Here is a 57,671-nt window from a genome sequence, read left to right on the forward strand (position 1 = left end):
GGGTTTGCTTTTACATGGATCATAAGTTTTTTGCACTTTTGTATGCGATGAGTATTAAAATGTGAGTATGCCATCCTTAATAAATTATAGTAAACTTCATCATAGCTAACTTCATAGGGATGAGTTTTTCTGAATAAATGGATTATTTTTACATCAGGCAGCGCGTGGCAGCGAAATCCAAACAGCCATAGCTTAATAGAAAGCTCTACATCTTCATGTCCCCAAGTTTTAAATCCCGTTTCAAATCCGCCCACATCTTCAAACACTCTTTTTGGGATAATAAAACATCCTCCGGGTAATACGGCAGTTTCAAAGAGGCCATTTTGTTTAGAGTTCCATTTGATTCTAAGGTTTGACTTTAAGGTCTGACCATAGCCAATGAAATCGGAATTGCCAAACGAAGCGATTGCTGGGGTTACTGCATCAGATTTTCCTGTAAGCAGGGGCTCTATAATATGATCGATCCACAAATTTTCAAACTGTAAATGGGCATCGCAAAAAATCAGGAATTCTCCAGAAGCTTTCGTTGCTCCTAAATTTCGTGCGTTTGCAGCTCCTATGCCATCTGTTTCAAAAAGTTTAACCTGGTTTGCGTGATTATACGTTTTAAGAAAATCGCAGCAATCATCTGATGATCCATCGTTTATAATAATCACTTCGAAGGAATAATTTGTATCAACAGAAAATAATGAATCGAGAGTGTTTTTCACATTTTCCCCTTCATTTTTGGCTGGAAAAATTACTGAAATTAAAGGATGAGTTTTCACTTCAATTATCTCTCCTTTTGTAACGATTTTTCATTATTAAGAAAAATGCAAGGACTGTGATATTGATTTTAATGGGGGATTATCACAATCCTTGATCATCGGTTGAAAGTGGTAATTAAGTTTCAGTTTGTAGTTCAATGAGTTAAAGTGAGGTATATATACTCTAACTAAAGGTTATTATTGATGCTTTCTAAAATTCTTAAAGGGATCTATCGCTGTTTTTTGCGCTCCAGAATGTAAATTATATAAAGGATGGTTTTTATAAAACATATCTAATGAAAATGAATCTGCATTAGTGTTTTTAAATTTAGTATCTTGGTAATCTTTGTAATCTTTTTTCTGATACGATGACATGATCCCGGAATTATAATTTTGTTGTGTTCTATCAATTTCTGTGTAACTCGGTTTACTTAGGGTAAAGTGTGTTTGACAATGTGATGTTTGCATATTAAAATTTTGGGTTGTATTTTTTTGTTGGTTTGTTTCTTTCGAGAATCGAAACGCACTTGGTTGATTAATTATTTCTTTGTTATTTGGCGAATTGAAATTTCCCATATTAACACGAGTATTTCCAGCTTGTTGTTGTACTCCATTATTATTAAAAGGTTTTTCCATTTTTCCTGTTGCTTGCTTATGACTTTTTTCTTTTTCTTTAATATATATTGCTAATTCATCTTTATAATGTTTTTCTTTTTCTTTTTGATCATTTACTGTTTTATTTATGGTTTCTATTTTTTGTAAATAATTAATTTCTTTATCTGTTAAATCTGTTATGGATTCGGTTAAGTCCTTAATTTCCTGTTGATGGTGACTTTCATTTTCCTTTAAATTGATAATCGTCTTTTCTAAATTATCAATCTCCACTTTATATTTATTTTCTTGCTCTGAAACAAGGGCAATCGATTGATTTAACTGATCGATTTCTTGTTGATGTTGACTTTCATTTTCCTTAAAATTAATAATCATTTGCTCTAGGTTTTCAATCTCTGCTTTATATCTATTTTCTTGCTCCGAAACAAAAGCGATCGTTTGATTTAACTGATCGATTTCCTGTTGACGTTGATTTTCATTTTCCTTTAGATTGATAATCGTCTTTTCTAAATTATCAATCTCAGTTTTATATTTATTTTCTTGCTCCGAATCAAGAGCAATCGATTGATTTAACTGATCGATTTCTTGTTGTTGTTGACTTTGATTTTCCTTTAAATTGATAATCGTCTGTTCTAAATATTCAATCTCGGCTTTATATTTATTTTCTTGCTCCGAAACAAGAGCAATCGTTTGATTTAACTGATCGATTTCTTGCTGATGGTTATCTTCATTTTTCTTGAAATTAATAAGCATTTGCTCCAGGTTTTCAATCTCGGCTTTATATTTATTTTCTTGCCCTGAAAAAAGAGCAATCGATTGATTTAATTGTTCGATTTCTTGTTGATGGTTATCTTCATTTTCTTTAAAATCAATAATCATTTGCCCTAGGTTTTCAATCTCGGCTTTATATTTATTTTCCTGTTCGGATAGGTGGTCGATGGTTTGGGTATAATTTTCAATTTCCTGTTTAAATTTGTCGATAACTTGTATATGATGATTTTCCTTTTCGGAAAGTTCAATCATGGCTTTTTCTAATTTTTCAATCTCCAATTTATATTTATTTTCTTGTTGGGATACAAAACTAATCGTTTGATTTAGCTGATCGATTTCTTGTTGATGGTAGTTCTCTTTTTCCTTTAAATCTATAATCATCTGTTCTAAATTTGCAATTTCCACCTTATATTGACTTTCCTGTTCCGATAGTTGGCCGATCATTTGAGTATAATTTTCAATTTCCTGTTTAAATTTGTCGATAACTTGTTTCTGTTTTTCTTCCTTTTCGGAAAGTTCGATCATGGCTTTTTCTAAACTTTCAATCTCGACTTTATATTTATTTTCCTGTTGGGATACAACGGCAATCGTTTGATTTAACTGATCGATTTCTTGTTGATGGTAGTTCTCTTTATCCTTTAGGTCGGAAATCATCTGTTCCAAATTCTCAATGTTCACTTTGTAATGACTTTCCTGTTCGGATAGGTGGTCGATTGTTTGATTATATTTTTCCATTTCCTGTTTAAAGTTTTCGATAACTTGTATATGATGATTTTCCTTTTCGGAAAGTTCGATCATGGCTTTTTCTAAGCTTTCAATCTCGACTTTATATTTATTTTCTTGTTGGGGTACAACGCTAATCGATCGATTTAACTGATCGATTTCTTGTTGATGGTAGTTCTCTTTTTCCTTTAAATCTATAATCATCAGTTCTAAATTTGCAATTTCCACCTTATATTGACTTTGCTGTTCCGATAGCTGGCCGATCATTTGAGTATAATTTTTATTTTCCTGTTTAAAATTTTCGATAACTTGTTTCTGCTGCTTTTCCTTTTCGGAAAGTTCGATCATAGATTTCTCTAAATTTTCAATCTCAGCTTTATATTTATTTTCTTGTTGGGATACAACGGCAATCGTTTGATTTAACTGATCGATTTCTTGCTGATGGTAGTTCTCTTTTTCCCTTAGATCGGTAATCATCTGTTCCAAATTCGCAATGTTCACTTTATATTGTCTTTCCTGTTCGGATAGGTGGCCGATTATTTGATTATAATTTTCAATTTTATGTTTAAAGCTTTCGATAATTTGTTTATGATGATTTTCCTTTTCGGAAAGTTCGATCATGGCTTTTTCTAAATTTTCAATCTCTACTATATATTTATTTTCTTGTTGGGATACAACGCTAATCGTTTGATTTAAATGATTGATTTCTTGTTGATGGTAGTTTTCTTTTTCCTTTAGATCCATAATCATCTGGTTTAAATTTGCAATGTCCGCCTTATATTGACTTTCCTGTTCGGATAGGTGTCCAATCTTTGAAATGTAATTATCAATTTCCTGTTTAAAGTTTTCGATAACTTGTTTCTGCTGCTCTTCCTTTTCGGAAAGTTCGATCATAGATTTCTCTAAATTTTCAATCTCAGCTTTATATTTATTTTCTTGTTGGGATACAACGCTAATCGTTTGATTTAACTGATTGATTTCTTGTTGATGGTAGTTTTCTTTTTCCTTTAGATCGGTAATCATCTGGTTTGACTTTGCAATGTCCGCCTTAAATTGACTTTCCTGTTCCGATAGTTGGCCGAGCATTTGAGTATAACTTTCAATTTCCTGTTTAAAGTTTTCGATAACTTGTTTCTGCTGCTCTTCCTTTTCGGAAAGTTCGATTATGGATTTTTCTGAATTTTCAATCTCCGCAATATATTTATTTTTTTGTTGGGATACAACGCTAATCGTTTGATTTAACTGATCGATTTCATGTTGATAGTATTTCTCTTTTTCCTTTAGATCGGAAATCATCTGGTTTAAATTTGCAATGTCCACCTTATATTGATTTTCCTGTTCGGATAGGTGGCCGATAGTTTGAGTATAATTTTCCATTTCCTGTTTAAAGTTTTCGATAACTTGTTTCTGCTGCTCTTCCTTTTCGGAAAGCTCGATCATGGCTTTTTCTAAACTTTCAATGTCCGCCTTATATTGACTTTCCTGTTCGGAAAGGTGGCCAATCTTTGAAATGTAATTATCAATTTCATGTTTATATTTTTTTATATCTTTTTTATGTTGCTCTTCCTTATCTGAAAGTGCTTTTTCAAAATTATTAATCTTCACTTTATATTGCTTTTCTTGATCGGATAAAAGATCAATGGTTTTAGTAAGCTGATTCATTTCATTTTTATAATTCATTTCTTTTTCGTTGAGAGAATTAATGGTTCCTTTTAACTCTTGAATTTCATTTTTGAAAATATTTTGCTCGTGAAAATAAAACATAACTTTTTCAACTAATTTCTCAATTTCTAAATTTATGCTTTGTACATCTAAATTAGTTATTTTTTTATTTACTGGAGCAAGAAGTGATTTCACCTCTGTAAGCCCATCCGCCATTTTTTGAAAACCATCATGGCTTTTAAATTCCTCATTTTTAACATTTTGTTTTTGAGCAGACTCATATTCTTGAACTTTCTTTTGAAGGGAAGCAATTTCACTTTGTAATAATTTATTCTTATCTCCAAGAGTTTTTATGTCATTTTTTTTCTTTTCGTCGTTTGTTTTGGTTTCTTTAAAGTACTGTAGTTCGGCCTTATATTTCTTAATTTCTTCTTCCAATTTCTGAACTTTGGTTTCGGCATTCTTCCTTTCATGTTCCTTCCGATTGATTAGATCTTGATATGTTCTTTGTTCATTTATCATTTCTTCATTGTGTTTAATTAATTTTCTTATTTTCTTTTTACTATAATCGACTTCGTATTCATTGACTTTTGATTTGTATAGGGAAAGTTCAGATCTAAGATGTATGATCATTTGCTGAAGTTGAACTGGAGTTATTTTATTCAATTTACTTTTTTGTATTTCATTGCCTTTTTCATCATCTGTGTACAAAATAACCACTCCTTATTTTTGATCACGTGTGACAGGCGGCAATCTCCGGCCATTACTAATAAGGAATCAATTAGACAGGATGAGATTGAGCGACTGTAAATGACCAAGAAGTTCCTATGCGGAGATGTTTATCAAGATTTTTATGGGTGTGGAGTACCGTTCGTGAGAGTGTTGTATTGCTTCAAGATTAGGAACACAGCGACATCCATATCATTGAAGGGGTAAGGTAGACAAAAGAAAATTCCTCCTCATAAAATGATTATCTTGACCAAAAAATCTTTGATTTCAATTTTTCAATATTCATGTGACTGGTTTTAATCAAATACTGATCCCTTTGTAAATGATTCCATAATAGTTATATGTACCGTATTTCAAATTGGTGATTATATTTATCCCCTTTTTGATTCCCTCATAAAATCCTTAAGAATTTACATGGATGGAGGCACTGCATTTCCTTTTAATATTGTATATACAAACTTACACAAGCAATTAGAGTCTGCTAAGTGTATTCTTTATCATTTCTTCATTACTCTTACATATTATAAATATTGGGTGGTATAAGGGTTGTGAGAAAAGAGCCGTACGGTAGTATTTAATCCTTTTGAATAGTAAATCTGTTAACAGGATTAACATAAAGGGGGATACATAAATGGATATTAAAGTAGAAGTTGGAGATAAGAGGGCAGGAGCCATCCCCTATGAGTCTCTCCCGGCATTTACTTATCTTTTCAGGGAATTAGGTTTTGATGTGCAGCCAGATACTGAAAATAAGAAGGTACACTTAAGTTCTGCATTGCATGGTAAAAGAATTGTCATTTCTTCCGACTATGATGTTAAATATAACACCTTTAGAAAGCACCTTCTAGAAAGGAAGGTGCTGGAGTATATTCAAACTTTCCTATCTGCATGTGGGGCAAAGGTGATACTTATAGATGAAACGAAGGAATCAGAAAGGGCTGATTTTCATGTATACTTTTCACTCTTTGAAATTCCAGGAATAAAAGAGCCCATTCTTGAATTAATCCATAATTCGAAATCAGCTAATAAAAAGTTATTGGATATTTTTCATTATGAATGTACAAGAACTGGAACAAAATTTAAATCTAATGAGGTAGTCAGAAGCGCAAATAACCCTTTTATTAATATACAGATTATGTATCCTGTTATTACGGGTGAAGATTTTTGGGAAAAACTTGGTGAGAAATATGCGATGTCCATAACAATAGGAATATTGGCTAGATTTCACGAAAGTTCGCCTTTATCTGTTTTGTCATTAGTTCCAATTGAAATTTTCTCAAACATGTTTGTTCATTCTGAAAATACTGAGATAAATTTAGAGCCTGCCATGCAAAAAGAAAAAAGGTTACCAGAAAAGAAAAAGTTTTTATTAAAGAAACCAACTATTACTGAAAGAAAAGAAGCGGAAGTGTTTTTAGATTATCATATTTTTATTGAAGAACTTGAAGAACGTAACAAAATCAAGCTTATTGGAAATCTTCATATTAAAAATATAGGTACGGAAATTTTGCGGAATCCAGTTATCTGCTTGCGTTCCAGCCCTTCAGAAAGTATAAAAATATCTGGGCAAATATTGCCTCCCAATGTTGCCGAAACTTTAGGGGTAATGAAAAATGAAGAAACAAAAGGGTGGAAATATATGAATGATGAATGGTTTGAGGAAATGGAGAGGGGTGAAACCTGGATATGTCCAATTCAATCTAAAAATATAAACCCTAGGCAAACAGAATCTTTAACTAACTTACAAATAAGCGTCCTTCAACCTGAAGAAAACAGCAATATTCGTGTAGAGGCTTTTGTGTTTTTTAAAGAACAAGATCTGGAAATCAGTTCAAGCAATCAAATTTCCTTATTATTAACGAAGAAACAATAAGGTAAAGGTTTAATGGCAGAGCATACCGGGGGTGGAAGTGGGGTGGTTGATGGGAATTATCACTATGAGAAATCCTTATTAGATAATAAGAAAGTGATAGAATTATTGGACCAAGCGATAAAACAGAATAAAGGCTTTTCTCTTGCTCGTTTTGGAATCGGTGAAATAAGCTATTTAAGCTATCCAGCCAATGGATTATTTGTACAGGAATTCAAACGCTATGTATCTTATGCGGGAGTATCCAATGCACCAGAGATAATTAGGAGGGAATTGGTCAAGTCATTGCGCGATACTGATATTGCTGGTTTGATAGCTCCTTGGCGGCTGGATCCTCGGGCAAAACAAACCCGAACTGTACTTGAACAACTGAAGTTCATGCCTTCGAAAGCTTGTTGTGCTTGGATCATGCAGAGCTTCTTGGACGAGGGGACATCATTGCCCTGTCTGAGTAATAAGAAGGTTTTACTTGTTGGACGCCGTTCAAAAGAAGCAGAAATCGTTTTTAAAGAACAAGGCGAACAAATTACTGGCAGTATAGATTTAAATGGGTATGAAGAGTTAAATAGAGTACAAAATGAGCTACAGTCTGATCAGGAATGGGAAATAGCGTTAATTTCCGCCGGGATCCCGGCAACCATTTTAGCTCCAAGAATTGCAAAATTGACCCAGAAAGTTGCCATCGATTTCGGTCATGCCCTTGATATGATTATTGATGGAAAAGAATACAAACTTTCCGACCTAGTAAAAAAGTATAATGATCAGTTTTCCTAAATAGGGATACAAAAACTAATTTAATCATTATAGGGAAATAAAATAGGGAAATAAAGAAAAAAATAATACTCGCAGATTCAACCTTGAATTCATAAGGAAGAGGTGCGAGTATTTTATTTACTAAATTCAGTTTACGAATTTTAATTGCATCGGAAAGACTTTTTTTCCTGTTAATTGGAAACATTTTAATTCAGGGGTCGAGTTTGCAAACGAAATAATAAGGTGACTTACCTCTGGGTAGTTATTTAAGGTAATATCTCCTTCTGACGGATAAGCACCATCTGTTGGGTGGGAATGGTAGATGCCAATAAAGTCTTCATTCCTCCTATCGATAAGTTCAAATACATGACGAATTTGATCTAAATCCATCGAGTAGGAAAAGGAGCTCCTATTGACATTTTCCATTGGCCAAATTGTTTCTGCAATCCCATTTTCTCCTGAAAGCAGTCCACATGCTTCAATAGGAAGCTCTCGTTTGCAATAAGAAATCATTTTTTGCCTAACATGATTGGTCATGTAAAAAGTACCGAATGTTAAACCTGGATCATTTGTTTTTTCCACAGCAACCTTTTGCTCGTACTGGCCGAACCTGGAGGGCAGAGGGAGTGATTTGTTGATGTTGTTGGGCGGGCTGCGGGTTAGGCATTCCTAATTTTCTTCTTACTTTACGTCTTAGCTTATCAGATGCCATTTTTTTCTCTCCTTTTATAGGTATGCTCTATAAATATGAAAACATGAATCTTTATGTAACCTATTAATTAATAAATGGGTCGCCTAAAATGTGGATACATTTACTAATTAATGCAGTTAATGATGCTGCTACTTTTCCAAACTTCAAAACAAAAAAAGCGGGAGGATAATATCCCCCCGATTTTTTATATTATACTGGGAAACGCTCGCAATCTCCTACTTCAACCTCTAATCCAGGGTTAGCTAATTCTGTCAGAGCAATTGTAACGCTTGTAGTTGCGCCAGTTATTCCAAGTGTAGCAGCATCTCCTGAAGGATCAGCATCAGTTAGAGTTACTATGAATGTCGCGTTTTCTGGTACACCTCCGGCTGGTGTTATAACACCGGTGCCAGTTGCAGTAAGACCAGTTACTAATCCAGTAACAGGATCTGTAACACATTCAGGCTGGTTAAAGTCATTGGCTGTAAACGTGAAGCTTTGGTCAATATCAGCATCTGGTGTTCCAATTGGAGTAGGTCCTAATGTATCGATGTAGGTAACTTGAATCCTGCTACCAGAAAGGGTACATTGGTCACAAACTAGGGCAGTCAAATCTAGGTTTCCTGTTGTTGGACCGCCTAGACCGTCCTCAAATACAAGGATGGATGCTTCGCCAGTAAAGTCTGCTGAACCTTGGCAGTCGCAGTTCAATGTAGGGAAGAAGGTTGGGCATTGTTGAGGGAATCTTGGTGTTGGGCACACGAACCCATCTTCTTCAATTGGAATGACAGGACGTGGTCCACAGAACTTAGCCTCGACTTCTAGCTTAACCTCAGCCTCGACTTGAACATCTTTACACATGGTCACATCAAGTACAACCATATCACCAAGCATTTGATTTAAAACAACTGTACATTGAACATCGAAAATATTACAGTTGATTTCTGTTCCTTCTGGGAAACATAGGATTACTTCATCCATGAAACTAACAGGTACTACGAAATTACACCCTGGAAGTGGTTCTCCATTGCAAAAGAATTGAACGCGGATATGGACATGGAAGGCAAGGGAGACAATTTGGGCCCCTGGAACACTAGGAATGTTAGCTGGAATGGCTCCGATAAAATCACAGCTTCGTGTACCAACTACTTCCGAACAAGTAGCTGTTATGGTGTTACCATCATGACGTGCATCTTCAATTGCTGCGAAGCATTCCTCAGGTATTTGAACTTTATTGCGGTCACGATTTGTTAGAACAACCCAGTCATATACTTTTGTAACTCGAATACATTCAGGTCCGATGGGGTTCGGTACCACTTGTCGGCCCTGAATAGATTTGACGTTCCTTTTTTTCATCAAACATCTTTCCCTTCAGTATCAGGTTTTGAACACATTAACATACTATGGGGATATCTTTTTATGGGTACATTTTTATTAGAAAATGGGCTAATAAAATATTATGAATTTATAAATGTATATTTATATAATCAAAATTCAAATCATAAAATCTTAAAAGAAAGATTAGGAGGTGAATAGGTGTTGGCTATTGAATGGCTTGATTTTTTTATTTTAATATTGGCTACCTTCCGGTTAACTCATTTAATTGTATTTGACGATATCACTTCATTCATCAGAAAACCTTTCTTGACTGCCACCATCCAAGAAAATGCCTCTGGACAACTGGAGGAAATCATTGAAATAAAAGGATCAGGACTTCGTTATTTCATAGGTTCGCTTTTAAGTTGTTATTGGTGTGTGGGGTTTTGGTGTTCCCTCATTACAGTAATTATTTATTATTATTTACCTGCCGCTTTTCCACTCCTATTGGTCTTTGCTGTTGCGGGAGCTGCCGCTTTTATTGAATCTAAATCATGAAAGTATAATCGTGTAGGGGAAGACAATTAAAAGCATAATGAACTTTATGTATTGATATTCAGACTAATATTATATGCTGAACATCATATAAGTGCTTAATGGACAGAGAGGCTTATATATTTTTGGGTTTTAGATCAAAATCAACCTAAAACGCTGTTGTAGATTGATAGCAAGTACAAGAGAGGCATTAATTTTTATTGTTAAGCATCAGGGAAGCACGATTGATTAAAATCCATTCGATACGAATGGATTTTTTCTTATAATAATGGAATTGAAATGGAAATATAAATTGGAGTAAAACTTCAATAAAAAAAGTTGTCGGCCGAAATCATGCAGGTAAGCCGATTATTAGGCATAAGATGCCGAAGAAATCTTTAGCCAGTTTGCCCCGCTGAAAACAAGGATAAAAACTGTTCTTGGAACACAGTATCTCCTGTAAAACATGCTTGAACTCGCCATACAAAAGATGAAGATAGATTAATATTAAATGGGATCAAGTACAGGGAATTCTCAGGAAGGTACTTACCGCCACTTGATTCTAAGCTCACCTGAAACCCCCGAAGCTCTAAACTTCCTCAAGGAACTTGTTGAAGCAGGGAAGTTAAAAGTGGTCATTGACAGTTGTTATGCGTTTGAAGAATCAGTTCAAGCCAATAGGTATGTAGAGAAAGGACGCAAGAAGGGAAATGCGTAATAACTATGGAATATAATAGATAATCCTGCTGAAACAACCAAGCACTTATAAAGCTAAGGGGTGCGTTCTTAATTATAAAGTCAGCAGGTATACTGGTTGACCTTTTTTAAAAATGCAAGAGGCATTTCGTAAGGTTGTTATTGAGGTGCGTTTTTGGAACGAAATAGATCTAGTTATAGCAAAGGGAGTGGAAAAATGTTTCCGATTTTAGAAACAAAACGGTTGGTCCTGAGAGAAATGGCTGAAGGTGATGCAGCAGATATATTAAAATGTTTTTCCAATCCAGATGTATTAAGATATTATGGGCAAACCCCATTAACAAATACAGATCAGGTGAAGAAATTGATTAAGAAGTTTTCAAAGAATTTCGAAGTACGACATGGAATCAAATGGGGAATTGAATTGAAAGGGAAGGATGGCATTATTGGAACGATTGGATTTCAAGAATGGTCTCAAGAACATAAAAGAGCAGAACTGAGCTATGCGCTTTTCCCAAAATATTGGGGTAACGGTTATGCAACAGAAGCTGTCAGTAAGGTGATTTCTTATGGTTTTAAAGAGCTTGAATTAACGCGCATTGGAGCAATTGTTTTTATCGAAAATAAAGCATCCAATAAGTTGTTGACAAATTTAGGTTTCAAAAAAGAAGGGATATTGAGAAATTATTTGTACCAAAATGATGTTTCATTTGATACTTATCTATACTCTCTTTTACGGTAAAGCCTTAAGGTTTGCCAAGGAAAATGATAGGTTCACAGACATAGGTGTTTTTGAGATGCAAAAATGGAAATTCAGATATATATTTAAAAATTCATGGTTTTCCTGTAAGATAACAATATATAAAAACCCTGTCGACTTGTCGACTTACTTAGAATACGTGAGGAAAAAATAAATTATGGAATTAGAAAAAAGTGTTGAAAAAAGTTGGAGCAATCAACAAAACATAGGCTTAACAGCATATTTAAAGAAAATGAAGGGCGAAGCTAGAGAAAAGGACAGAATTGATTATATAGATTCAATTGTTTCAGCTATAGGTGGGCTCATTACAATAATCATTATTAGTTTTATAGCTGTTTATTTAGGATATCCTATGGCATTAGCTCCTCTTGGGGCGAGCTGTGTCATTGTTTTTGGTGCCCATAAAAGTCTCTTGTCACAACCCCGTAATGTTATTGGAGGACATATAATCTCCACAACGATAGCTCTTATCATTTGGAGCATCTTTGGTAAAAGCTTATTCATTATCGGCCTAGTATTGGCCATTGTATTAATTATAATGACTCTTACAAAAACTGTTCATCCTCCTGCAGCAGCTAGTGCCCTTGTTTCTGTCAATTCTCAAGTTGGTTGGGGATTCCTGACTTCAATTATTATAGGTACCTTATTATTAGTTTTTATATCGATGATTTATAATAATTTATTTCAAACAAGACAATATCCAAAACACTGGTTATGAAATTTATATCACATACTTTTATATGTGACTGTTTTATGGGTCATCTCTTATTGAGCTAACTGCCTCACTTCAATAAGCCGTGAGGTGCTTTTTCTTACTAAAAGAGTTAATTTTACATATTTTTACATAAAAATGCGTATGATAATGATTTGCTAAAGCCTTTATGGGCAGGGGTAAAATCCCTGTAAAAAAGGTGAATCGAAGAAAATCTTTTATCTTTATTAATAAGAGAGATTCCGATTATTGACGAAATTGTCTTGGTTCAAACTAAGTAGTTACCTAAAAATTATCCATTAAATTAAATTCATAAAAGGCATTCGGAATGAATTCTTTCCGAATGCCTTTTGTCAATAAAATGAGGCAATAGGGAATCGCTGTTATAGACGCATTTTTTGCTGTCAGGACCCCTTTTATAACCTATTAATAACGACCGGTGTTCGCAGAAATAATGAGAGCCCCACTTGAAGAATAAATACCTGCTTTGGCCAAAGCATTATATGGATCTAAATTCCATAATTGTGCAGTATAACAGGACGTCTGACCTTTCATTATCCAACCGTTACCACCGGAACTAGCACAACTTGTAAATGCTCTCTTGGTCGTGCCATTAAAACTATCCACCCAAACATTTGCATAATAATCGTACGGAGCAGCCGAATAAAACTTTAAGTATCCCCAAGCCGTATGACAATACGCACTTCCTTTTAGCTGAACATATCCAATTTTCACACCGTTTTTATAAATATATTCTGTTTCATAGGTGATTGGACTTTTATTCACACAGCCTGTTAAAACAGTCCAAAAACAAGTGTTACTGCCAAGCCAATATTTAATAATTTTTTTATAATATACTCTCCCCTTTCCTTCTTCTAGACGTTAACATACAAAAATTGGTGTTTCCATGTACTTTGGAATCAATTACCACCTGTATAAACTTTACCATTTTATGGGTAACCACCTAGTTAAGGGAAGGTACCCCATTCCCATCAAACAAAGGCAAATACGAAAAACGATAACAAAGTGAATGCTGGCCATAGGCCTTTTTTTGATTTATTAATATATAAATTACACGGTGGTTATATTTTATTAATAATATAAAGTTACTATTTTAATTGGAAATTACCATAAAAATTTTAAAATAAGGAGGATCTTTGTGTTTTTGTAAAATGATTACATGTTTTAAGGGGCTAAACGATAAGTAGGAGGAATTGATTTTGAAAGCGAAAAATAAATTTGCTGCAATGTTGACAGTTGTAACGGTAGGATTAACAACTTCTTTATCAAGTGTACAAGCATACTCGGAGTCTTCAAATTTAGATAATAAACGTAAGCCGGAGCTCGTTTTTCCTGTAATCAGTGATGTACATATTGATGATGGATCAACTGCTGATATGAACAAGTTTAGAACAGCCATGGATCAATTAAACAAAGCAGCGCCTAAACAGGATGCTTTTGTTGTCGTTGGGGATTTAACGGACTATGGATACGCTACTGAATATGATAAGTTCTTCTCCATTTATAATGAGAAGAAACAAGGTGATGTTCAATCCATGTTTACAATGGGAAACCATGATTATTGGAATGGACTTTCCGTTGAAAAAGCACAAGATCGTTTTCTCGAGAAAACAGGAATGGATTCCCTTTACTATCATAAAAAAGTAAATGGATATGATTTTATTACATTAAGTCCCGAAAATGGTAATACCCATGGTTTATATTCTGTTAATCAAATTAACTGGCTGGGTGAAAAGTTAGCTGCAGCAGAAAAAGAGAATCCGGACCAACCAATCTTTGTTTTTCTTCATCAACACATTAAAGACACTGTGTATGGAAGTGACTTGTGGGGAACTCAGGAAAACAAAGAACTTTTATATGATACATTAAAGAAACATCCACAAGTTATTACATTTTCAGGGCATTCTCATTATCCACTTGAAGACCCCAGAACGATTCATCAAAAAGACTTTACGTCTGTTGGCACGTCTTCTGTAAGTTATTTGGAATTAGAACCGGGCAAACTTCAAGGGTTTCATCCAGAAGGATATAGGGATATTAGTCAAGGAATGCTTGTAGAAGTTTATAATAATGAAGTTGTCATTAAAAAACGTGACTTTCATAAAGACGAATGGACAGGAAAACCATGGGTAATAAAAAATCCTTCTAAAAAAAATAAATTTAAATATACAGACGACCGAGATCAGTTGCCACCGTCTTTTGCAGTTACAGACAAGGCTTCGATTGTAAAAGAAAAATCGACACTAAGAAGTTTAAATGTAACATTTCCTCAGGCAAAAGATAACGTGCTCGTACATTCTTATCACATTACGGCCAAAAACAAGGAAACAGGGGAGCTAGACGCAGACTTCACCGCATTTTCTGAATTCTATTATGATCCTGTGCCCAAGAATATAGAGTTCCCGGTAGCTGGACTTAAGCCAGGTACTGATTATGAAATTAAAGTACAAGCACTGGATTCATTTAACAATAGCAGTAAAAAGATGTTATTGGCTGGTGGTCAGACAAAAGCATTGGAAATGGTCTCAGCACAAGCTTCTCCTTCTTTAGTAACGACAGGAGAATCAACTACACTCCAAGTGAAGATGAAAAGTTTTGGAAATGGCAGTGTGAAAGGGAAAATTAAAGTTGATGCACCTGAAGGATGGAGTGTGGAGCAAAATGAACTTGAGTATGAGCTTTCAGGATCTGAAGAAAAAATATTGCAAATAAAAGCTACACCTAGTAAGGAAAGTTCCGGTTCATCACAATTCACGATCAGTGCTTACGAGGACGGCCAAATAATCGGCTCCAAGAATATAAATGTATTCGTCAACATGATGCTTGGAGAAAGTTTTGACCAATTAGAGTCTGCATTAAAGCCAGCAGTGAATGAAAACATTCCAAGTTCCATTCTCGGTTGGAGCCATACAGCTCCTAACGGCTGGTCGGTTACAAATAGCTCGAATATGCCAGCTGGTACAGAGGAGTGGCAAGGTTGGAGCTTTACAACAAAGGACTTTTGGACAAAGGCAGAAGACCAAAATCGGAACAAATTTGAGCTTGGCCAAGGTGTTATAGCTGTAGCGGATCCTGATGAATGGGATGATAACGGTTCACCAGCATCAAAAGGCTTTTTTGATAGTACATTAACTTCTCCTTCTGTAAAAGTTGATGGTGCAAAAGATCTATTCTTAGGATTTGCATCTCACTATAAACAAGAAGGAACGCAAACAGCTGAAGTAACGGCTATCTTTGATAATGGGGTAAAACAACAAGTTCTCGTTTATGACAATAAAGCTGCTTCTGATAATAAAAATGGACATGTTTTGAATAAGTATGAAGTTAAATCGATTAAGGTTCCTGAAGGTGCATCTTCTATTAAATTACAATGGAGAATGCATAATGCAAAAAATAATTGGTTTTGGTCGATTGACGATATTAGATTGGATGACCAAATGATCGTCTCACCAAATTAATGAGAAGAACAGATGAGCATTTCTTAAAATTCGTATAAGTAAAAAGCGGACTTTCCCTATGGAGGAAGTTCGCTTTTTCTCTATGTCTCACAAACTCTGGACAAATAGTAAACTATTAAACCTTCATGTTCTTTTCCGTGTGCTTGATAAAGAATTTCGCTTAATTAATTTCGTATCTTTGTGAAGATAATATGAATGCTGAAGTGCAGCTTTATATAATTCTTGGATAATTTATAAATAATTTCATTATTATAAAAGGTAGGTTAAAAAAATATTTTAACAAGAACAAGCTTAGCAGTGACCCCGCTAGATGCTTGCGTCGAGGAGGCTTGGCAGACAGTCGGCGAAATGGGAGCGGATTTCTGAAATCAAGCTGGAGCGTTTTTAAATAAAAAACAGGCAAAACTGAATAAGGACTTGGTTTTACTGCATGATTTTTTGTTTTAAATGAACTGAAAACCCAATGGATTGAAGAAATATGCGACACTCCTGCCGAAAAACTGGTTACCCGAGACCCCACAGACGCTTGCTTTGATGCGGCTTGGCAGACAGTCGGCGGAAAGGGAGCGGATTTCTGAAGTCAAGCTGGAGCGTTTTTAAATAAAAAACTGCAGGCAAAACTGAATAAGGACTTGGTTTTACTGCATGATTTTTTGTTTTAAATGAACTGAAAACCCAATGGATTGAAGAAATATGCGACACTCCTGCCGAAAAACTGGCTACCCGAGACCCCACAGACGCTTGCGTCGAGGAGGCTTGGCAGACAGTCGGCGGAAAGGGAGCGGATTTTTGAAATCAAGCTGGAGTGTTTTTAAATAAAAAACTGTAGACCGAAAATGAATTAGGATTTTTCTATGTATTTTAGAAAATTTTAAGATTTGTGTGATATGTTTTTTAAGTTCAAAGAAAAATTATCATGCATATGCAGGAACAGCAGATAAACGGTGAACTTTTCTATATAAGAGAAAACGAGAGATCGAACGGGGTGAACATATTTGTCAATTAAAATGAGGTTTCTGTTGTCCTACGTTGGCGTAATTCTTATTTCCATCACTTTATTTTTAGCAGCTGGATTTTTACTTATTTTTGCAATAACAGGTGATGTAAAATCGATAGAGCATTTATATAAAAACTCTTATCTCCAAAAACCTTTGACTGCAGTAGAAGAAAGTGTGTTTCTCGATTTAAAGCTTTTGGCAAAAAATAACCCTGAGCAGCTTCTAAACGAAGAACAGCTGATGAAGCTTGAACATAGAGATATTAAGATTGTCGTTAGAAAAGGTAATAACATTGAGTATGCGTCCCCCGTATTTGATAAGCTAGGTTTGGTTCAATCACTTCCCATTTTCGAAGAAACGAACATCAATACTCGGGACACAATCAAAATGAAAGACTCTTTTTTCACATATGTGAAGTTTGATTTTTATTTTTCGGATAAAAGTGAAGGAAGTATTTTTGTAATGAGAAAGGCAAGTTCCTATGCCGAGCTGACTCGGGAGTCATTTCCCATTTTATTCGCTCTATTGTTATTACTGTTTGTAATGATTATTGGACTTTTAAATTATTTAGTTTCAAGAAGCATCATCAAACCTATCTCAATCCTTAAAGAGGGAGCAGAGCGGATAAAATCAGGAGATTTAAACTTTGAAATCAAAGCGGCTTCGAATGATGAAATCGGACAATTGAATAGGGAATTTGAGGAAATGAGAAAAAAATTAAAAGAGTCCGTAAACCTTCAGCTTCAGTATGAGGAAAATCGCAAAGAACTACTTTCCAATATTTCTCATGATTTGAAGACACCTATCACTTCGATTATGGGATATGTTGAGGGGATAAAAGACGGAGTAGCAAACACCCCACAGAAAATGGACAAGTATTTATCGACGGTATACCTAAAAGCAAAAGATATGGATTCATTGATAGATGAATTGTTTTTATTTTCCAAGCTGGATTTAAAAAAGGAACTATTCACTTTTGAGACGGTCAGACTAGATAAATATTTGAAAGACTACGTAGAAGAACTTCAATTGGATTTACTTCAACAAGGAATCCAGATTGACCTTCAACAGCTGAATAAACCGATATACGTAACGGCGGATAGAGAGAAACTGAAACGCGTATTGGCCAACCTGATCAGCAATTGTGTAAAGTATATGAATAAAGATGAAAAACACATTTCCATTTCTCTGCATGAAGGACTATATGATGTAGTAGTACAAGTCACAGATAATGGCTATGGAATAGAATCTTCTGCTTTGCCTTATATTTTTAACCGCTTTTATCGTGCTGAGCAATCTAGAAATTCCCTGACAGGCGGAAGTGGTTTAGGACTTGCGATCGCAAAAAAAATTATCGACGAGCATGGAGGAGATATCTGGGCTACCAGTGAGATAGGAATAGGTACAAGTGTCTTCTTTTCCATAAAGAAAGGTGAGGAAATGTGAAAAAGATATTACTTATTGAAGACGAAGTCAGTATTGCTGAATTACAAAGGGACTATTTGGAAATTAGTGATTTTAGTGTCGATATTCAACATACTGGTGATGCAGGTCTCCAACAGGCACTTCAAGGAAATTATCAATTAATCATTTTGGACATCATGCTTCCAGGGTTGAATGGATTTGAGATATGCAAACAAATACGTGCTGTCAAGAATATCCCGATTTTGCTTGTATCCGCGAAAAAGGAAGATATTGATAAAATTCGGGGGCTTGGACTAGGGGCAGATGATTATATTACAAAGCCCTTTAGTCCAAGTGAACTAGTTGCAAGAGTGAAAGCACACTTAGCGCGTTATGAACGTTTATCAGGAAGTCACCCCAAATCTAATTCAATCTATGTCCATGGAATTTCAATAGATAAGTCAGCACGCAGGGTTCACATAAACGGGGAGGTGGTCCCGTTTACAACAAAGGAATTCGATACTTTAGTGTTTTTTGTCATGCATCCGAATCAAGTATTAAGCAAAGAGCAGCTTTATGAAAATATTTGGGGTTTGGAATCGGCTGCAGATGTTTCGACTGTCACTGTCCATATCAGGAAACTACGTGAAAAAATTGAAAGAAATCCTGCCCATCCTAAATTTTTGGAAACCGTTTGGGGAGCAGGGTATCGCTTTAATGTTTAAATAGAGTGTTTTATGACCCGTCACGAAGGTGACGGGATTTTTTTATAAACATTAAGAAACTTTATGAATAAGTTAATCATTTTTTAAGAAATCGTTTAGAGGGAGTTTAATATTAGGCACTAATATAATGGAGACGGATTGAGAAAGGATGGTGTGTTTCATGTGGAGACGGCTAACGATTGTCATCGGATGCCTATTCATCCTTCAAGGGTGTGTCTTAGATAGCGAAAGAGAGCCAAATAAACAACAAAAGGAGTCAGGAAAGGGAATGAATGAACTATTGATTCAAGCAGTAGAACGAAAAGAAACGGAAAGAATAAGAAGTTTGATTGAGCAAGGTGCAGATATTAATACACAGGATTCGGTGGGGCGAACCGCCACTATGATTGCGACTTATAACAACGACGTAGAGTCTGCAAAAATCCTTATTGAAGCGGGTGCAGACGTCAACATTCAGGATGACATGAAAAATAGCCCTTTCTTGTATGCCGGTGCTGAAGGTTATCTAGATATACTTAAACTTGCAATTGAAGCAGGCGCAGACCCGTCTATAACCAACCGTTATGGAGGAACGGCTTTAATCCCTGCTTCGGAACATGGATATGTAGAGGTTATTAAAGAACTCCTAATTAAAACTGATATTGATGTGAATCATGTAAATAATCTCGGTTGGACAGCTTTGCTAGAAGCTATCATTTTAAATAATGGTGATGGAAAACAGCAGCGAACAGTCCAATTGTTAATAGAACATGGGGCAGGTGTCAACATTCCTGATAATAATAATGTGACCCCTTTACAACATGCCCGCGAAAAAGGATTTAAAGAGATTGAACAAATTTTACTAACAGCTGGAGCAAAATAACCAGATCGCTGATACTTTCAATTTGTAATGTCAATTGGCTTACTAATTAATTAAAACCACAATATGATATGAGGAGACGAAAAAATGAACAAAAAAGCAAAAATTTCATCATCTATACTACTTGGATTAACATTGGCCCTAACAGGATGTAACACAAACGCACAAGAAAATCATAGTGCCCAGAAGCAGGAACAAACTGCCAAAGAAAGTAAACAAGAAAACAAGTTAACAGCAGGACAGGAATTGACTAAAATTCTTAGTAGCACGAATTGGCAAGGTACAAAAGTTTATGATAAGAATAATAATGACTTAACAAAGGAGAATGCTAACTTTATTGGACTCGCGAAATATGACAGTGAAACATCCAGATATGAATTTTTTGATAAAAATACAAAAGAAAGTCGTGGAGATAAGGGAACTTTCTTTATTACCAATGGGAAGATGCGAGTTTTAATTTCAGAATCGATGGGTTACCAGGCCGTTGTTGAAATAACAGAACTGAATAAGGATATGTTCACCTATAAAAGAATGGGTAAAGATGCTAAGGGTAATGACGTAGAGGTGTTTGTTGATCATATTCCTTATACTGAAACAGAACTTTCCTTTACAGATCCAGACAAAGATTTGGAAACTTACACAGGGGACGTAGAAACAGATGTTGATGGAGATGAAATTTTATCAAGCACCCCATGGCAAGGAACAGTGGCATTGGATGAAAAGGGAAATGATGTATCAAGCTATAACTCGAATTATTTAGGTCTAGCAAAATATGATGAAAAAACAAATAAGTATGAATTTTTTGATGCTAAAACCGGTGAAAGCCGTGGTGATTACGGCTATTACGATGTAGTTCACGGAAATAAGATAAGAGCCCATGTTTCACTAGGGGAAAATAAATATGGCGCAGTTCTTGAACTTACAGAGCTTAATGAAAATAAATTCACTTATAAACGAATCGGTAAAGATAAAGAGGGAAAAGATATAACGATAACAGTAGAACATATACCTTATGAAGGTGATTTGAAACTAAAATCAACTAAGTAAAATATTAAAAAAGGGATTTTGCATTAATAGCAAAATCCCTTTCTTAATATAGTAATAGAATGGTGGTTCAAGATGTTTAAGCGTTAAACCGTTCAACAGATGTTTCCAGGTCATTAGCAAGCTTTACCATCGATGAGGTGGAGAAGGAAATGTCCTCCATTGATTTCGCTTGTTGATCGGTTGATTGTGCCACTTGCTTTGAAGCCACTGCAGTTTCCCTTGTCAATCCTGCAAAATCTTCTATCGAAGCATTGATTTCCTGAGAACTTGCTGCCATTTGCTCTGTAATGGCTGATATTTCTTGAATCTGATCACTAACATGCTCAAAAGATTTTATAGTCTGTTTAAAAGTTTCTCTTGTATTCAGCACAAATTTTGTCCCTTCCTCTACCTCTTTAGTTCCAGTTTCCATCATTTTCACTGATTCATTTATGATGGATTTAAAATGAAGTAGCGACTCTTGAATATTGATTGCAGATTCCTTCGTACCTACTGCCAATTTCCGTACCTCGTTCGATACCACCGCAAAACCTTTACCTTGTTCACCGGCTCTAGCAGCTTCAATGGCCGCATTTAGGGATAGCAGGTTGGTTTGCTCGGCAATTCCTGTAATTAAATGTACAATATTCACAATCTCATTTGCTTGTTCGTCCAAATTCTTTATTTTTGAACTTGTTTGCCGCATCACATCTTTTACTTGCAGAATTTGATTTGAGAGTTCATTTATATCTTCATTTCCAATGGACATCCTAGTTGAAACATGATTTGTCTGTTCGCTGACTTCTGAAGAAGCTTCGGCAATTCTTTGTATACCTATAGTCATTTCCTCGATGACCCTCGATGATTCTTCACTTCTGTGCAATTGTACTTCCGCAGCTCCTGCAACTTGCTGAATCCCATTAACGATATATTGCGTGGAAGTATCCATTTCTTTAATTTTGTGTTCGATATCACTTGATGATTCCAATAGCTGGAATGATGAGCTTTTCATGGAGTTGACGATCATAGTTGTATTGGTGATCATTTCCTCAAAGGATTTAACTAAAACTTTGATTTCGTCGTTTCCCTTAACCCTTGTGTTGCTAATCAGTTTATTGGCTGTTAATAAATCTCCATTTGAAATTTCCTTTGCAGCCAAGCTGACCTTGAGAAGCGGGCTTAACTTTCTAGTCAAGAACCATATTAAGGCCCCCACCACAATCGCCATTAAGATTACATTGATTATTATCGTCAGGGGAAGGATGCCACCCAGAACCTTGCTGGCCGTAGCATCGACTTTGCTGGCATCAATATCCACCCCTAGAATACCAATAACCTCGTTCCCTTTCTTTATGGGAACAAAAACGGATAAATAATCACCATATTCAGGATCATGAATGATGGAAGTGGTAGAAACCTTTCCCTTCATGACGCTTTCTACATCCTGAAATGAAGTAGCGGTTGTGGGCGTTAAAATGGGAGATGCTTTTTTATCTCCCTTACCCATTCCGTCTACAAGAATATGGACTTTTTCGCTATTTTCGTTAATCCCCAATGTATATACATATAATGCTCCAGTTTTTTGTCTATAATCATTTAACTGCCCGCGTATCTCCCAATATGTAGAGGTTTCGGATTGATTATTTAAAAAATCAGCATAAGATGTTGGATTTATTCCTTGAGAGATGTTGCTTGCTATGTCTAAGCTGCTCATGGCGATTGTTTTCTCAACCGTATCATTTGTACTTTTATACATTAATAGTAAACTTCCAATCAATGTAATGATCATGCCTGTCAAAAGAACAAAACCTATTTTCGTACTGAGTTTATTCATCTTTGTTTATTCCTTCCCCGTGTTATATATTAACCATAATTTATATATCGGTAATAATTAAATATATTTAATGAGATCTTTTAAAACCTTCGGAAGGAGTTTTTATGGCTTTATTCTTTAACCTGTTGTAAGAGGGGGGCGTAATGAATGTATTTTAACGAAAACCTGAAATTGTTTGATTTTCTATCCTATAAATATCCTAGTATAGTAATAAACGAATTTCATCTTTCCATTCTCATTCAATAAATCTCATGAATGCCAATCCTGTAAATATTAATTAGTGAAATAGGGTAATTGTTAAATTGTTATAAAATTCAAAAAAATGGTTTGACATTAGTAAAAATGGAAGCTTATAATCAACGTAAGATTTCAAATATAAAAACTGAGTTTTATATTATAGAACAAATTACCTTTTATTTTATTAAAGTAATGGTTTAAAAGTTGAATCAACTTGTGAAAACGTAATTAGAGGTGAATTGTTTTTTCCTTACTCTGAATAAAACAAGAACAGAGTTTTATATTATAAAACAATTTGTTTTTTGCTTATACAAGGGTGAGGAGAAGTTTTTAAGATTAGCCATAATGATAACGCTTACAAAAAATGGGGAGGGTTTTTATTGAAAAAAAGAAAGCTTTTTGTATTTTCCACAAGCTTAACTCTTGCAATGGCATTCCTTTTATCAGGATGTGGTGGAAGTGAAGGAGAAAAAACCAGTGGATCTGGAGTAGAAAAGAAAACTATTAAAGTGGCACATTATTTTGCTGAAAATCATCCTCAAAACATTGCTTTGAAAGAAAAATTCAAAAAAGTGGTTGAAAAGGAGAGTAATGGTGATCTAGAGGTTCGGATTTATGCGAACAGTACATTAGGTGCAGAAAAAGAATTTTATGACGGCGTCAGAAACGGAACAATCGAAATGGGTGTCCCTGGGCTTATTATGCAGTCGGACATTCCTAAAATGGGTGTTCCGGAATGGCCCTTCCTATTTAGGGATTACGATCATGTAAAGAAGGTATTGAATGGACCTATCGGAGAGGAATTGACAGAAGAGCTTGATCCAAAGCATGGAGTGACACCGCTTGCATGGAGTGCAAACGGATTTAGGATGTTTTCGAGTAATCGCCAAATTAAGAGTATGAAAGATTTTGACGGACTTCGACTCAGAATGCCGAACATCCCGAATTACATAAAATTAGGTGAATCATTGGGGGCAAACGTTAGCCCATTGCCTATTTCAGAAGTTTTTACCGCACTTGAACAAAAGGTTGTTGATGCCCAAGACAATCCCATTGCCACACTGAGATCCTCGGGGTGGAATGAAGTTCAAAGTGATGTACTGGAATCCAAGCATATGTTCAGCCCCAATATTTACATTATCAATAGCAAATTCTACAAAGGGCTAACAAAGGAGCAACAAAAAATCATTCAAAAAGCAGCAAAGGAGTCGGCAGCATATGAGTTTGATTTGATGGAAAAAAGTTATGAAGATGACAAAGCATATCTAATGGATAATGGAATCAAATTCACTAAGCCTGACGAAGACTTTTCACAAAAAATGTTAAAAGCATCTCAACCTGTTTATGATGAAGTCTTTGAGAAAAATGACTGGGCGGAGGAGCTGGTCGGAAAAATAAAAGCAGAATGAAGAAGGCGCTTTAGATAGGAAGGGGGAGATGTATAGGTGAATAAAATATCCAGAATCATGGAAAATTCGTTGAACATTATTATGGCAGTTGCTTTAGCAATAATGGTCGTACTCGTGTTTGGTAATGTAGTTCTTCGTTATTTCTTTAATTCAGGAATTACTTGGTCAGAAGAAATGTCAAGGTATCTCTTTATTTGGTTGACGTTCCTTGGCGCCATCGGAGCTTTCAAAAACAAAGAACACTTAGGTGTCGATATGGTCATCAAACGGCTCCCGAATAAGATGAAAAAAGTGGTACTTGTTATTAGTGATTTGATGATGTTATTCGTTCTTATCCTGATCTTGGATGGCAGCTGGAAAATGACATTGATAAACATTGATAGTACTGCACCGGCCACTGGTATGCCACTGGCATTTGTATATGGGACAGGTATTCTTGTGAGTGTTTCAATGGGCAGCATGATCATTTTCAATTTATATCGGGTTTTCTTCAATAAAATTAAAGACGATGAATTGGTGATGATAAGTGAGTCAGAAGAGCTAATTTCTCTCCATGCTGATGAATTCGCTTCAGATATTAGGATCGGTAAGGAGGAGAAACAGGGATGATAGGTGTATTTGTCGGATCTTTACTGGGAGCCATGGGACTTGGAATACCGATTGCCTTTGCCTTACTTGTAAGTAGCGTAGTGTTAATGTATTTCCTTGGTATTTTTGATAGTCAAATAATCGCACAAAATCTAATCAGTGGCGCCGATAACTTCCCTCTAATGGCCATACCGTTCTTTATGCTGGCAGGAGAGGCGATGAATAGGGGCGGATTATCACGGCGTATCGTTGAGATGGCAATGAACTTGGTTGGCCATATCAAGGGAGGCCTAGGCTACGTTGCGATCATAGCGAGTGTGCTGTTTGCGAGTTTATCAGGATCTGCTGTTGCCGATACTGCAGCGCTTGGGGCTATATTAATTCCAATGATGGTGAAATCCGGATATGATGTGAACCGATCAAGTGGATTGATTGCATCAGGTGGTATCATTGCCCCGATCATTCCGCCAAGTATTGGCTTTATCATTTTTGGTGTCGCGAGTGGTGTGTCCATTACAAAGCTGTTTATGGCAGGAATCGTTCCAGGAATTTTACTAGCGGTTGGACTTACGGTTACCTGGGCCATTGTCGCACGAAAAGATAAAGTCGCCGTTAACCCCCGAGCTTCAACAAAAGAAATACTTACTTCACTTCGTCAAGGCATTTGGGCTCTATTCCTGCCAGTCATTATCATTGGTGGATTGAAATTCGGTTTATTTACACCGACTGAAGCGGCAGTGGTGGCGGCAGTCTACGCAATTTTTGTCGGTCTTGTAATCTATCGTGAAATGAAAGTGAAAGATTTGTATGAGGTCTTTGTACATGCAGGAAAAATGACGAGTGTTGTCATGTTTCTGGTCGCTGCAGCTCTCGTATCATCCTGGCTGATAACTGTAGCCGATTTACCTGGTCAGGTAATTGGATTACTGGAGCCATTTATGGAGCATCCATTCCTTCTATTAATAATGATAAACTTATTGGTTATCGTTGTTGGAACCGCTATGGATATGACGCCGACAATCCTTATTCTAACACCTGTCTTGATGCCTTTGGTGGTCGCTGCAGGGATTGATCCCGTTTACTTTGGTGTCCTGTTTATCCTGAATAATGCCATCGGTTTACTTACACCACCGGTCGGAACTGTGTTAAATGTCATGTGCGGCATAAGTAAGATCAGTATGGAAGAAATCATGAAGGGGATTTGGCCTTTCTTGCTCGTGGAAGTAATTGTATTGATCTTGTTGATTTTGTTTCCTTCCATAGTGCTGGTTCCTCTAGAATGGTTTACCTCCTAACGGAATTAAACAAATATTTGGTTCTGTATCCTGGTATTCATCTTATTTTATAGGAGGAAAATGAAAATGAATAAATTGTTCAAACGTTTGGCGGTTGGAGTTTTACTGCCTTCAGTACTACTATTAAGCGCTTGCGGAAGCGGACAAAATGAAAGCGCCACAGCTGATGGTATACAGGAAAGAACGATTAAAGCAGGAATCGGAAATAGTAAAATGCACCCACAAGGGCAGGGGATGGAAAAATTTAAAGAACTCCTTGAAGAAAAAAGCGGCGGGAAAATGAAAGTCAAAAACTTTTTTGATGCCACCCTTGGAGATGATCAGAAAATGACAGAAGCACTTCAAGGCGGTTTACAGGAAGTAACAGTACCTTCAACTTCTCCACTTGTCGGTATGATTAAGGAATTTGGAATTTATGATTTCCCATTTGTCTTTAATAATGAAGAGGAAGCTTATACAGTACTTGATGGTGCAGTAGGCCAAAAGCTTTTGGATAAATTACCGGAACATGATTTAGTAGGTTTGGGATACTGGGAAAACGGGTTCCGAAACTTAACCAACAGCAAACACCCTGTTAAAACGGCTGAGGATTTCAAAGGACTTAAACTTCGTACCATGCAAAATGAAGTGCATTTAGATGCATTTTCCAAGTTGGGTGTTAATCCATCGCCGATGGCTTTCTCTGAAGTATTCACTGCTTTGGAAACAGGCACTGTTGATGGTCAGGAGAACCCACTCGCAACGATTCAAACGCAAAAATATAATGAAGTGCAGGAATACTTAAGTCTTACAAATCATGTTTATACACCATTTGTATTCCTTGTAAGTAAAAAGTTCTGGGATGACCTTTCAGAACAAGAGCAAAAAATCATGAGTGAGGCCGCACAGGAGGCTGGAAAGTATCAACGGGAAGTTAACCAAAAAGAAAATGAAAAAGCACTTAAGTATCTAAAAGAAGAAGGAATGAAAATCAATGAAGTAGAGCCGGAAGAAATGGAAAAAATGAAGAAAGCCATCCAACCAGTGACGGATGAATATGCTCAGAAATTTGGACAAGATCTAGTAAAAGAAATGATGAGCGAAGTTGAAAAAGTACGCGGTAAATAATCCATTCTGTCTGGAGGAACGAAAATGGATATCATCTCTGAACTATTACGTGAAATCAAATTACCGAAAATGGTCAAAGTGAGGCAGAAATTTCGTACCCCACAAATCGCTGATGTAGCTGGTGAGGTGGAGAAAGCGATTAAGGAAGCAGGTGTCTTATCAAGAATAAAAGATAATGACAGGGTGGCAATTGCAGTAGGCAGCAGGGGGGTAGCGGACCTTCCTACTTTAGTAAGAGAAACGGTGGCTGCCGTTATGGAGGCTGGTGGCAATCCTTTCATCGTACCTGCAATGGGAAGCCATGGTGGTGCCACGGCGGAAGGGCAAATCGATGTGTTGCTTCAGCTGGGTATTTCAGAAGAGGCGGTTGGAGCGCCAATCAGGTCATCGATGGAAGTTATTAAACTGGATGAATTGCCAAATGGCCTCCCTGTCTATATTGATAAGCTTGCATATGAATCCGATAAAATCATAGTCATTAATCGGATAAAACCGCATACGGCATTTCGTGGACCAGTTGAAAGCGGACTTATGAAAATGATTACAATCGGTTTAGGCAAGCAAAAGGGAGCCGAAGCTGCACATGCATACAGCTTTAAGTATATGGCGGAACATGTCCCTGAAATGGCGAAGATTTCCTTGTCAAAAGCTCCTATCATATTTGGTCTCGCGACGATTGAAAATGCTTATGATAAACCAGCGAAAATCGTCGCAGTCCCAGCAGAGGAACTGGGGGAAGTGGAGCCGGGACTATTGCTTGAAGCAAAATCATTGATGCCGAAAATACATTTCGATTCGATGGACGTACTTATTGTAAATGAACTCGGAAAGGACATTTCGGGGGATGGAATGGACCCGAATATAACGGGTAACTTCGCCACACCATATGCTACCGGGGGGCCAGACGTTAAACGGACCGTTGTACTCGGACTTACTGAAAAAACTCACGGTAATGCAAACGGCATCGGCATGGCAGATATGACGACAAAAGCCGTCATGAATGAAATAGAATGGGAAAAAGGGTATGCAAATGCACTCACCAGCACAGTAACAGATGTAGTAAAGCTCCCGATGTTTTTGGATACGCAGGAATTGGCTGTAAAAGCAGCCATCAAAACGTGCAATGCCTTCGATTTGAATAAAGTGAGAGTAGTAAGAATTAAAAACACTCTTGAAATCGGTGAAATTTGGATTTCTGAAAGCATGATGGAAGAAGCTTTAAAAATTAAAGATATAGAGATCTTGTCAGACCCAGAAGAATTGGTACTGGACTAAAACTGATCTTTATAGAACGGAAGAATTGATTTGAAACCAGAAAAGGAGTGCTGAAATGACACACCTATATCCCCTTATTGATAACGAAATAAACCCTTACCGCGATAATGTACAGGGAAAAGCAAATGAACCCATTACGGTTGCAGGGCTGTTGGACCGCTCGAAGCTGACGCTTGGAGCTACATATGAAGGGGGCAAGCCTGATTGGACGCTTGAAGAAATTTATTTGCGGCTAGAAAGGAATGCCCCGCGTATCGCAATTATCGGTGGCTCGTCCGATCACCCGGCCCATATAATGGATTACCAAACGTCGGCACGGGCAGCAATCCGCATCTGGCAAAACGGCGGCGTGCCGTTTCATTTCTCGACACCGGTAATGTGTGATGGCACTGCGCAAAACAATCAAGGAATGAGTTACTCTCTCCAGAGCCGAAACGCAGTTGCACAAATGGTTGTCAACCAGTTAGAAGCTCACAGTTATCATGGTGCATTTGTCATTCAAGGGTGTGATAAGCAGCCTCTTGGTGTTGTAAGTGCACTAGCACATGTTGATCGAGTTCGCCGCAACCGAGGTGAAGCACCATTTTTCGCAACATTCGCACCTGCTCACGTTTTAGAAGGCGGTTCGATTCCAGCAGACGTGATTGAAGAATTGGAAACTCTTGCGAAAAATGCGGAAAGTAAAGGCGCAGCCGATGTAGCCATTGATTTACGAGATACGATGGCATATATATTGCAATGTTCATCGAATACTGCATTCCAGGGCGTGTTTGAACGGGCCTATGAACGAGGAATATTGACGAAGGAACAGCATAAATATTTTGAAATGAGACTTGCAGTCGCAACATGTGACGGGCAGGGAGGTGTATGTGCCTTCAATGGTACGGGGAATAGTTCACGTCATTTAGTGGCAGGCATGGGTCTCGTCCATCCAGCCGTTGAGCTGTTAACCGATCCTCCAACACAACGCCAGATTAACTCTGTACTTGATAGTTTTGCCGGCATGATAAACGAAGAGCGCTACGGCGTGGCCAACATTGTCGCTGCGAACATAAAAAATGCAATCCGCATTCACAGCGCTTCGGGTGGTTCTACTAACTTAATGATGCATATTGTCGCAGGCATGCTTTATGCGGGATACAAATTCAGTTTATGGGACCTTGACCGCATTCACCATTTACATCCAATTCCTGACTTATTTGATTACAGTTTGACAGAAGGTAGGGACATTTATTCACTTGCAATGCAGTGTTGCAGCGGGACAAGCAGGGGAATGGAAACACTTTTTTATGAACTCATTGAGAATGGTGTACCAATGGATCAGGATGCCCCGACTGTCGCCGCAAAAACTTGGAAAGAACGTCTTTCGATTACAAAAAGCTTAAAAGCGGTTAATGTAAAGGAAAATCAGGTGATTTTATCCAGCCCACGCCGTGGATTCAGTGGTGTTGATGTATTAAAAGGAAACTTTTTTGAAAGCGCCGTTGTAAAAATCAGCGGAATGCCGACACCACAGCTTGACCAATTCGATGATAAACTGGCATTTGTCCTTTATTACGAAAATGAAGATGATGCAAATAAAAGCCTGCTCGATTCTAATCTGCTTTCAAAGATAAAAGAGCAAAAGCTATTCGGACATAATCTATTGCTCGAATCTCTTAAATACAACAATGAGCCTGAATGGTCGCTTCTAAAAACTGCTACCTATGGGGAGTTATTTGACAGGATGGTTGAAGAAGGCACATTGAAAATTGCGGTTATTATATCAGGACAGGGGCCAGTGGCATTCGGAATGCCGGAAATGTTTACACCAATGCAACACATCAATGCAAATCGTGTTATGAAAAAAATCGCTACAATCATAAGCGACGGCCGCTATTCAGGAGTCACATATGGTGCTGCTATAGGACATATGACACCGGAATCGTATGAAGGTGGCGGAATTGGTTTACTTAAATCAGGGGATGTAATTCACCTTCAACTTCGTGATCGACGGATTGATTTAGTCGATGCTACTCAACTTCATTCAGGAAAGGTTGTTCATGATTTTACTGATCATTTAAAAAAAGAAAGACAATCATTAGCAGCTGAACGCAAGCAACGGATGAAAGCTAGACAAAAAATGGTTGCGGCCAGCAACAGGATGTTAGGACATACAGATGCAGCAAATGGTGTGGTTCCAATCGCTGTCATTGAGGATGCAGTACTTGATTACGAACAGGATATTATTCTCCAAGGAAAAAAAGTAGAAATAAAGTGAGGAATGCTCGTCAAAAATCCGATAATATAAAGGTAGACAGAATAATTAAAGGAGTGAGGAACGATGCCTATCATCCAATCGGTGGAGCGTGCCTTGAAAATATTGGATTTATTTGATGAGCGTGAGCGCGAACTAACTATCACGGAGATAAGTAAACGAATGAATTTACATAAAAGTACGGTTCATTCACTTTTAAAAACCTTACAGGAGCATCACTATATTTCACAAGGTGAAGAAAATGGAAAATACTCGCTGGGATTAAAGTTATTGGAGAGGGGAAGCGTTGTTGTGACCCATCTCGATTTGCGCAATGTAGCCAGAAAACATCTTGAATGGGTTTCAGCAACAACGAATTTAACGCTGCACCTTGTCATATTGGACGGGCAGGAAGGTGTCTATATCGATAAAGTGGAAGGTACTGGGGTAACGGTCCTGTATTCCCGTATTGGCCGGCGTGTTCCAATTCATACAAGTGCAGTTGGCAAATCTCTTGTTGCAACGAAAACGGATAGTGAACTGGATTTGCTCTTGGAAGGCTATGATTATACGGGACCGACAGAAAGATCGATTAGATCCAAGGAGCAGTTTTTAGTAGAAATCGAAAAAGTACGCATTAATGGGTATTCAATGGATAATGAAGAAAATGAACCGGGCATTTTCTGTCTTGCCGTACCGATAAAAGATTATTCAGGAAAGGTAATCGCTGCAATGAGTGTATCGATGCCTGCTTCGAAAGTAAACGAAGAAACACATGAGTATTATGTACGTCTCTTAAAGGAATGCAGCAGTAAAATTTCGCAGGAGCTCGGTTATGAATATCAAAAAATATAAAAAGAGGTCTGCCATTAGGAGGAACTAGCAAATGAGAATTATTCGCTATGTAAATGAAAACAAAAAACAACTTGCTGCCGTTACAAACGAAAACAATGTGGTGGACCTTCCATTTATGGATTTTATGTCGTTGATTTCAACGGCACGCCATGAAAACAGAACTGCGTTTGACATTGTAAAACAAATTGTCGCCGAAGGGGAAAAGCAGCCATTGGAAGGTCTTCAATTAACTACGCCTATCGACGCACCGGAAGTATGGGCATCTGGCGTTACGTATAAGAAAAGCAAGGAAGCACGTAACTACGAAGCTACGCAAGGGAAGCTGGACCGCCAAACTTTCTATGACAAAGTTTATGATGCAGTGCGTCCTGAGATTTTCTTTAAATCGACTGCAGCAAGAACCGTAGGCCCGAATGACCCGGTATACTTGCGTTCAGATTCAAAGTGGCAAATTCCGGAGCCTGAGCTTGGTCTTGTCATCGATAAAAAGGGAACGGTACTCGGATATATCGCAGGTAATGACATGAGCTGCCGTGATATTGAAGGTGAAAATCCGCTTTATCTCCCACAGGCAAAAGTTTGGAAAAATTCTTGTTCCATTGGACCGGCCATCTTGTTAAAAGAGGCTGTTCAGGATCCATATGAGCTTAAAATCATGTGCCGGATTTTTCGAAATGAAGAAAAAGTATTTGAAGGTGAAGCGAAAGTAAACCAATTGAAACGAAAATTGGAAGAGCTTGTCGACTATTTAGTTTTAGATAACACTATTTTTGATGGATCGGTTTTACTTACAGGTACATGCGTGGTTCCGCCAAATGAATTTACATTGAAAGGCGATGACCGGATTGAAATCGAAATACCAGGGATTGGGGTATTAAACAACCCGGTTATCCAAAGTAAAGCAGTTCAAACCATTTAAGGGGTGACAAAATGAGCGAATATAAAACACTTTATTTAAGTAGGAAAGATAGTGTAGCTGTCGCTTTATCCGAAATCCCTGCAAATACATCAGTTGTTGTGAAGTCAGACCTTGAAGAACTTGTCGTACCCATTCTTGAACCGATTCGTTTTGGGCATAAGTTCGCAGTCAAAGCCATCGAACAAGGAGAAGACATAATTAAATATGGGGAAGTCATAGGTGCAGCCTCAGCTTTTATTCCCGCTGGTGCACATGTTCATGTACACAATTTAGAAGGCAAAAGAGGAAGAGGTGACAAAATTGCTGAATGAAAAAGTGCAGTTTTGGGGCTACCGTCGTCCGGATGGCCGCGTCGGTGTACGGAATCACGTACTGATTTTGCCAACGATAACATGTGCAACTCAAACAGCACAGCGCGTCACAGAATTGGTGAGCGGAACCGTCACATTCATTCATCAGCATGGCTGTGCGCAAGTGGGCACTGATTATGATCAAACGGCCAGAACCTATGCGGGGATGGGAATGAATCCAAATGTATATGGTGTCATAGTACTCGGGCTTGGCTGTGAGACACATCAGGCGCACCGTATTGGGGATGAAATTGCCAAATGCGGTAAGCCAGTGGAAACTGTATCGATCCAGGATCATGGCGGCACTCTTCAAACAATTGCCGAAGTATCTAAAATTGCGGTCAAAATGGTCCAGGATGCCTCGATGGTGCAACGGGAATTATGTGATTTTAGCGAGCTGATTGTCGGCACAGAATGCGGTGGGTCGGATGCATGCTCCGGCTTATCGGCGAACCCGGCAGTCGGACGTACAAGCGATTTGGTAGTTCAGCAAGGGGGAACCGCAATATTAGCGGAAACGACTGAACTCATCGGTGCAGAGCATTTGATCGCAAACAGGGCGGCAAACGACCAGGTAGCAAAAAAAGCTTATGCGGTTATTAAAATGATGGAAGACCGCTCGATTCAAATGGGCGTAGACATCCGCACCGGAAATCCAAGTCCGGGAAACATTGAGGGAGGTCTCAGCTCACTAGAAGAAAAATCCCTGGGTGCAGCGACAAAATCAGGTACAACAAGATTGGAAGAAGTCATTGATTATGCCCAGGTGCCCACAAAAAAAGGGCTAGTATGGATGGATACGCCTGGCCATGACATTGAGCAATTGACAGGCATGGTCGCAGGCGGAGCCCAAATCGTTCTCTTTACTAGTGGAAGAGGCACGCCAACAGGTTCTCCTATTTCACCCGTCATTAAAATCTCAACTAATACACCAATGTTTGACAAGATGAATGAAAATATGGATCTAAATGCTGGTACGATTGTCGATGGATTAGAAACCGTTGATGAAGTGGGCAGGCGCATTATGGAAGAAATTCAACACGTTTCAAACGGAAAACTAACAAAAGCGGAGATATTAAAGCAGCATGACTTTGGTATTTGGAGAATTGGACCGACATTCTAAAACGTAAAAGGAGCTAATGATTATGATATCAACTACATTTGCAACGAAAACATATAAAAATTTCATTAATAATGAGTGGGTGAATGCATCTTCTGGAAATACAATCGAAAGTATTAATCCTGCGGACAAAGAGCCGGTTGGCTACGTACAAAGCTCAACCGAAGATGACTTGAACAAAGCTGTAGCTGCAGCGCACAAGGCAAAAAGGGATTGGCGCAGGCTCGGGCAATCTGCACGTGGACAAATCCTTTTTAAAACGGCCAATATATTGGAAGAAAATCTGGATGAAATTGCTGAAACCATGACTCGCGAAATGGGTAAAACGTTACCGGAAGCAAAGGGTGAAACGGCACGAGGTGTTGCAATCCTGCGTTACTATGCTGGGGAAGGGATGCGGAAAGACGGGGATGTTATACCATCATCCGATAAAGATGCCCTAATGTTTACGAAACGAACCCCCCTAGGTGTTGTAGGGATAATCACACCTTGGAATTTCCCTGTTGCAATACCGATCTGGAAAATGGCTCCAGCTCTTGTTTATGGCAATACAATCGTATGGAAACCTGCTACGGAGGGAGCCGTTACAGCTGCGAAAGTCATGGAATGCTTTACCAAAGCAGGCTTCCCTGAGGGTGTTGTGAATTTTATTACCGGTAAAGGCTCGATCATCGGTCAAGGACTCATCGATCATCCGCTTTTGAATGCGATCACATTTACCGGTTCTGAAAGTGTCGGTCAGAGCGTCGCAAAATCAGCTTCCGCCCGCGGCATAAAATATCAGCTTGAAATGGGTGGAAAAAATCCAGTCATCGTAACGAAAGATGCAAACATCGACCAAGCTGTCGAGGCGGTCATCAGCGGTGGATTTCGTTCTTCCGGCCAGAAATGCACAGCTTCAAGTCGTGTTGTTGTTGAATCATCGGTCTATGATGTTTTTAAGCAAAAACTGGTAGAAGCAGCAGCGAAAATAACGGTTGGCAACGGCCTTCAAGATGGAGTTTGGATGGGCCCTTGTGCAAGCGAAAGTCAGTTCAATACGGTGACGCAGTACATTGAAAAAGGCAAGCAGGAGGGCGCAAAACTCATATATGGCGGGGAGATATTAACTGGCGGAGACTATGGTAGGGGCTTTTTCATCACACCAGCGATTTTTGAAGACGTGACGTCCGAAATGGAGCTTGCACAGGCAGAAATTTTTGGACCAGTTATCGCGCTTATGAAAGCAACCGATCTTGTCGAAGCGATTGACTTGGCAAATGATACGAAATACGGATTGAGTGCATCAATCTTCACATCAAATATTAGCTCAATTTTGGATTTCATTGATGAAATTGAAGCAGGTCTTGTCCGCATTAACGCTGAAAGCGCGGGCGTAGAGTTGCAAGCCCCATTCGGGGGTATGAAAGCATCGAGCACGGGTTCGCGAGAGCAAGGTGAAGCGGCGAAAGAATTTTATACAGCCATAAAAACGGTTTTTATTAAAGGTTCTTAACTAGAGTAAGAGAGGTTTCCAAAATCTCTCTTTCTTCCAAAAAATTTATGCGAGGTGCTTGATGAAAATCATAAAAATATCTTTATACAAAGTTCCACCCCGCTGGCTGTTTTTAAAGATCGATACGGATGAAGGCATTTCCGGCTGGGGAGAGCCTGTCGTGGAAGGGCGAGCTGAAACGGTTAAAGCAGCAGTCAACGAATTGACCGATTATTTGATCGGAAGAAATCCAAACGATATTGAAGACATCTGGCAAACGCTATATCGAGGTGGATTTTACCGTGGGGGGCCAATTTTAATGAGTGCCATTTCCGGAATTGAACAGGCACTATGGGATATAAAAGGAAAATACTTCAATATCCCTGTATACCAAATGCTCGGCGGCAAAGCACGTCAAAAAATTAAAGTGTACTCATGGGTCGGAGGAGACCGACCTATGGATGTAGTTGCTGCCGCAAAAGAAAAACAGAAGAAGGGATTCCTTGCAGTCAAAATGAACGCATCAGAAGAAATGAATTACATAGATAGCTTTTCAAAAGTGGAAGCGGTCATCGAACGCGTTGCTTCAATTAGGGAAGCGGTTGGCAAAGACTTTGGCATCGGTGTGGATTTTCACGGGAGGATTCATAAAACGATGGCAAAGGTGATTGTGAAAGAACTCGAACCATACCGTCCAATGTTCATTGAAGAACCGGTGCTCCCGGAAAACAATGAAGCACTTCGTGAGATTGCCTGGCATACTACGTGTCCCATTGCAACGGGTGAAAGGATGTATACGCGCTGGGGCTTTAAGCAGCTACTTCAGGATGGTTATGTCGATATAATTCAGCCGGATCTGTCTCATACAGGTGGTATTTTAGAAGGAAAAAAAATTGCCGCAATGGCGGAAGCGTATGATGTAGCGATTGCGCCGCACTGCCCGCTCGGTCCGATGACTCTTGCTTCATCCATTCATTTGGACGCAACGACACCGAATTTCATTATTCAGGAGCAAAGCCTTGGTATTCATTACAACGAAGGCATGGACATCCTCGATTATATGAAAAATCCAGAATTATTCGACTATGAAGATGGTTATGTGAACATTCCGGATAATCCGGGTCTCGGGGTGGAAATCGATGAGGAGAAAGTGATGCAGGCAGCAGAGACCGGACATGATTGGAAAAACCCAATTTGGCGTAATGAAGATGGGAGTATCGCTGAATGGTAATAAAAGGAGGGGAAATAATGGACTTTCATGGCATCATTCCACCGGTAGTCACCTTATTTGATGAAACGGGGAACTTGGATATGGAGTTGAACAGAAGGTATATCGACCTATTAATCTCACGGAATATTGACGGTATTTTGTTGATGGGTAGTTCAGGTGAGTTCTCATCACTTACAACGGAAGAAAGGAAATTATATGTACGTGAAATGTTAAAGCACATTAATGGACGAGTGCCAGTTATGGTCGGCGTTGGGCATACCGCATTAAAAGAGGTGCAAGAACTGACTTCATATGCAGAAGAGCATGGAGCGAACGGCGTTCTGGTAGTAAACCCATATTACTGGAAGCTGTCTGACGAGCAATTATATCGACATTTCTCCAGCGTAGCGAATCATACTAATCTGCAAGTTTTCATTTATAACATCCCGCTCTTGACCGGACAAAATTTATCAATCGAATTGATTAAAAAATTAGCCCAAGATCATTCAAACATTGCAGGTATTAAAGAGACGGTCAGTGATTTCGGCCACCTTCGTCAAGTGCTGGCGGAAGTGAAGAAAGTTCGCAGTGATTTCAGAGTCTTCTCCGCGTTTGACGAGCATTTGCTTCCGGCTCAAAGGATTGGTGCAGCGGGAAGCATTAATGGAAGCGCTGTCTTTGCCCCGGAAATATCCGTACATTTATATGAATCGTATCATAAAGGGGATCTTGCTGAAGCACAGAAAAATCATCAAATGATTTCAAAACTGATGGATGTGTACAATTACGGTCCGACATTTTTTACAGCCATGAAAGAAGCGGTTCATCAGCGCTGGTTTGACGTTGCGGCTGGACACCGTCCCCCATGCGATGTATACCCTGATGATTTGAGTGACAAAGTAGCTGCTCTTTTAAAAAATATAAATATGAAAGAAGGCGTCCAAAAATGAAAGAATCACGCGACTTGCTCGAAAAATTAGGCTACCCATCAACTGATCTTAAAGAACTTCCTACATCAACGAAAACATTTCCGGACGGTGCTCAATACCGCGTTGAACTGCCAAGTGTAGAAGGTCCAGCGGCACTAAAAGAAACATTGAAAGAAATTGACCGACTCGGTTTGACCATTCACCGAATATCTCAGGGCAGCGGCATCATGCTTCAAACGGATGAAGAGATTAAAGAAATGTGTGAAATGACAGCAGAGCGCGGCATGGAGCTCAGTTTGTTTGTCGGTCCCAGGGGTTCATGGGATGTCAGCGCAGGACCGCTTACGGCAGGAGGAAAATCCCAGGGAATCCGCCATGAAGGATCCGACCAGCTTGTTTATGCCATGGAAGACTTGAAAAGAGGAGCTGCACTTGGTCTTCGCGGTGCGTTGGTTGCGGATGAAGGACTCCTCCTTTTAACGAAAGAAATGAAAAAATTCGGACAGCTTCCGGAAGACTTTGTTGTAAAAGTATCGGTTCAAATGGGTTCATCCAATCCAGTATCCGTTAAATTAATGGAAGACATCGGAGCGGATACCTATAACGTGCCACCTGCATTAACGCTGCCTAAACTTGCAGCAATCCGGCAATCAATAAACATTCCAATTGATTTATACGTTGAAGTTCCGGATACCTTCGGCGGTTTTCTTCGCTATTATGAAATACCGGAAATTATCCGTGTATTGGCGCCTGTATATATCAAATTCGGTCTTCGTAATCACCCGGATGTATACCCATCAGGGAAACAATGGGAAAGTACGAACATCTCACTCGCTCAAGAACGTGTACGTCGTGCCTCAATTGGTATTCAAATGATCGAACGATATTTTCCAGAAGCCAAAACATCGAAACTCGGTGCAGAAGGACTCGGTATTGCAAAAATTGAAAAGGCAGCAGCGAAATAGATGTCTGGTATTACAAGAAAGGAGTTGAGCCCAAATGCCCTTTAAAATATTATTAACGGATTACGAATTTGACCATTTGAAATATGAAGAAGAGATTTTTCAAAAAAGCGGTCTGGAAATCGATTTCATCAAAGCGCAATGCAAAACTGAAGAAGAAGTAACGGAGCAGGCAAAAGAAGTGGATGCAATTTTAAATCAATATGCTCCTATTTCACGGCGAGTCATCGAGTCGCTTGAAAACACCAAAATCATTTCCCGCTATGGGGTTGGCGTCAATACAATTGATCTCAATGCGGCTAAAGAAAAGGGGATTACTGTCGCCAATGTACCGGATTATGGCATGGAAGAAGTATCGAATCATGCATTGGCACTTTTACTTTCGTCGGCGCGGAAAGTGACACTGTTAAATAAGGAAGTGAAAAAAGGTAACTGGGACTTCAAAGTGTGTGTCCCGATTCACCGTTTTAACGAACAAACGGTTGGGGTTCTAGGCTTTGGCCGGATTCCGCGCCGTTTCATTGAAAAAGTGAAACCGCTCGGTTTTAAAACCGCTGCTTATGACCCTTTCGTATCGACGGCAGACATGGCTGCTGTCGGGGTTCAAAAAATGGATCTCGACGAAATTATAGGCGAAGCCGATTATTTGTCGATCCATGTGCCCTTAATTGATGATACATACCACCTGATCAATGAGGAGCGCCTTAAACAGATGAAGAGAAATGCGGTCATCATTAACACGGCACGTGGACCGATAATCGATGAAAAAGCACTTTCTGATGCACTTGAAAAAGGGATCATTGCAGGTGCAGCACTTGATGTGACAGAAAATGAGCCGGTCCGAATCGATAGCCCGCTAATCACAATGGACAATGTCATCATTACGCCGCACAGCGCCTGGTATTCTGAGGAAGCGATGGTTGAACTTCGTCAAAAAGCAGCAAGAAATATCATTCAGGTCTTAAAAGGGGAAAAAACACCATACGCATTAACCTAAGAAAGGGGAAAAATATGAAAATAGCAACTTTTTCCGTGCAAACCGAACAGCACATCGGTCTTGTTCAAGATGATCAAATTATCAGCTTAACGGCTCTCGGTCCAGAAGAATTTCCTGCTTGCATGAAAAAATTCATAGAACGAAGCAGCGAGTTACGCACACGTGCTGAACAGTTAATCGAGCAAAGGATGAATGAGGATGCTATATTCAAACCGTCAGAAGTGAAAATACTGCCGCCAATCGCAAAGCCGGATAAAATCATTTGCGTAGGACTTAACTATTTTGATCATTGCAAGGAAACGGGGATGGAGCCGCCTGTTTCGCCAGTCATTTTTTCAAAATATTCGAATGCGATTGCAGGTCATAATGATGCGATTGAAATCCCAATTAATTCAAACGAGGTCGACTTTGAAGCAGAACTTGCGTTTGTCATTGGAAGAGAAGCGAAACATGTATCAGAAGATGAGGCAATTGAATACGTCTTTGGCTATACAATTATGAATGATATAAGTGCGCGAGATTTGCAATTTCAGGACGGGCAGTGGTCAAGGGGCAAAACGGCAGACACATTTGCACCATTAGGTCCTGTTATCGTTACACATGATGAAGTGGGCGATCCCCACAAACTAGCGATTAAGCTTGAATTAAACGGTGAAATTATGCAGGATTCAAATACAAGTAACCTAATTTTTACGGTTCCGAAAATCATATCATTTTTATCACAGTCCATGACACTAATGCCTGGTGATTTGATTGCAACTGGTACGCCACCTGGCGTTGGAATGGGGCGGAATCCGAAAATCTGGTTGAAAAATGGTGACCGGATAAACATTAGCATTGAGAAGATCGGCACGCTTTCTAATTACGTAAAAGCATGATAAGAGAAAGAGGATGATGATATGGATGTTGTAACCATCGGTGAAACAATGACAGTGTTTACCCCGAATGAAGAAGGCCCACTTCGCCACGCCCGATCGTTTTCAATGAAGTTTGGCGGTGCGGAATCCAATGTTGCAATCGGGTTAAGCCGACTCGGTCATAGGTCACGCTGGATAAGCCGTCTCGGCGAGGATGAATTTGGAGATGCCATGCAATCGTTTATTCGCGGAGAAGGCGTTGATGTGTCATATGTAACTCGTGACCCTGATGCACCTACCGGGGTTTTTTTTAAAGAATTCAGAGGGCTGAATGATACTAGAGTTTATTATTACCGGAAAGACTCGGCAGCTAGCAAAATGACAGCAGAATTACTATCGGAAATTGCCATTCAAGACGCCGCTTATCTCCATATTACCGGGATTACCCCTGCACTGGGGAATTCGTGTCAGTCGCTCTTGGATAAAGCAATCCGCATTGCTAAAGAAACCGGAACAAAAATCGTCTTCGATCCGAATATTCGTTTGAAAATATGGGGTGATGAAAATGAAGCACGTCACATCATAACAAAGTACGCCTCGGAAAGTGATATCGTCATGCCTGGGGTGACCGAAGCTGAATTTTTATACGGTTCCCATTCTCCGGAAGATTTTGTCGATCACTTCCATGAACTCGGTGTCGAAACAGTCTTACTTAAATTGGGCAAAGAAGGCTGTTTAATTTCTGCCCCGTCTGTACCGAAAACATACGTTCCTGGATTCTTTGTTGAACGGGTCGTTGATCCCATCGGTGCTGGGGATGCTTTTGCATCCGGTGTACTTTCAGGCATGCTGGATGGCCTGCCGCTAGATGAAGCCGTAAGACGTGGAAATGCCATGGGAGCAATGGTTACGATGGTAAATGGCGATGTGGAGGGTTTGCCGGTCCGTGCAGACCTCAATTTGTTCATGAGTGGCGTCACAGATGATGTAACGAGATAGAAAGGTGGAAAAAATGACTAAACTAGAAGAGCTTAAACATGGGAAGCTGGTAGCCGTCATTCGCGGTGCACGCCCCGATCAAATTATACCAATCGCTCGAGCCTTGAAAGAAGGAGGCATCCGAACTCTCGAAATTACAGTAGAAACACCCAAAGTGTGCCGTTTAATTGATAGAGTAAAAGAGGAGTTCGGTGATGATATAATTGCGGGTGCCGGAACAGTATTGGATCCTGAAACGGCCCGTGCGGTCATCATGGCGGGAGCGGAATTTATCTTTTCTCCAACCGTCAATGTCCAAACGATTAAAATGGCGAAGCGCTATGGCGTTATTAGTATCCCTGGGGCACTCACACCAACCGAAATATTGACTGCTTATGAGCATGGAGCTGACATTATCAAAGTTTTTCCGGCAGATGCACTTGGTGTTAGCTATTTTAATAATCTTAAAGGGCCGCTTCCTCACATCCCTCTAATGCCAACTGGCGGGGTCAACCTTGACAACCTCGCTTCTTTTTTTAAGGCAGGGGCCATCGCGGCGGGACTTGGTGGTTCATTGATCAATCCCGCGAAATTGAATACAGGTGAAGATTACGACAGGCTGGCAGAAACGGCAAAAAAATTCTCAGCTATCGTACAAAGCTAAAGTCGTCCGTCGCTTATATGATTACCAGTTCAATAAGAGCCGGAAATGAAAGTAAGACTGTGATATTTCCTCCTTTTCAATCTTTTTGTGGTCCATCAAGGGTGTTATTGCTTGTGGACAGTGGGATAAATTCAGACAAACTTAGAAAGGGGAAAAGTGCTATGTTACTAGAAAAGTACAGAAATCTGCAGGATATTCTCCAAAAAATGGAGTCGGTTGTGGTCGCTTTTTCAGGAGGGGTGGACAGCACGTTTTTGCTTAAGGTCGCTATCGATACTTTGGGTTATGAAAATGTGTTAGCCATTACAGCAGATTCGGAAACCTATCCATCGAGTGAGCTGAAAGAAGCCCTTATGCTATCAAAATGGATTGGTGCCAAACATCATGTCATTCAAACTTCGGAGTTAGCCATCCCTGGATACACTGTAAATGATCAAAATCGCTGTTATTTTTGTAAAAGTAGTTTATTTGACAACCTGCTTCCTATTCTTGAAGAATATGAATTCAATAATATTATTTATGGGGTTATTGCTGATGATGCTAACGAATTTCGTCCAGGCATGAAAGCAGCTAAAGAAAAAGGAATCAGGGGACCACTTCTAGAAGCCGATTTATTCAAAGAAGAAATAAGAGTATTATCCAAGGAAGCCGGGTTGCCAACCTGGAATAAACCGTCATTTGCTTGCCTGTCATCACGTATTGCATACGGCGATATCATTACAAAGGAAAAATTGACGAAAGTGGATAAGTCAGAGGCTTACTTAAAATCATTGGATATTCACCAAGTAAGAGTCAGGACGCAAGAGGATACTGCCAGAATTGAGGTTGAACCCATTGAAATGCCGCGAGTGCTTCAATACCATGTGGCGATCACAAAACGACTAAAGCAATTTGGTTATAAGTATGTATCAATGGATCTCACTGGATATACAAGCGGAAGTATGAATATAGCGCTTAAAAAGGAAGAAATGTCATGATTGACGATATTTTGGAGCAGGTTCAAAATGGTTCATTGACAGCAGTGGAGGCCAAGAAAAAACTTGAATCATATGAAAATTTAGGGTTTGTAAAAATCGATCATCATCGTAAAAGGAGACAAGGATTTCCCGAAATTGTGTTTGGAGAAGGTAAAACTGCCGAACAGATTTTAACGATTGTCCAATCGCTGCGGATAAGGAATGATTCTGTTCTTGTGACTCGCATTTCCCTGGAAAAAGCAGTATTTGTACAAAATGTATGTAGTGATTTTGAGTATAACGAGATTGCACGGACACTTGCTTGGGTTAAAGAAAAGCCGAAATCCATCGGGGCATATATTGCAATAGTATGCGCCGGGACATCAGATTTGGCCGTTGCTGAAGAAGCAGCCGTGACGGCCGAAACTCTAGGTATTCCCGTCAGGCGTATATACGATGTAGGCGTTGCCGGGCTTCATCGCCTCCTTGATAATATAGACGAGATAAGAAGTGCTACCGTATCAGTTTGTGTCGCGGGGATGGAAGGGGCACTTCCGAGTGTTTTAGGAGGGCTTGTCACGAATCCAATTATTGCTGTGCCGACAAGTATCGGGTACGGTGCGAATTTTAACGGTTTATCTGCACTTTTATCAATGCTCAATTCATGCGCATCAGGTGTAAGTGTGGTGAACATCGATAATGGATTTGGTGCAGCATACAATGCAGCGCTTATTTACAAACTTGTACATGAAAAGGAGATCAATGATGATGAGGACATTATATTTTGACTGCTTTTCCGGCATAAGCGGAGATATGGTAATTGGAGCGTTGATCGATGCAGGTGCAGACCCTTTACAAATGGAAAAAGAGTTAAAAAAGCTGAACATGGATGAAGAATATACTCTGTCTTGGAGGAAGATCGTCAAAAATGGCATTACGAGTACTAAATTTGATGTCATTCTTACCAGTAAATCAGAGCAACCATTTGATCACAGCCACAGTCATGAACACGAACACAGCCACGTTCATGAACACAGCCATAGCCACAGTCATGAACACGAACACAGCCATAGCCACAGTCATGAACACGAACACAGCCACAATCAAGGACACGAACACAGCCACAATCAAGGACACGAACACAGCCACGCTCATGAACACAGCCATAGCCATGTGCTTCATCACCATCATGACAGCCGTACTTACAAACAAATAGTGGAGGCAATCAAAGTCGCAAACTTTAATGAATCGGTAACGAACATGTCACTCGCCATTTTCAAGAAGATTGGTGAAGCGGAAGGGCGTATACACGGGCTTCCACTGGAAAAAGTACACTTTCACGAAGTAGGAGCGGTAGATTCGATAATAGATATAATCGGTACAGCGATTTTAATTGATCAGATAGGTATTGAATCGGTTCAGTCATCAGCCATTCCAACGGGATCTGGACATATACATATTGATCACGGCATATATCCGGTTCCTGCTCCTGCCACGCTTGAAATATTAAAAGGGGTACCGATTGCCTCTAACGTTATTCGTTCTGAATTAGCAACGCCGACTGGTGCTGCCATAGCTTCGGCTTTAGCTGAAACATTCGGCTCGCTTCCAGCCATGACTGTCGAATCGATTGGCTATGGTGCCGGCACAAAAACATTTGAAAATCATCCGAACGTCCTTCGCGTTATCATAGGAGAGACTCAATGAACCGCCCGCCTGATCATGAGCATCTTGATGAACAAATGGTGAAAATGGAAGTGAATCTAGATGATATTTCCGGTGAATGGCTTGGCCATGTAATGGATTTGTTGTTCGAATCAGGAGCAAATGATGTATTTTATACGCCAATCTATATGAAAAAAAATCGACCGGGGGTGTTATTGCAGCTTCTCTGTTCACAACAGTTGATTTCAAAAATTAAGAAGGTATTATTTTCTGAAACGACGACTCTCGGGATACGCTACTATCCGCTTACCGTGCACAGGCTTGAACGATCTTTTTTACAAGTACATACACAATGGGGGGAAGTGACGATAAAGGGAGGGTTCCATGAGGGCTTATCCATACAGCAGGCACCTGAATATGAAGATTGCCGTAAAATTGCCGTACAGAACAATATACCTCTTAAAAGGGTGTATGAAGAAGTTTGGAAGTGTCTCGGGGAGGTCGAAGAGAAATGAGTTTGGTGTCGATTCTTACATTAGGATTCCTATTGGGGATAAAGCATTCGTCAGAACCGGATCATGTAATTGCAATAGCAACCACGGCAGGAAATACGAAAAAATTATCACGTTCCACTCTAACGGGGGTGTATTGGGGAATAGGCCATACATGTACGCTGTTTCTAATAGGTATGCTATTCATTTGGATGAAAGGGGAAATTCCAGTTTCGTTAAGCATGACGTTGGAATTCGGCGTTGGTATTATGCTCGTTATGCTAGGGGCGAGAAGTTTATTTAAAGCTTGCCCTGATATCACGAGCGACAAAGATAGATTTCGGCCTTTTTTGGTGTCTGCTTTAATTGGTTTCGTCCATGGTCTCGCGGGCAGTGCCGCAATGGTCATTCTAACGATGTCGACCGTAACCGGTATAGGCGAAGGATCCATCTATATCATTATATTTGGCGCAGGGACAATTATTGGCATGCTGTGCTTTACAACTATACTAGGCATACCGTTCGCTTTGAAAGGAAAGGACATCGTTTTAAACCGAATCTTCATCAAACTGGCGGGAGCTATAAGTTTTGCATTCGGACTGTATTATATATACAAATTGGGTGTAACAGAAGGCTTGTTTGCGCTCTGGGCTAATTGATTTATTTTATAAATGACTGGAAGAATCTTAGGCTGTCTAAACGCATAGACAGTCTCTTTTTTATACTAGGAGGTTCCTCAGAAAGAAAAGGGCCCCAACTGACAGAAAAGCTTGTCTTTACAGGCACACTTCAATGGACATGTCCATGCAATTTTGGGGGTATTTTGTAACGGTTATGAATCTCCAATTATTATTCTGCAATTATTTATTTGTAGTTGGGTTGGGCTGGACAATAAAAATAAGACCCTATGACAAGCCATTTTTTAAGAATGGCAGTGTCGTAGGATCTCTTAGCTTTTTACATAGAAAGTCAAGAAATCTAGGTTTTGCTCCGGCCCTAGGCAGATAAACGTTTGTTTTTCCTTTGGAGAATCCATATTTCAATTGCACCAGAGCCAAGCAATACTCCTGAAACAATGAAGATAAGTCCAATGAAATGTGCAGGAACAAGGGCTTCATTGAGGAAAAATGCTGCCCCTAACAAAGAGAATAAAGTATTTAAGTTAAGAAATATGGAAGATTCGGCTGCTCCTACTTTACCAATGGCATAATTATAGCTCATGTGCCCGAGGGCAGTGGCAAAAATAGCGGAGAAAAAGAAAGCTCCCCAGATGGATGGCGGTGCCGTTGCCAGTGAAGATAAGCCCTCTGGTTCCTTCCATAAGCTGATGGCAAAAAGAATAAAAGACCCGATAAGCATCATGTAGCCGGTTAGTAATCGTGGATCCATTGTTTTTGAGGCTTTATTAATAAGTATGAAACTCAATGCCTGTGAAAGAATGGAAAGCAAAATATCCACATCCCCAAGATTAATAGAATGAAGTCCTCCGCTTCCTGCCATAACGGTAAAACTCACACCCAGTGCACCGCAGATAAAGCCAAGAAGCCTGATTAACGTGGGTTTTTTTCGAAAGAAAATCATGGTCAAGATGACAGTCAATATTGGTCCCATGCCCAAAATCAGTCCAGCATTCGAGGCGGAAGTCTTCGTCAATCCCTCAGCTAAAAAATAATGATGAAAAACCACACTCAAAAGCGCTCCTCCAAAAACGTAGAAAAGTTCACTTTTTTTAGGAAGGCGTATTAGTCCAAAGAAGAAAAGGATAATAATGACTATAAGAGAAGCAGTAAAAATTCTCATAGAAGTTATCGTTACGGGCTGCGTATTGGCAACTAAAATTTTAATAACTGAGACATTTAACCCCCATGTAATCATTATTCCGGTCAGTAAGATGTATATTCTCAAAAAACTCATTCCAAACAACCTTTCAAACTTATTTAACAATTGATATATTATACAACTTTCTCCAAATTAATAGCAAAGAGTAAATTTGATTGAAAGCCCTCGTGGGAAAAATCGGAAACTCTCAATCATTAATAAAGAAGGGGTAAACAGTTTCTTCTGTTTTTCCTTAATATGGTTTTTTATGATATATTTTGCTGAAATTTAATATGGAAAAATATCAAATAAAAATAAAATTATAAATTATCAAAATTTTCTATTGTTTTTGATAGGGTTTTCATTTACAATTTCCTTATGATTTACCAAACCGGTTTAGTAAAAAACTAAATCGATTTAGCTAACAACCATAATGAAAGTGATATGATCAAATGTTTTTGTTTTTATTTGTGATTGTTCGAAAGAAGGAGGTACTGTATTGTCATCAAAATATGGTGTTTTAACGCTGGGTGACGCCATGATTACGCTAAATCCGGAAGAGACAGGACCTTTAAGATTCGTTAACCGTTTTGAGCGAAAGGTAGGAGGCGCTGAACTGAATTTTGCGATTGGTTGTGCAAGGCTTGGCATGCGGGCAAAATGGATAAGCCGTTTAGGTAAGGATGAGTTCGGTAAAGTTATTTATAATTTCGCTCGTGGAGAAGGCGTGGACATGAGTGATGTTGCCTATGTAAATGGATATCCAACATCTCTCAACTTTAAAGAAATTAGGGAGGATGGTTCCGGAAAGACATTTTATTACCGCTATCAATCTCCCATCTTAACTTTAGAGCCGGGAGATATAACAGAGAAGATGTTTGAGGAGATTGATATAGTCCACCTTACTGGAGTATTTTTGGCTATAGATCCGAAAAATGTGTATATTGCCAAGAGGGTAATGGAAATTGCAAAACAAAAAAATATACCTGTTTCTTTTGATCCGAATATCCGCTTAAAGCTATGGTCCATCGAGGAAGCAAGATCAGTTTATTATGATATTTTTCCAAATGTTGATATTTTGCTTACAGGTTTAGATGAAATAAGATTGATCATCGGTACTGACTCAAAAGAATCTTTGGCGGAATTTGCAAAGGTGAATGCTATTGATCAGCTTGTCATTAAGGACGGGAAACATGGTTCAAAACTATATACCAAAAGTGAATGGCATGAAAAAGAAGCCTTCCCTGTTATACCTGTAGATACTGTTGGTGCGGGAGATGGTTATGATGCCGGTTATATTTACGGATACCTTAATGGCTTATCGATTGATGAAAGATTGGCATTCGCAAATGGTGTAGGAGCTCTTGTCACCACTGTTGCAGGGGACAATGAAGGATTACCATATTTGGATGAAGTAATGCCTTTCATACAGAATGAGACTGTAATAGAAAGATAGATGGCTGAAAGAAATGAGGGGAGAAAATGGCAACAGTAACGATACAAGCCGAGGAAGCAAAACGATTAGTCATACAACAGCTGACCAAAGTGGGTTTGAATGAAGAAAATGCCGGAAAAATTGCGGAAGTATTGGTTCATGCCGATCTCAGAAATGTCAATTCCCATGGTGTTTTGCGAACAGAGCATTATGTGAACCGTTTACAGGCAGGAGGTATAAATCCCGATGCCCAGATTTCCTTCCAAAAGACAGGGCCCGTTACCGGTGTAGTTGATGGGGATGATGGATTTGGGCATGTGATTAGTGACGTGGCCATGGACCATGCAATCGAAATGGCTAGAGATAATGGCGTTGGAATGGTGACTGCTTTTAATAGCAGCCATTGCGGAGCACTAAGCTATTTCGTTCAAAAAGCCGCTGATGCAAAGTTGATTGGCATCGCGATGTCACATACGGATAAAGTCGTGGTCCCGTTCGGGGGAAAAACATCATTTCTTGGTACCAACCCAATCGCTTACGGAGTTCCTGCTAAAACGAAGAAGCCCTTTATTCTTGATATGGCAACATCCAATGTTGCATTGGGGAAAATTCTCCAGGCACGCGAAGAGGGAAAGGAAATCCCTGAAGGATGGGGTGTTGATGAAAATGGAGCTGCGGTCACAGATCCGAATAAAGTCGTTTCCCTTTCCACTTTCGGAGGCCCAAAAGGCTATGGTCTATCGGTAATTGTAGATGTGTTTTCTGGATTATTGGCCGGTGCGGCATTTGGCCCGCACATTGGGAAAATGTATGACGATCTTGATAAGAAACGGAAGCTGGGACATTATTTTTGTGTAATTAATCCTTCGTTCTTTACGGATACTGATATATTTTTAGAGCAAATGGATCAAATGATCGAAGAGCTGCAACAGGTTGAACCTGCTCCAGGGTTTGATCGCGTATATGTACCGGGTGAGATTGAACAAATCAATGAAGAAAAAAACCTGAAACAAGGTATTACGATTGCATCAAGTGTTTATGAATTTCTTACAAAGTAGGTGGGAGAAATGAAAGCGGTTCAAGTACGGAAAGCTCATGAACTTATCACACAAGAAGTGGAAAAACCACGGATTTCGAACTCGACGGATGTCCTTGTAAAAGTAAAAAGAGTCGGGATTTGTGGATCGGATATGCATATTTACCATGGTACGAATCCTCTTGCTACGCTGCCGCGAGTCGTTGGGCATGAAGTAGCGGGGGAAGTTGTGGAGATAGGACAAGGCGTCGAGGGAATAAAAGTCGGGGACCACGTTGTTATTGAGCCCATCAGTTATTGCGGGAAGTGTTACGCCTGCCGCAAGGGCCGTCAAAATGTTTGTGAAAAACTGTCCGTTTTTGGCGTACATGAAGATGGTGGGATGAGAGAATGGTTCGTCCTTCCCGAGAAACAATTGCATGTTGTGGATTCCTCTTTAGATTGGGAAGAAATAGTATTGGCTGAGCCATACACCATCGGCGCACAGGCCGTTTGGAGAGGCGAAGTGGAGGAAGGGGAAACGGTGCTTATCCAGGGAGCTGGGCCTATTGGGATTTGCATATTAAAGATGGCAAAGCTTCAAGGAGCATCAGTGATGATAACGGATTTAAGTGATGAGCGTTTGGAATTCGCTAAAGAAAGCGGCGCCGATATCACCGTCCATGCGGGAAAGGAAGATGTTCAAAAAAGGGTGGAAGAATGGACGAATGGAGAAGGGGCCAACGTTGTCATTGATGCAGTATGCTTGCCGATGACATTTGAATTGTCCTTTGATGTCGTATCAACGGCGGGCCGGATTGTAGTACTCGGTTTTGATGAACGTCCTTCATCGATTTCCCAACTACCAATCACTAAAAAGGAAGTATCGGTTAAAGGATCTAGATTGCAAACCAATCAGTTCCCAAAAGTGGTTGAACTTTTAAATGAAGGAAAACTCAGACATGAAGGTTTAGTTACCCATACATTTTCGCTCGATGATATCCAGGAAGCATTTAATTTTGTGGAGAATCATCCCGAACAAGTTCGAAAAGCGATCATCGTTTTTAATTAAGGGGGCAGGAGTTATGGATAAACATTCAATCATTCATCGAATAAAGGAAACGAAAGTTGTAGCTGTTATCCGGGGACGGGATGCGAATGAGGCGGCACTACTGTCCAAAGCAGCTGTGGAAGGCGGTGTTCGGGCAATAGAATTGACTTATACAACACCGGTAATTGAAGATGCTTTCAAAGAACTGCAGAATACGGATGCACTCTTAGGAGCAGGATCGGTACTTGATTCTGAAACGGCTCGACATGCAATTTTAGCTGGTGCCAATTTTATCGTCAGTCCCTATTTTGTCAGTGGTGTAGCCGAACTTTGTAATCGATACGGCATTCCCTATATGCCTGGTTGCATGACAATTAAAGAAATGGCAACGGCAACGGAAGCAGGTTGTGATGTTTTGAAGTTATTTCCGGCAAACCATTTTGAACCTTCTTTCATCAAGTCGGTCAATGGACCACTGCCTAATGTAAGAATCATGCCAACCGGCGGAATTAATTTGGATAACATGAAGGACTGGCTCAATGCAGGCGCGGTAGCAATCGGGATCGGCAGTGACTTGAACAAAGCCTATATAAATGGCTCCCATGAAGCAGCAGTGGAATTAAGCGGAAAATACATGCAAAAGATTGCGGAATGACGGAGGTGCATGATGAACATTACATTTAGATGGTACGGGAAAGACAATGATACAGTTACATTGGAGCACATTAAACAGATTCCTGGAGTGAAAGGGATTGTCTGGGCACTACACCAAAAACCTGTTGGAGAGGTATGGGAAAAGGAAGAAATTAAAGAAGAAATCGAGTATATCCAATCATTTGGTTTTCACACGGATGTAGTAGAAAGTGTAAATGTCCATGAATCGATTAAATTGGGTAACGAAGACCGCATGATATATATAGAGAAATACAAAGAGACGATCCGAAATCTTTCGGAAGCTGGAGTGAAAGTCATTTGTTATAACTTCATGCCGATCTTTGATTGGACTCGAACGGAAATGTTCCATCCTTTGGAAGATGGCTCAACTGCCCTATTTTATGAAAAGGCGAAAGTGGATACGTTAGAACCGCAAGATTTGATTCGTACTGTGACGGAAGCTTCAGATTTAACTTTACCAGGTTGGGAACCAGAAAAGATGGGTCGGATTTCTGAATTATTCGAAGCTTACAAAACTGTCGACGAGGAGCAGCTATGGGAGAGTCTTGAAATATTCCTAAAAGAAATATTACCTGTTGCAGAGGCTTGCGGCATTAAAATGGCTATTCATCCGGATGATCCGCCGTGGTCCATTTTTGGATTGCCAAGAATCATCACCGGAGAATCGAGCTATGAAAAACTGATCTCGATTTCGGATTCACCATCGAATGCGTTTACTATGTGTACAGGATCGATGGGGGCAAATCCTGAAAATGATATGGTCCAAGTGGCTAAAAAGTATGCAAACCGTTCTCCTTTCTCCCATATACGAAATGTGAAGATTTATGAAAATGGTGACTTTGTGGAAACATCCCATCATACCCAGGATGGATCCATCAATATACAGGGCGTCGTGGAAGAATTGAATAAGCAAAATTATACTGGTTATGTCAGACCGGATCATGGCCGCCATATATGGGGTGAAGATTGCCGTCCAGGTTACGGTTTATATGACCGAGCATTGGGAATCATGTATTTGCTTGGATTATGGGATGCATATGAAGCTGGTAAATCAGGTGGGGTATCATGATTCCCATCCATGAAAACTTATCGAACAGGGTGGCGGTGATCACTGGAGGCAGCGGAGTTTTATGTTCCAAAATGGCTGTGGAATTGGCTCGTCATGGTGTCAGGATAGCTATATTGAACAGAACGGCCGAAAAAGGGCAAGAAGTGGTTGAACTCATTGAACAAACAGGGGGCACTGCGATATCCATTGCGGCAGACGTTTTGGATAGAGCCTCATTGGATAATGCAAGAGGGAAAATAATAGAAACATTCGGAAGAGTGGATCTATTAATAAATGGGGCGGGAGGTAATCATCCTGATGCCATTACAGTTCCAGAGAAATATGGGGAAGAAGCAGCTGGGAAATCCTTTTTTGATTTGGATGAAAATGGTTTCTCCCAAGTTTTTGCCAGTAATTTCACCGGTACATTTTTGGCCAGTCAGGTTTTTGGGAAAGAATTATTGCAAGCGGAAGCCCCAGTTATCGTAAATGTATCTTCCATGAGCGCCTACGCTCCAATGACTAAAGTGCCGGCATACAGCGCTGCCAAAGCTTCGATAAATAATTTTACGATGTGGATGGCTGTTCATTTTGCCGAAGCAGGTTTACGGGTGAATGCCATTGCTCCAGGATTCTTTTTGACGAAGCAAAATCGGGATCTCCTGCTTAATGAAGATGGCAGCTTTACAGCAAGGTCTAATAAAATCATTAATTCAACACCCATGAAGCGTTTTGGGCAGCCGGAAGATTTACTTGGTACCTTGCTTTGGCTCGTTGATGAATCCTACTCGGGCTTTGTCACGGGAATTACGGTACCGGTCGATGGTGGTTTCATGGCATACTCAGGCGTCTGAATTCAGGTCCAATAAAAAGGCAAACAAGTGACCGTGATTAAATTAGTTCCATGGTATGGGAAATTGACTTTTTACTGCATCAGAAGGTGATTGTAAAGCTTTACTTATTATAATAGAATATTCCTTATATATCTAAGCCATTTTGTTAGGCAGAGAATTGAAATCACACGATAGGAATGAATGAAATGAAAACCATTACAATTACTGATGTCGCCAATCACGCGAAAGTATCAAAAAGCACAGTTTCCCAATACCTGAATAAACGCTACGAATATATGAGTGAAAAAACCAGGAAAAAAATTGAAGAAACCATAGAAGAGTTAAACTATCAGCCTAATATAATAGCGCGCAGTTTAAAACAAAAGTCCACTTTTACCGTTGGGGTAGTGGTTGCCAATATCCTTCACACGTTTTCAACGCAAGTTATTAGAGCGATAGAAAACTACTTTTATGAACAAGGGTTCCATATTATCGTATGCAATGCAGATGACAATCCTGAAAAGGAAAAGAATTATATTGAAATGCTAAGAGCTAAACAAGTGGATGGGATCATCATTTTCCCCACAGGGGACAACCTTGATTTATATCAACGTATGAAGAGTGATCAATTCCCGATTGTTTTCATGGATAGGACGATCCAGGAATTGAATATTGCTACAGTCATGCTCGATAACCACCTTGCTTCCAAGTTGGCGATCGATCGGTTTATTGAAAAGGGTCTTGAACACATTGCAATCATAACCACTTCAATAATACGCGATATCAGTCCTCGAATCGAACGGATTCAAGGGTACAAGGATTCACTCGCGTCACATGGGATACCATTTAATTCTGAATATATTAAAACCGTGAATGCTGACGAAATTCCGCTTGCGCTTTCAGAATTTTTCGAATTGGAAAAGCCGCCTCAAGCCATATTGGCAGGAAATGATATCGTACTTAATGAAGTATTGCGATACATGAAACAGCATGAAATCAATATACCTGATGACATAGCGGTCATAGGAATCGATGATGTACCATATGCCAGTTTCTATACACCGACCATCACAACGGTTAATCAGCCAGCCATTGAAATGGCCAACTTGGCAGCGGAGTTACTGCTTAGTCAAATTAATAAAACAGGAAATGAGGATACAAGCGTGCATCGCTTGAAACCGACTTTGCTTTCAAGGAATTCTTGCTAGAAACGGATGTAAGATTCCTGTAAAAAAGAAAGCGCTTTTTTACGGGAATTCTAAACCGATTTAGTTAAAGGTCATATAGGCTTTACTCTTGGTTATTAAATGGAAACGTTTCCAAAAATGCAGCTGCATTTACGAAATTATAGGGGGTACTTTATGTTTTCGAATGGTAGAGGAATGGTTATCGTATTCTTGTTCTTGGCAGGGGTAATAAATTATCTAGACCGATCTGCACTGTCCATTGCAGCTCCGTTCATCCAAGATGATTTATCTTTAACAGCAACACAGATGGGAATTATCTTTAGTAGCTTTTCAGTTGGTTATGCCATATTTAACTTTCTTGGAGGAATGGCGTCCGATAAATGGGGAGCAAAGCTCACGCTTTTCGTGGCGATGATCGTTTGGTCTGTATTCAGCGGTGCACTTGTACTTGCTGTCGGTTTTGCCAGTATGATAGTCATCCGCATCCTGTTTGGGATGGGCGAAGGTCCTCTTTCGGCAACCATCAATAAAATGGTGAATAACTGGTTCCCGGCAAATCAACGGGCATCAGTCGTTGGTTTGACGAATAGCGGGACGCCGCTTGGTGGCGCCATTGCAGGTCCGATAGTTGGATTTATTGCCATCTCATATGGATGGAGAGTTTCTTTCATTGCCATAATGATAATTGGCCTTATATGGGCGATTTGCTGGTGGAAGTTTGTTAAAGAAAAACCAGAAGAGTCAAAAGAACAGAAACATACGGGAAAATCTTATGTAGCGGCAACATCGGAAGGGAAATTGAAATTCACGTTTTATTTAAAACAAAAAACGGTTTTATTTACAGCTCTAGCCTTTTTTTCTTACAACTACATTCTCTTCTTTTTCTTAACTTGGTTCCCAAGCTATTTGGTCGATGCACGCGGCCTAAGTGTAGAAAATATGAGTATCATTACAGTGATTCCTTGGATTTTTGGATTCATCGGACTTGCTTTGGGTGGATTCGTGTCGGATTTCTTCTATAAAAAATTCGCTCAAAAAGGTGTTTTATTCTCACGCAAGCTTGTGCTTGTAACATGTTTGTTCTTATCGGCGGTATGTATCGGTTTTGCCGGACTTGTATCCACAACGATCAGTGCAGTAACACTTGTCGCACTTTCCGTCTTCTTCCTTTATTTGACTGGTGCCATTTACTGGGCAATCGTCAACGATGTTGTCGACCCTGGTAATGTTGGATCTGTTGGAGGTTTTATGCATTTCTTGGCAAATACAGCAGGAATCATCGGACCGACGTTAACAGGTTACATTGTCGATACCTCAGGCACATACACAGTTGCATTCTTGCTTGCAGGTGGATTGGCAGTTGTTGCATCGCTTGCGGTCATCCGTTTTGTACGACCGATAGTCAAGCCTGCGTAATAGATTGTTAGAATGGAAGTGTCTCCCTAAAGAAATATCAAGGGAAGACACTTCCATTTTTACTGACTTAAAATTTTTCATGTTTATAGGCATGCCTAGCGGATCCGATTTTCTTTTCGGAATGTAGCTGGTGTCTTTTCAGTGTATTTCTTAAAGGTACGATAAAATTGCGGCATGCTTTCAAAACCACACATTTCGGCAATATGGGCAATGGTGTGATTCGTTTCCAGTAAAAGTTCCTTTGCCTTGATGATTCTTTTCGTGTTTAGATACACGACTAACCCAATTCCAGTTGTTTCCTTAAAAACCCTGCTGAAATGAGCGGGACTTACCAATGCTTTTTGTGCAAGTATCGTCAGCGTTAATGGTTCATCCATATGTTCATTAATATAGATTAAAATATCCTTGATCCATTCTGAACGAGAACTATTGCCCTCGGATAAATCTTGTTTGCCATTTATCCGGGTACGGTATAAATCAAGTATGATTTGATGAACGGTCAGCAAACAAGCATGCCTCGAGCCCATCAATTGGTTAGTTGTTTCTTGCAGGATGAGTTGCAGCTGTTCCTCCATCTTTACTTGTTTCTTTTGCGGCAATGATATTTTATAATTCTTACTCTTTTTTGTCAGATCAAACAAATGTAAATATGAAAAAGAATCATCAACCATATCTTTATATATTAATGTAGGACTGACAAAGATAATGGTGGAAGTAACAGGGTCGTCCTGATTCGGTAATGCCCTATGAATGGTATTATTCGGGATCAGGAATACATCCCCTTGCTGCATATCATAAAACACATCACCGATAAAAAAGGTCCCTTTACCATTATAAACATAAACAATTTCATAATGATCATGCATATGATCGGACAATTCATTCTGGGGACTTTTCGTATCTTGATAGACAAAAGAAAATGGGAAGAGTAAATCATGATTTAATGAATTATGGATTTTTTTCATTTGTTCATCTCCTGAAAGTATAATACAACAAGAATGAGTATGTTTACAGCAAAATTTGCAATTTATATTTCAAAAATTGATGTTAAAATTTATATAGATTTAAAAATGAAAGGGCTTTCGGAATGAAGTGACATTTGGTTCTGAACGCCTTACTCATGATAAGGAGGGACAAAATGAATAAATTTGTTCAATTGCATTCAAATGATGATGTTGTTATTTCCTTGGAGGGAATTCATAAAGGACAGAGCCTCCAGATTCAAACAGAAGACAGGGGAATGATCCATATCAAAGCAAATGACGACATTCCCAAAGGGCATAAGATGTTAGTGAAACCGGTTAAACGAGGGGAGGACGTAATTAAATTTGGCTACTCGATCGGAAAAGCTAATGAAGATATCTCCATTGGAGATTGGATTCACACCCATAATCTAGCATCCGGTTTGCAGGGTATATTGGATTATTCCTATCAACCTAGCATTCAAGATACAAAAGAGCAAAGTCAAAATCATACCTTCCAAGGATATATCCGTGAAAATGGGGAAGTGGGTATCCGGAATGAAATCTGGATCATCAATACGGTAGGTTGCATCAATAAAACATGTGAACTTCTCGCTAAAATGGGCAATGAGAAGTTTAAAGATCGTCAAATCGATGGGGTTCATCACTTTTCCCATCCTTACGGTTGTTCACAATTGGGAGATGATTTGACCCATATGCAGAAACTATTGGCAGCATTGGCTCAACACCCAAATG

Annotated in this window: 50 protein-coding genes and 1 pseudogene (2 of these 51 only partly in view); 43 read left to right on the forward strand and 8 right to left on the reverse strand. The window is 39.3% G+C overall.

Going from position 1 to position 57,671, the window contains the following annotated elements; genetic code table 11:
- Positions 1–773, reverse strand: partial view of a glycosyltransferase family 2 protein gene (locus ACIQ0C_RS05015; protein WP_403058085.1) — the 5' portion only. 112 nt of this gene lie to the left of the window's left edge; the window shows 773 of its 885 coding nt (coding positions 1–773); its start codon is at positions 771–773; its stop codon lies beyond the left edge, outside the window.
- A gap of 171 nt (positions 774–944) precedes the next feature.
- Entirely contained in the window at positions 945–4,952 is a 4,008-nt protein-coding gene (locus ACIQ0C_RS05020; protein ID WP_403057596.1) for a hypothetical protein, read from the reverse strand.
- A gap of 922 nt (positions 4,953–5,874) precedes the next feature.
- On the opposite strand from ACIQ0C_RS05020, the gene ACIQ0C_RS05025 reads away from it, so the two are divergent.
- Together ACIQ0C_RS05025 and ACIQ0C_RS05030 are read left to right on the forward strand one after the other, a co-directional pair.
- Positions 5,875–7,116: a hypothetical protein gene (locus ACIQ0C_RS05025; RefSeq protein WP_403057599.1), complete on the forward strand. Its 1,242-nt coding sequence runs from the start codon at positions 5,875–5,877 to the stop codon at positions 7,114–7,116.
- 12 nt (positions 7,117–7,128) lie between these two features.
- Positions 7,129–7,887, forward strand: coding sequence for a GT-D fold domain-containing protein (locus tag ACIQ0C_RS05030; protein WP_403057602.1), 759 nt, complete (start codon positions 7,129–7,131; stop codon positions 7,885–7,887).
- A 126-nt stretch (positions 7,888–8,013) separates the two neighbouring features.
- Here ACIQ0C_RS05030 and ACIQ0C_RS05035 read toward each other — a convergent pair whose 3' ends face one another.
- Both ACIQ0C_RS05035 and ACIQ0C_RS05040 read right to left on the reverse strand, forming a co-directional pair.
- Positions 8,014–8,448, reverse strand: a complete 435-nt coding sequence (locus tag ACIQ0C_RS05035) for a M67 family metallopeptidase (RefSeq protein ID WP_403057605.1) — start codon at positions 8,446–8,448, stop codon at positions 8,014–8,016.
- Between the two features lie 319 nt (positions 8,449–8,767).
- Positions 8,768–9,874 carry a BMQ_0737 family morphogenetic spore coat protein gene (locus ACIQ0C_RS05040; RefSeq protein ID WP_403057608.1) on the reverse strand — a complete coding sequence of 369 codons (1,107 nt, stop codon included), beginning with the start codon at positions 9,872–9,874 and terminating at the stop codon, positions 8,768–8,770.
- Positions 9,875–10,093: 219 nt separating this feature from the next.
- Between ACIQ0C_RS05040 and ACIQ0C_RS05045 the strand changes: the two genes are divergently transcribed.
- The 4 genes and pseudogenes from ACIQ0C_RS05045 to ACIQ0C_RS05060 all read left to right on the forward strand — a co-directional run bounded on the left by ACIQ0C_RS05045 (position 10,094) and on the right by ACIQ0C_RS05060 (position 12,582).
- A complete protein-coding gene (locus tag ACIQ0C_RS05045; protein ID WP_403057611.1) occupies positions 10,094–10,432 on the forward strand; it encodes a DUF1360 domain-containing protein in 339 nt (112 codons plus the stop codon).
- Positions 10,433–10,964: 532 nt separating this feature from the next.
- Positions 10,965–11,149: pseudogene (locus ACIQ0C_RS05050) on the forward strand (zinc-binding dehydrogenase); the annotation flags it as partial.
- A gap of 172 nt (positions 11,150–11,321) precedes the next feature.
- Positions 11,322–11,846 (forward strand): GNAT family N-acetyltransferase, encoded by a 525-nt coding sequence (locus tag ACIQ0C_RS05055; protein WP_403057614.1) that lies wholly within the window; start codon positions 11,322–11,324, stop codon positions 11,844–11,846.
- A gap of 175 nt (positions 11,847–12,021) precedes the next feature.
- Positions 12,022–12,582 carry an HPP family protein gene (locus ACIQ0C_RS05060; protein WP_403057617.1) on the forward strand — a complete coding sequence of 187 codons (561 nt, stop codon included), beginning with the start codon at positions 12,022–12,024 and terminating at the stop codon, positions 12,580–12,582.
- Between the two features lie 420 nt (positions 12,583–13,002).
- Here the strand turns inward: ACIQ0C_RS05060 and ACIQ0C_RS05065 are convergent, their stop codons facing one another.
- Positions 13,003–13,362 carry a DUF2690 domain-containing protein gene (locus ACIQ0C_RS05065; protein WP_403057620.1) on the reverse strand — a complete coding sequence of 120 codons (360 nt, stop codon included), beginning with the start codon at positions 13,360–13,362 and terminating at the stop codon, positions 13,003–13,005.
- A gap of 434 nt (positions 13,363–13,796) precedes the next feature.
- Here ACIQ0C_RS05065 and ACIQ0C_RS05070 point away from each other — a divergent pair, with 434 nt between their 5' ends.
- The 5 genes from ACIQ0C_RS05070 (at position 13,797) to ACIQ0C_RS05090 (ending at position 21,088) form a co-directional block, all read left to right on the forward strand.
- Entirely contained in the window at positions 13,797–16,055 is a 2,259-nt protein-coding gene (locus ACIQ0C_RS05070; protein ID WP_403057623.1) for a metallophosphoesterase, read from the forward strand.
- 995 nt (positions 16,056–17,050) lie between these two features.
- A complete protein-coding gene (locus tag ACIQ0C_RS05075; RefSeq protein WP_403057626.1) occupies positions 17,051–18,499 on the forward strand; it encodes a sensor histidine kinase in 1,449 nt (482 codons plus the stop codon).
- Positions 18,496–19,182, forward strand: a complete 687-nt coding sequence (locus ACIQ0C_RS05080) for a response regulator transcription factor (RefSeq protein ID WP_403057629.1) — start codon at positions 18,496–18,498, stop codon at positions 19,180–19,182. Before ACIQ0C_RS05075 ends, ACIQ0C_RS05080 begins: the two co-directional genes overlap by 4 nt.
- Positions 19,183–19,342: 160 nt before the next feature.
- Positions 19,343–20,044 carry an ankyrin repeat domain-containing protein gene (locus ACIQ0C_RS05085; RefSeq protein ID WP_403057632.1) on the forward strand — a complete coding sequence of 234 codons (702 nt, stop codon included), beginning with the start codon at positions 19,343–19,345 and terminating at the stop codon, positions 20,042–20,044.
- Between the two features lie 84 nt (positions 20,045–20,128).
- Positions 20,129–21,088, forward strand: a complete 960-nt coding sequence (locus ACIQ0C_RS05090) for a DUF4822 domain-containing protein (protein ID WP_403057635.1) — start codon at positions 20,129–20,131, stop codon at positions 21,086–21,088.
- 76 nt (positions 21,089–21,164) lie between these two features.
- Here the strand turns inward: ACIQ0C_RS05090 and ACIQ0C_RS05095 are convergent, their stop codons facing one another.
- Positions 21,165–22,901: a methyl-accepting chemotaxis protein gene (locus ACIQ0C_RS05095; protein ID WP_403057638.1), complete on the reverse strand. Its 1,737-nt coding sequence runs from the start codon at positions 22,899–22,901 to the stop codon at positions 21,165–21,167.
- A gap of 617 nt (positions 22,902–23,518) precedes the next feature.
- Between ACIQ0C_RS05095 and ACIQ0C_RS05100 the strand changes: the two genes are divergently transcribed.
- The 23 genes from ACIQ0C_RS05100 (at position 23,519) to ACIQ0C_RS05210 (ending at position 46,134) form a co-directional block, all read left to right on the forward strand.
- Positions 23,519–24,547 carry a TRAP transporter substrate-binding protein gene (locus ACIQ0C_RS05100; protein WP_403057641.1) on the forward strand — a complete coding sequence of 343 codons (1,029 nt, stop codon included), beginning with the start codon at positions 23,519–23,521 and terminating at the stop codon, positions 24,545–24,547.
- Between the two features lie 36 nt (positions 24,548–24,583).
- Positions 24,584–25,156 carry a TRAP transporter small permease gene (locus tag ACIQ0C_RS05105; RefSeq protein ID WP_403057644.1) on the forward strand — a complete coding sequence of 191 codons (573 nt, stop codon included), beginning with the start codon at positions 24,584–24,586 and terminating at the stop codon, positions 25,154–25,156.
- Complete coding sequence (locus ACIQ0C_RS05110; RefSeq protein WP_402837497.1) at positions 25,153–26,430, forward strand: TRAP transporter large permease; 1,278 nt, start codon at positions 25,153–25,155, stop codon at positions 26,428–26,430. Before ACIQ0C_RS05105 ends, ACIQ0C_RS05110 begins: the two co-directional genes overlap by 4 nt.
- 60 nt (positions 26,431–26,490) lie before the next feature.
- Positions 26,491–27,537 (forward strand): TRAP transporter substrate-binding protein, encoded by a 1,047-nt coding sequence (locus tag ACIQ0C_RS05115; RefSeq protein ID WP_403057647.1) that lies wholly within the window; start codon positions 26,491–26,493, stop codon positions 27,535–27,537.
- Between the two features lie 24 nt (positions 27,538–27,561).
- Positions 27,562–28,812 carry a nickel pincer cofactor-dependent isomerase, group 22 gene (locus tag ACIQ0C_RS05120; protein ID WP_403057650.1) on the forward strand — a complete coding sequence of 417 codons (1,251 nt, stop codon included), beginning with the start codon at positions 27,562–27,564 and terminating at the stop codon, positions 28,810–28,812.
- A 55-nt stretch (positions 28,813–28,867) separates the two neighbouring features.
- Entirely contained in the window at positions 28,868–31,072 is a 2,205-nt protein-coding gene (locus ACIQ0C_RS05125) for a dihydroxy-acid dehydratase domain-containing protein (RefSeq protein ID WP_403057653.1), read from the forward strand.
- A 63-nt stretch (positions 31,073–31,135) separates the two neighbouring features.
- Positions 31,136–31,903 carry an IclR family transcriptional regulator gene (locus tag ACIQ0C_RS05130; RefSeq protein WP_403057656.1) on the forward strand — a complete coding sequence of 256 codons (768 nt, stop codon included), beginning with the start codon at positions 31,136–31,138 and terminating at the stop codon, positions 31,901–31,903.
- A 31-nt stretch (positions 31,904–31,934) separates the two neighbouring features.
- Positions 31,935–32,822 carry a fumarylacetoacetate hydrolase family protein gene (locus ACIQ0C_RS05135; RefSeq protein WP_403057659.1) on the forward strand — a complete coding sequence of 296 codons (888 nt, stop codon included), beginning with the start codon at positions 31,935–31,937 and terminating at the stop codon, positions 32,820–32,822.
- Between the two features lie 11 nt (positions 32,823–32,833).
- Positions 32,834–33,133 (forward strand): UxaA family hydrolase, encoded by a 300-nt coding sequence (locus tag ACIQ0C_RS05140; RefSeq protein ID WP_402837485.1) that lies wholly within the window; start codon positions 32,834–32,836, stop codon positions 33,131–33,133.
- Entirely contained in the window at positions 33,123–34,295 is a 1,173-nt protein-coding gene (locus ACIQ0C_RS05145; protein ID WP_402837483.1) for a UxaA family hydrolase, read from the forward strand. Before ACIQ0C_RS05140 ends, ACIQ0C_RS05145 begins: the two co-directional genes overlap by 11 nt.
- 22 nt (positions 34,296–34,317) lie before the next feature.
- Entirely contained in the window at positions 34,318–35,787 is a 1,470-nt protein-coding gene (gucD, locus tag ACIQ0C_RS05150; RefSeq protein WP_403057662.1) for an alpha-ketoglutaric semialdehyde dehydrogenase GucD, read from the forward strand.
- A 61-nt stretch (positions 35,788–35,848) separates the two neighbouring features.
- Positions 35,849–36,997, forward strand: a complete 1,149-nt coding sequence (gene dgoD / locus ACIQ0C_RS05155) for a galactonate dehydratase (protein WP_402837479.1) — start codon at positions 35,849–35,851, stop codon at positions 36,995–36,997.
- A 17-nt stretch (positions 36,998–37,014) separates the two neighbouring features.
- Complete coding sequence (locus ACIQ0C_RS05160; RefSeq protein ID WP_403057665.1) at positions 37,015–37,926, forward strand: dihydrodipicolinate synthase family protein; 912 nt, start codon at positions 37,015–37,017, stop codon at positions 37,924–37,926.
- Complete coding sequence (locus ACIQ0C_RS05165) at positions 37,923–38,870, forward strand: hypothetical protein (protein WP_403057668.1); 948 nt, start codon at positions 37,923–37,925, stop codon at positions 38,868–38,870. Before ACIQ0C_RS05160 ends, ACIQ0C_RS05165 begins: the two co-directional genes overlap by 4 nt.
- A gap of 34 nt (positions 38,871–38,904) precedes the next feature.
- Positions 38,905–39,864, forward strand: a complete 960-nt coding sequence (locus ACIQ0C_RS05170) for a C-terminal binding protein (protein WP_403057671.1) — start codon at positions 38,905–38,907, stop codon at positions 39,862–39,864.
- A gap of 14 nt (positions 39,865–39,878) precedes the next feature.
- A complete protein-coding gene (locus ACIQ0C_RS05175) occupies positions 39,879–40,742 on the forward strand; it encodes a fumarylacetoacetate hydrolase family protein (protein WP_403057674.1) in 864 nt (287 codons plus the stop codon).
- Positions 40,743–40,763: 21 nt separating this feature from the next.
- Complete coding sequence (locus ACIQ0C_RS05180) at positions 40,764–41,720, forward strand: sugar kinase (protein ID WP_403057677.1); 957 nt, start codon at positions 40,764–40,766, stop codon at positions 41,718–41,720.
- 13 nt (positions 41,721–41,733) lie between these two features.
- On the forward strand, positions 41,734–42,363 hold the full coding sequence (locus tag ACIQ0C_RS05185) for a bifunctional 4-hydroxy-2-oxoglutarate aldolase/2-dehydro-3-deoxy-phosphogluconate aldolase (protein ID WP_403057680.1): 630 nt from the start codon (positions 41,734–41,736) through the stop codon (positions 42,361–42,363).
- A gap of 161 nt (positions 42,364–42,524) precedes the next feature.
- Positions 42,525–43,340: an ATP-dependent sacrificial sulfur transferase LarE gene (gene larE / locus ACIQ0C_RS05190; RefSeq protein WP_403057687.1), complete on the forward strand. Its 816-nt coding sequence runs from the start codon at positions 42,525–42,527 to the stop codon at positions 43,338–43,340.
- Entirely contained in the window at positions 43,337–44,107 is a 771-nt protein-coding gene (larB, locus tag ACIQ0C_RS05195; protein WP_402837465.1) for a nickel pincer cofactor biosynthesis protein LarB, read from the forward strand. The genes larE and larB overlap by 4 nt, the downstream gene beginning before the upstream one ends.
- Positions 44,088–45,026: a nickel pincer cofactor biosynthesis protein LarC gene (gene larC / locus ACIQ0C_RS05200; RefSeq protein WP_403058088.1), complete on the forward strand. Its 939-nt coding sequence runs from the start codon at positions 44,088–44,090 to the stop codon at positions 45,024–45,026. Before larB ends, larC begins: the two co-directional genes overlap by 20 nt.
- Positions 45,023–45,499: a nickel pincer cofactor biosynthesis protein LarC2 gene (gene larC2, locus ACIQ0C_RS05205; protein ID WP_402837464.1), complete on the forward strand. Its 477-nt coding sequence runs from the start codon at positions 45,023–45,025 to the stop codon at positions 45,497–45,499. Before larC ends, larC2 begins: the two co-directional genes overlap by 4 nt.
- Complete coding sequence (locus tag ACIQ0C_RS05210) at positions 45,496–46,134, forward strand: urease accessory protein UreH (RefSeq protein WP_403057690.1); 639 nt, start codon at positions 45,496–45,498, stop codon at positions 46,132–46,134. The genes larC2 and ACIQ0C_RS05210 overlap by 4 nt, the downstream gene beginning before the upstream one ends.
- Before the next feature lie 337 nt (positions 46,135–46,471).
- Here ACIQ0C_RS05210 and ACIQ0C_RS05215 read toward each other — a convergent pair whose 3' ends face one another.
- On the reverse strand, positions 46,472–47,389 hold the full coding sequence (locus tag ACIQ0C_RS05215) for a DMT family transporter (RefSeq protein ID WP_402837460.1): 918 nt from the start codon (positions 47,387–47,389) through the stop codon (positions 46,472–46,474).
- 403 nt (positions 47,390–47,792) lie between these two features.
- On the opposite strand from ACIQ0C_RS05215, the gene ACIQ0C_RS05220 reads away from it, so the two are divergent.
- The 8 genes from ACIQ0C_RS05220 to ACIQ0C_RS05255 all read left to right on the forward strand — a co-directional run bounded on the left by ACIQ0C_RS05220 (position 47,793) and on the right by ACIQ0C_RS05255 (position 55,953).
- Positions 47,793–48,749, forward strand: a complete 957-nt coding sequence (locus ACIQ0C_RS05220; RefSeq protein ID WP_403057693.1) for a sugar kinase — start codon at positions 47,793–47,795, stop codon at positions 48,747–48,749.
- A gap of 26 nt (positions 48,750–48,775) precedes the next feature.
- Entirely contained in the window at positions 48,776–49,786 is a 1,011-nt protein-coding gene (gene allD / locus ACIQ0C_RS05225) for an ureidoglycolate dehydrogenase (protein WP_403057696.1), read from the forward strand.
- 9 nt (positions 49,787–49,795) lie between these two features.
- Complete coding sequence (locus ACIQ0C_RS05230; protein ID WP_403057699.1) at positions 49,796–50,815, forward strand: zinc-binding alcohol dehydrogenase family protein; 1,020 nt, start codon at positions 49,796–49,798, stop codon at positions 50,813–50,815.
- A 13-nt stretch (positions 50,816–50,828) separates the two neighbouring features.
- On the forward strand, positions 50,829–51,449 hold the full coding sequence (locus tag ACIQ0C_RS05235) for a bifunctional 2-keto-4-hydroxyglutarate aldolase/2-keto-3-deoxy-6-phosphogluconate aldolase (protein ID WP_403057702.1): 621 nt from the start codon (positions 50,829–50,831) through the stop codon (positions 51,447–51,449).
- A gap of 12 nt (positions 51,450–51,461) precedes the next feature.
- Complete coding sequence (gene uxuA, locus ACIQ0C_RS05240) at positions 51,462–52,538, forward strand: mannonate dehydratase (protein WP_403057705.1); 1,077 nt, start codon at positions 51,462–51,464, stop codon at positions 52,536–52,538.
- Positions 52,535–53,371: an SDR family oxidoreductase gene (locus tag ACIQ0C_RS05245; protein ID WP_403057708.1), complete on the forward strand. Its 837-nt coding sequence runs from the start codon at positions 52,535–52,537 to the stop codon at positions 53,369–53,371. Before uxuA ends, ACIQ0C_RS05245 begins: the two co-directional genes overlap by 4 nt.
- Before the next feature lie 185 nt (positions 53,372–53,556).
- Positions 53,557–54,558 (forward strand): LacI family DNA-binding transcriptional regulator, encoded by a 1,002-nt coding sequence (locus ACIQ0C_RS05250; RefSeq protein ID WP_403057711.1) that lies wholly within the window; start codon positions 53,557–53,559, stop codon positions 54,556–54,558.
- A 153-nt stretch (positions 54,559–54,711) separates the two neighbouring features.
- Positions 54,712–55,953, forward strand: coding sequence for an MFS transporter (locus ACIQ0C_RS05255; RefSeq protein ID WP_402837445.1), 1,242 nt, complete (start codon positions 54,712–54,714; stop codon positions 55,951–55,953).
- A gap of 95 nt (positions 55,954–56,048) precedes the next feature.
- Here ACIQ0C_RS05255 and ACIQ0C_RS05260 read toward each other — a convergent pair whose 3' ends face one another.
- Positions 56,049–56,918, reverse strand: coding sequence for an AraC family transcriptional regulator (locus tag ACIQ0C_RS05260; RefSeq protein WP_403057714.1), 870 nt, complete (start codon positions 56,916–56,918; stop codon positions 56,049–56,051).
- A 173-nt stretch (positions 56,919–57,091) separates the two neighbouring features.
- Here ACIQ0C_RS05260 and ACIQ0C_RS05265 point away from each other — a divergent pair, with 173 nt between their 5' ends.
- Positions 57,092–57,671: the 5' end (the start) of a UxaA family hydrolase gene (locus ACIQ0C_RS05265; protein WP_403057717.1), read on the forward strand. The gene runs 926 nt beyond the window's last position; 580 of the gene's 1,506 nt are visible here — the first part of the coding sequence; its start codon is at positions 57,092–57,094; its stop codon lies beyond the right edge, outside the window.

The organism is Peribacillus sp. NPDC096448 (assembly GCF_044762675.1).
Taxonomy (GTDB): Bacteria; Bacillota; Bacilli; order Bacillales; family DSM-1321; genus Peribacillus; species Peribacillus frigoritolerans_B.

Bases quoted from the DNA above. Each gene is read 5' to 3' on its own strand.
- ACIQ0C_RS05120 (WP_403057650.1), top strand. From the start codon at position 27,562: ATGGATATCATCTCTGAACTATTACGTGAAATCAAATTACCGAAAATG.
- gucD (WP_403057662.1), top strand. From the start codon at position 34,318: ATGATATCAACTACATTTGCAACGAAAACATATAAAAATTTCATTAAT.
- ACIQ0C_RS05085 (WP_403057632.1), top strand. From the start codon at position 19,343: ATGTGGAGACGGCTAACGATTGTCATCGGATGCCTATTCATCCTTCAA.
- ACIQ0C_RS05095 (WP_403057638.1), bottom strand. From the start codon at position 22,901: ATGAATAAACTCAGTACGAAAATAGGTTTTGTTCTTTTGACAGGCATG.
- larC2 (WP_402837464.1), top strand. From the start codon at position 45,023: ATGAACCGCCCGCCTGATCATGAGCATCTTGATGAACAAATGGTGAAA.
- ACIQ0C_RS05255 (WP_402837445.1), top strand. From the start codon at position 54,712: ATGTTTTCGAATGGTAGAGGAATGGTTATCGTATTCTTGTTCTTGGCA.
- ACIQ0C_RS05125 (WP_403057653.1), top strand. From the start codon at position 28,868: ATGACACACCTATATCCCCTTATTGATAACGAAATAAACCCTTACCGC.
- ACIQ0C_RS05025 (WP_403057599.1), top strand. From the start codon at position 5,875: ATGGATATTAAAGTAGAAGTTGGAGATAAGAGGGCAGGAGCCATCCCC.
- ACIQ0C_RS05245 (WP_403057708.1), top strand. From the start codon at position 52,535: ATGATTCCCATCCATGAAAACTTATCGAACAGGGTGGCGGTGATCACT.
- dgoD (WP_402837479.1), top strand. From the start codon at position 35,849: ATGAAAATCATAAAAATATCTTTATACAAAGTTCCACCCCGCTGGCTG.
- ACIQ0C_RS05135 (WP_403057659.1), top strand. From the start codon at position 31,935: ATGAGAATTATTCGCTATGTAAATGAAAACAAAAAACAACTTGCTGCC.
- larB (WP_402837465.1), top strand. From the start codon at position 43,337: ATGATTGACGATATTTTGGAGCAGGTTCAAAATGGTTCATTGACAGCA.
- ACIQ0C_RS05060 (WP_403057617.1), top strand. From the start codon at position 12,022: ATGGAATTAGAAAAAAGTGTTGAAAAAAGTTGGAGCAATCAACAAAAC.
- ACIQ0C_RS05235 (WP_403057702.1), top strand. From the start codon at position 50,829: ATGGATAAACATTCAATCATTCATCGAATAAAGGAAACGAAAGTTGTA.
- ACIQ0C_RS05180 (WP_403057677.1), top strand. From the start codon at position 40,764: ATGGATGTTGTAACCATCGGTGAAACAATGACAGTGTTTACCCCGAAT.
- ACIQ0C_RS05130 (WP_403057656.1), top strand. From the start codon at position 31,136: ATGCCTATCATCCAATCGGTGGAGCGTGCCTTGAAAATATTGGATTTA.
- ACIQ0C_RS05250 (WP_403057711.1), top strand. From the start codon at position 53,557: ATGAAAACCATTACAATTACTGATGTCGCCAATCACGCGAAAGTATCA.
- uxuA (WP_403057705.1), top strand. From the start codon at position 51,462: ATGAACATTACATTTAGATGGTACGGGAAAGACAATGATACAGTTACA.
- ACIQ0C_RS05140 (WP_402837485.1), top strand. From the start codon at position 32,834: ATGAGCGAATATAAAACACTTTATTTAAGTAGGAAAGATAGTGTAGCT.
- larC (WP_403058088.1), top strand. From the start codon at position 44,088: ATGAGGACATTATATTTTGACTGCTTTTCCGGCATAAGCGGAGATATG.
- ACIQ0C_RS05215 (WP_402837460.1), bottom strand. From the start codon at position 47,389: ATGAGTTTTTTGAGAATATACATCTTACTGACCGGAATAATGATTACA.
- ACIQ0C_RS05110 (WP_402837497.1), top strand. From the start codon at position 25,153: ATGATAGGTGTATTTGTCGGATCTTTACTGGGAGCCATGGGACTTGGA.
- larE (WP_403057687.1), top strand. From the start codon at position 42,525: ATGTTACTAGAAAAGTACAGAAATCTGCAGGATATTCTCCAAAAAATG.
- allD (WP_403057696.1), top strand. From the start codon at position 48,776: ATGGCAACAGTAACGATACAAGCCGAGGAAGCAAAACGATTAGTCATA.
- ACIQ0C_RS05030 (WP_403057602.1), top strand. From the start codon at position 7,129: ATGGCAGAGCATACCGGGGGTGGAAGTGGGGTGGTTGATGGGAATTAT.
- ACIQ0C_RS05160 (WP_403057665.1), top strand. From the start codon at position 37,015: ATGGACTTTCATGGCATCATTCCACCGGTAGTCACCTTATTTGATGAA.
- ACIQ0C_RS05090 (WP_403057635.1), top strand. From the start codon at position 20,129: ATGAACAAAAAAGCAAAAATTTCATCATCTATACTACTTGGATTAACA.
- ACIQ0C_RS05210 (WP_403057690.1), top strand. From the start codon at position 45,496: ATGAGTTTGGTGTCGATTCTTACATTAGGATTCCTATTGGGGATAAAG.
- ACIQ0C_RS05170 (WP_403057671.1), top strand. From the start codon at position 38,905: ATGCCCTTTAAAATATTATTAACGGATTACGAATTTGACCATTTGAAA.
- ACIQ0C_RS05165 (WP_403057668.1), top strand. From the start codon at position 37,923: ATGAAAGAATCACGCGACTTGCTCGAAAAATTAGGCTACCCATCAACT.
- ACIQ0C_RS05055 (WP_403057614.1), top strand. From the start codon at position 11,322: ATGTTTCCGATTTTAGAAACAAAACGGTTGGTCCTGAGAGAAATGGCT.
- ACIQ0C_RS05185 (WP_403057680.1), top strand. From the start codon at position 41,734: ATGACTAAACTAGAAGAGCTTAAACATGGGAAGCTGGTAGCCGTCATT.
- ACIQ0C_RS05230 (WP_403057699.1), top strand. From the start codon at position 49,796: ATGAAAGCGGTTCAAGTACGGAAAGCTCATGAACTTATCACACAAGAA.
- ACIQ0C_RS05115 (WP_403057647.1), top strand. From the start codon at position 26,491: ATGAAAATGAATAAATTGTTCAAACGTTTGGCGGTTGGAGTTTTACTG.
- ACIQ0C_RS05260 (WP_403057714.1), bottom strand. From the start codon at position 56,918: ATGAAAAAAATCCATAATTCATTAAATCATGATTTACTCTTCCCATTT.
- ACIQ0C_RS05175 (WP_403057674.1), top strand. From the start codon at position 39,879: ATGAAAATAGCAACTTTTTCCGTGCAAACCGAACAGCACATCGGTCTT.